Source organism: Pseudomonas sp. FP2300, from assembly GCF_030687595.1.
Lineage (GTDB): Bacteria > Pseudomonadota > Gammaproteobacteria > Pseudomonadales > Pseudomonadaceae > Aquipseudomonas > Aquipseudomonas bijieensis.
The window spans coordinates 4476393-4534063 of record NZ_CP117440.1 but is presented as its reverse complement, the minus strand read 5'-3'; the positions used below and the strand labels follow the sequence as shown (position 1 = coordinate 4534063).

General features: G+C 58.9%; 51 protein-coding genes and 2 pseudogenes (2 of these 53 cut by a window edge). 29 read left to right on the top strand and 24 right to left on the bottom strand.

Annotation, left to right across the window (positions count from 1 at the left end; all coding sequences use genetic code 11):
* Positions 1-1162, bottom strand: partial view of an NADH:flavin oxidoreductase gene (locus tag PSH86_RS19915; protein ID WP_109755606.1) — the 5' portion only. Its footprint begins 875 nt before the window's first position; the window shows 1162 of its 2037 coding nt (coding positions 1-1162); its start codon is at positions 1160-1162; the stop codon falls past the left edge of the window.
* Between the two features lie 214 nt (positions 1163-1376).
* Between PSH86_RS19915 and PSH86_RS19910 the strand changes: the two genes are divergently transcribed.
* The 7 genes from PSH86_RS19910 (at position 1377) to PSH86_RS19880 (ending at position 7495) form a co-directional block, all read left to right on the top strand.
* Positions 1377-2126: an electron transfer flavoprotein subunit beta/FixA family protein gene (locus PSH86_RS19910; protein ID WP_305484480.1), complete on the top strand. Its 750-nt coding sequence runs from the start codon at positions 1377-1379 to the stop codon at positions 2124-2126.
* The gene (locus tag PSH86_RS19905; protein ID WP_305484478.1) at positions 2126-3061 is read left to right on the top strand and encodes an electron transfer flavoprotein subunit alpha/FixB family protein; all 936 of its coding nucleotides are present in this window, start codon (positions 2126-2128) and stop codon (positions 3059-3061) included. The genes PSH86_RS19910 and PSH86_RS19905 overlap by 1 nt, the downstream gene beginning before the upstream one ends.
* A 219-nt stretch (positions 3062-3280) precedes the next feature.
* On the top strand, positions 3281-4180 hold the full coding sequence (locus tag PSH86_RS19900) for a glycine betaine ABC transporter substrate-binding protein (RefSeq protein ID WP_109755603.1): 900 nt from the start codon (positions 3281-3283) through the stop codon (positions 4178-4180).
* 88 nt (positions 4181-4268) lie between these two features.
* Positions 4269-5267: an Ldh family oxidoreductase gene (locus PSH86_RS19895; protein ID WP_305484476.1), complete on the top strand. Its 999-nt coding sequence runs from the start codon at positions 4269-4271 to the stop codon at positions 5265-5267.
* Between the two features lie 25 nt (positions 5268-5292).
* Entirely contained in the window at positions 5293-5928 is a 636-nt protein-coding gene (locus PSH86_RS19890; protein ID WP_116832880.1) for a dimethylsulfonioproprionate lyase family protein, read from the top strand.
* A gap of 51 nt (positions 5929-5979) precedes the next feature.
* Positions 5980-6228, top strand: a complete 249-nt coding sequence (locus tag PSH86_RS19885; RefSeq protein WP_109755601.1) for a ribbon-helix-helix protein, CopG family — start codon at positions 5980-5982, stop codon at positions 6226-6228.
* Between the two features lie 274 nt (positions 6229-6502).
* Positions 6503-7495, top strand: coding sequence for an isopenicillin N synthase family oxygenase (locus PSH86_RS19880; RefSeq protein WP_305484472.1), 993 nt, complete (start codon positions 6503-6505; stop codon positions 7493-7495).
* An 80-nt stretch (positions 7496-7575) separates the two neighbouring features.
* Here PSH86_RS19880 and PSH86_RS19875 read toward each other — a convergent pair.
* The 9 genes and pseudogenes from PSH86_RS19875 to PSH86_RS19835 all read right to left on the bottom strand — a co-directional run.
* Positions 7576-8586, bottom strand: a pseudogene (locus PSH86_RS19875) (GlxA family transcriptional regulator); the annotation flags it as partial.
* The gene (locus tag PSH86_RS19870) at positions 8583-9539 is read right to left on the bottom strand and encodes a GlxA family transcriptional regulator (protein WP_232199712.1); all 957 of its coding nucleotides are present in this window, start codon (positions 9537-9539) and stop codon (positions 8583-8585) included. The gene PSH86_RS19870 and the pseudogene PSH86_RS19875, both read right to left, overlap by 4 nt.
* Positions 9540-9549: 10 nt before the next feature.
* Entirely contained in the window at positions 9550-10896 is a 1347-nt protein-coding gene (gene dddP, locus PSH86_RS19865) for a dimethylsulfonioproprionate lyase DddP (protein ID WP_305484470.1), read from the bottom strand.
* 143 nt (positions 10897-11039) lie between these two features.
* On the bottom strand, positions 11040-12530 hold the full coding sequence (locus tag PSH86_RS19860) for an aldehyde dehydrogenase (RefSeq protein ID WP_305484468.1): 1491 nt from the start codon (positions 12528-12530) through the stop codon (positions 11040-11042).
* A gap of 1 nt (position 12531) precedes the next feature.
* On the bottom strand, positions 12532-13434 hold the full coding sequence (locus PSH86_RS19855) for a dihydrodipicolinate synthase family protein (protein ID WP_109755595.1): 903 nt from the start codon (positions 13432-13434) through the stop codon (positions 12532-12534).
* A gap of 142 nt (positions 13435-13576) precedes the next feature.
* Positions 13577-14896, bottom strand: a complete 1320-nt coding sequence (locus PSH86_RS19850; RefSeq protein ID WP_232199715.1) for an FAD-binding oxidoreductase — start codon at positions 14894-14896, stop codon at positions 13577-13579.
* A gap of 246 nt (positions 14897-15142) precedes the next feature.
* On the bottom strand, positions 15143-16171 hold the full coding sequence (gene proX, locus PSH86_RS19845) for a glycine betaine/L-proline ABC transporter substrate-binding protein ProX (protein ID WP_163857896.1): 1029 nt from the start codon (positions 16169-16171) through the stop codon (positions 15143-15145).
* A 57-nt stretch (positions 16172-16228) separates the two neighbouring features.
* A complete protein-coding gene (gene proW, locus PSH86_RS19840; RefSeq protein WP_109755592.1) occupies positions 16229-17182 on the bottom strand; it encodes a glycine betaine/L-proline ABC transporter permease ProW in 954 nt (317 codons plus the stop codon).
* 93 nt (positions 17183-17275) lie between these two features.
* Positions 17276-18436 (bottom strand): glycine betaine/L-proline ABC transporter ATP-binding protein, encoded by a 1161-nt coding sequence (locus PSH86_RS19835; protein WP_109755591.1) that lies wholly within the window; start codon positions 18434-18436, stop codon positions 17276-17278.
* A gap of 333 nt (positions 18437-18769) precedes the next feature.
* On the opposite strand from PSH86_RS19835, the gene PSH86_RS19830 reads away from it, so the two are divergent.
* The 4 genes from PSH86_RS19830 to PSH86_RS19815 all read left to right on the top strand — a co-directional run bounded on the left by PSH86_RS19830 (position 18770) and on the right by PSH86_RS19815 (position 23219).
* Complete coding sequence (locus PSH86_RS19830) at positions 18770-19738, top strand: LysR family transcriptional regulator (RefSeq protein WP_163857900.1); 969 nt, start codon at positions 18770-18772, stop codon at positions 19736-19738.
* Between the two features lie 275 nt (positions 19739-20013).
* Positions 20014-21219 carry an aromatic ring-hydroxylating dioxygenase subunit alpha gene (locus tag PSH86_RS19825; RefSeq protein ID WP_305484463.1) on the top strand — a complete coding sequence of 402 codons (1206 nt, stop codon included), beginning with the start codon at positions 20014-20016 and terminating at the stop codon, positions 21217-21219.
* 43 nt (positions 21220-21262) lie between these two features.
* Complete coding sequence (locus tag PSH86_RS19820) at positions 21263-22267, top strand: dihydrodipicolinate synthase family protein (RefSeq protein ID WP_232199717.1); 1005 nt, start codon at positions 21263-21265, stop codon at positions 22265-22267.
* 64 nt (positions 22268-22331) lie between these two features.
* Entirely contained in the window at positions 22332-23219 is an 888-nt protein-coding gene (locus PSH86_RS19815; RefSeq protein ID WP_109755588.1) for a DMT family transporter, read from the top strand.
* A gap of 96 nt (positions 23220-23315) precedes the next feature.
* Here PSH86_RS19815 and PSH86_RS19810 read toward each other — a convergent pair whose 3' ends face one another.
* Positions 23316-23573, bottom strand: a complete 258-nt coding sequence (locus PSH86_RS19810) for a hypothetical protein (protein WP_305484461.1) — start codon at positions 23571-23573, stop codon at positions 23316-23318.
* A 108-nt stretch (positions 23574-23681) separates the two neighbouring features.
* Here PSH86_RS19810 and PSH86_RS19805 point away from each other — a divergent pair, with 108 nt between their 5' ends.
* From PSH86_RS19805 to PSH86_RS19775, 7 genes are read left to right on the top strand one after another with little or no spacing between them, the layout of a single operon-like run.
* A complete protein-coding gene (locus PSH86_RS19805) occupies positions 23682-24626 on the top strand; it encodes a fatty acid desaturase (RefSeq protein WP_163857907.1) in 945 nt (314 codons plus the stop codon).
* A gap of 29 nt (positions 24627-24655) precedes the next feature.
* On the top strand, positions 24656-25633 hold the full coding sequence (locus PSH86_RS19800) for an ABC transporter ATP-binding protein (protein WP_305484458.1): 978 nt from the start codon (positions 24656-24658) through the stop codon (positions 25631-25633).
* A complete protein-coding gene (locus PSH86_RS19795; protein ID WP_109755585.1) occupies positions 25630-26259 on the top strand; it encodes an ABC transporter permease in 630 nt (209 codons plus the stop codon). The genes PSH86_RS19800 and PSH86_RS19795 overlap by 4 nt, the downstream gene beginning before the upstream one ends.
* Positions 26259-26942, top strand: coding sequence for an ABC transporter permease (locus tag PSH86_RS19790; protein WP_176689457.1), 684 nt, complete (start codon positions 26259-26261; stop codon positions 26940-26942). Before PSH86_RS19795 ends, PSH86_RS19790 begins: the two co-directional genes overlap by 1 nt.
* Before the next feature lie 48 nt (positions 26943-26990).
* The gene (locus tag PSH86_RS19785) at positions 26991-27896 is read left to right on the top strand and encodes an ABC transporter substrate-binding protein (protein ID WP_109755583.1); all 906 of its coding nucleotides are present in this window, start codon (positions 26991-26993) and stop codon (positions 27894-27896) included.
* A 36-nt stretch (positions 27897-27932) separates the two neighbouring features.
* Positions 27933-29261, top strand: coding sequence for an LLM class flavin-dependent oxidoreductase (locus tag PSH86_RS19780; RefSeq protein WP_305484455.1), 1329 nt, complete (start codon positions 27933-27935; stop codon positions 29259-29261).
* 42 nt (positions 29262-29303) lie between these two features.
* Complete coding sequence (locus PSH86_RS19775; protein ID WP_305484453.1) at positions 29304-30086, top strand: phosphate/phosphite/phosphonate ABC transporter substrate-binding protein; 783 nt, start codon at positions 29304-29306, stop codon at positions 30084-30086.
* 32 nt (positions 30087-30118) lie between these two features.
* Here the strand turns inward: PSH86_RS19775 and PSH86_RS30685 are convergent, their stop codons facing one another.
* Together PSH86_RS30685 and PSH86_RS30680 are read right to left on the bottom strand one after the other, a co-directional pair.
* Positions 30119-30823, bottom strand: a complete 705-nt coding sequence (locus tag PSH86_RS30685) for a methyl-accepting chemotaxis protein (protein ID WP_370873824.1) — start codon at positions 30821-30823, stop codon at positions 30119-30121.
* Positions 30824-31027: 204 nt separating this feature from the next.
* Positions 31028-31906, bottom strand: a pseudogene (locus PSH86_RS30680) (cache domain-containing protein); the annotation flags it as partial.
* Between the two features lie 449 nt (positions 31907-32355).
* On the opposite strand from PSH86_RS30680, the gene PSH86_RS19765 reads away from it, so the two are divergent.
* Positions 32356-33399, top strand: a complete 1044-nt coding sequence (locus PSH86_RS19765) for a GlxA family transcriptional regulator (protein ID WP_109755579.1) — start codon at positions 32356-32358, stop codon at positions 33397-33399.
* A 90-nt stretch (positions 33400-33489) separates the two neighbouring features.
* Here PSH86_RS19765 and PSH86_RS19760 read toward each other — a convergent pair whose 3' ends face one another.
* Positions 33490-33903, bottom strand: coding sequence for a hypothetical protein (locus PSH86_RS19760; protein ID WP_109755578.1), 414 nt, complete (start codon positions 33901-33903; stop codon positions 33490-33492).
* Positions 33904-34188: 285 nt separating this feature from the next.
* A complete protein-coding gene (locus PSH86_RS19755) occupies positions 34189-35385 on the bottom strand; it encodes a YbfB/YjiJ family MFS transporter (protein WP_305484449.1) in 1197 nt (398 codons plus the stop codon).
* A 111-nt stretch (positions 35386-35496) separates the two neighbouring features.
* On the opposite strand from PSH86_RS19755, the gene PSH86_RS19750 reads away from it, so the two are divergent.
* The gene (locus PSH86_RS19750; protein WP_109755576.1) at positions 35497-36372 is read left to right on the top strand and encodes a LysR family transcriptional regulator; all 876 of its coding nucleotides are present in this window, start codon (positions 35497-35499) and stop codon (positions 36370-36372) included.
* A gap of 133 nt (positions 36373-36505) precedes the next feature.
* Here PSH86_RS19750 and PSH86_RS19745 read toward each other — a convergent pair whose 3' ends face one another.
* Entirely contained in the window at positions 36506-37228 is a 723-nt protein-coding gene (locus tag PSH86_RS19745; RefSeq protein ID WP_305484446.1) for a pirin family protein, read from the bottom strand.
* A 326-nt stretch (positions 37229-37554) separates the two neighbouring features.
* Here PSH86_RS19745 and PSH86_RS19740 point away from each other — a divergent pair, with 326 nt between their 5' ends.
* Positions 37555-38505: a GlxA family transcriptional regulator gene (locus PSH86_RS19740; RefSeq protein WP_109755573.1), complete on the top strand. Its 951-nt coding sequence runs from the start codon at positions 37555-37557 to the stop codon at positions 38503-38505.
* Positions 38506-38688: 183 nt separating this feature from the next.
* Positions 38689-40179 carry a winged helix-turn-helix domain-containing protein gene (locus tag PSH86_RS19735; protein WP_109755572.1) on the top strand — a complete coding sequence of 497 codons (1491 nt, stop codon included), beginning with the start codon at positions 38689-38691 and terminating at the stop codon, positions 40177-40179.
* Here PSH86_RS19735 and PSH86_RS19730 read toward each other — a convergent pair.
* Entirely contained in the window at positions 40126-42930 is a 2805-nt protein-coding gene (locus tag PSH86_RS19730) for a winged helix-turn-helix domain-containing protein (protein WP_305484442.1), read from the bottom strand. The genes PSH86_RS19735 and PSH86_RS19730 overlap by 54 nt on opposite strands.
* A gap of 346 nt (positions 42931-43276) precedes the next feature.
* Between PSH86_RS19730 and PSH86_RS19725 the strand changes: the two genes are divergently transcribed.
* The 7 genes from PSH86_RS19725 (at position 43277) to PSH86_RS19695 (ending at position 50032) form a co-directional block, all read left to right on the top strand.
* Positions 43277-44098, top strand: coding sequence for an alpha/beta fold hydrolase (locus PSH86_RS19725; RefSeq protein WP_109755570.1), 822 nt, complete (start codon positions 43277-43279; stop codon positions 44096-44098).
* A 70-nt stretch (positions 44099-44168) separates the two neighbouring features.
* Complete coding sequence (locus tag PSH86_RS19720; protein ID WP_305484440.1) at positions 44169-45116, top strand: LysR family transcriptional regulator; 948 nt, start codon at positions 44169-44171, stop codon at positions 45114-45116.
* Positions 45113-45526, top strand: a complete 414-nt coding sequence (locus PSH86_RS19715) for a DoxX family protein (RefSeq protein WP_305484438.1) — start codon at positions 45113-45115, stop codon at positions 45524-45526. The genes PSH86_RS19720 and PSH86_RS19715 overlap by 4 nt, the downstream gene beginning before the upstream one ends.
* Positions 45519-46157 (top strand): antibiotic biosynthesis monooxygenase, encoded by a 639-nt coding sequence (locus PSH86_RS19710; RefSeq protein WP_212801154.1) that lies wholly within the window; start codon positions 45519-45521, stop codon positions 46155-46157. The genes PSH86_RS19715 and PSH86_RS19710 overlap by 8 nt, the downstream gene beginning before the upstream one ends.
* A 118-nt stretch (positions 46158-46275) precedes the next feature.
* Entirely contained in the window at positions 46276-48114 is a 1839-nt protein-coding gene (locus PSH86_RS19705; protein ID WP_024617381.1) for an amidohydrolase, read from the top strand.
* A gap of 142 nt (positions 48115-48256) precedes the next feature.
* Positions 48257-48886 carry an isochorismate family cysteine hydrolase YcaC gene (gene ycaC, locus PSH86_RS19700; protein WP_003203400.1) on the top strand — a complete coding sequence of 210 codons (630 nt, stop codon included), beginning with the start codon at positions 48257-48259 and terminating at the stop codon, positions 48884-48886.
* Between the two features lie 267 nt (positions 48887-49153).
* The gene (locus PSH86_RS19695; protein ID WP_212801153.1) at positions 49154-50032 is read left to right on the top strand and encodes a LysR family transcriptional regulator; all 879 of its coding nucleotides are present in this window, start codon (positions 49154-49156) and stop codon (positions 50030-50032) included.
* 57 nt (positions 50033-50089) lie between these two features.
* Here the strand turns inward: PSH86_RS19695 and PSH86_RS19690 are convergent, their stop codons facing one another.
* The 7 genes from PSH86_RS19690 to nuoJ form a co-directional block, all read right to left on the bottom strand.
* Positions 50090-50566: a hemerythrin domain-containing protein gene (locus PSH86_RS19690; RefSeq protein ID WP_109755564.1), complete on the bottom strand. Its 477-nt coding sequence runs from the start codon at positions 50564-50566 to the stop codon at positions 50090-50092.
* A gap of 193 nt (positions 50567-50759) precedes the next feature.
* Entirely contained in the window at positions 50760-51869 is a 1110-nt protein-coding gene (locus PSH86_RS19685; RefSeq protein WP_305484434.1) for an NAD(P)/FAD-dependent oxidoreductase, read from the bottom strand.
* Between the two features lie 188 nt (positions 51870-52057).
* Positions 52058-53521 carry an NADH-quinone oxidoreductase subunit NuoN gene (gene nuoN, locus PSH86_RS19680; protein ID WP_109755563.1) on the bottom strand — a complete coding sequence of 488 codons (1464 nt, stop codon included), beginning with the start codon at positions 53519-53521 and terminating at the stop codon, positions 52058-52060.
* 7 nt (positions 53522-53528) lie between these two features.
* Positions 53529-55061: an NADH-quinone oxidoreductase subunit M gene (gene nuoM, locus PSH86_RS19675; RefSeq protein WP_109755562.1), complete on the bottom strand. Its 1533-nt coding sequence runs from the start codon at positions 55059-55061 to the stop codon at positions 53529-53531.
* A 39-nt stretch (positions 55062-55100) separates the two neighbouring features.
* The gene (gene nuoL / locus PSH86_RS19670; RefSeq protein ID WP_109755561.1) at positions 55101-56954 is read right to left on the bottom strand and encodes an NADH-quinone oxidoreductase subunit L; all 1854 of its coding nucleotides are present in this window, start codon (positions 56952-56954) and stop codon (positions 55101-55103) included.
* Entirely contained in the window at positions 56951-57259 is a 309-nt protein-coding gene (gene nuoK / locus PSH86_RS19665; protein WP_003180046.1) for an NADH-quinone oxidoreductase subunit NuoK, read from the bottom strand. The genes nuoL and nuoK overlap by 4 nt, the downstream gene beginning before the upstream one ends.
* Before the next feature lie 4 nt (positions 57260-57263).
* On the bottom strand, positions 57264-57671 hold the 3' portion of the coding sequence (gene nuoJ / locus PSH86_RS19660) for an NADH-quinone oxidoreductase subunit J (RefSeq protein WP_003180049.1). Its footprint extends 93 nt past the window's final position; only the last 408 of its 501 coding nucleotides appear in the window; its start codon lies beyond the right edge, outside the window; its stop codon occupies positions 57264-57266.

The following is a 57671-nucleotide window of genomic DNA, read 5'->3' as shown; positions in this document are numbered from 1 at the left end:
CCTTGCGCTTGACCGACGCCTTGGGAATCTCATGGGGCATGGTGGTTTCGCGGCCGGTGGCGGCGTTATGGATGCAATACGCCGCGCCGCCCTGGTAGATGCGGTCCAGGCAATAGTTGGCGCCGACGCAGGGGCGGATTTCTTCTTCACGCTTTTCGATGATCTTGCGCACGATATGCGGGTCGGTCATGTGCGCCCGGGTCATGCCGATCATGTCCACCTTGCCCGAGGCGATGGCGTGGCGTGCCGTGGCCACGTCCGGGATCTTGGCTGCATGGAACGTCGGGAAACCGGTGGCCGAGCGAATCTCGCCGGCAAAATCCAGGTGCGGAGAGTTGCGCATGCCCTGGATTGGAATCACGTCGGTGAGGCCAGCATCGGTATCGATGTGTCCGCGAACGACGTTGAGGAAGTCCACCAGCCCACTGTCCTTGAGCATGTGGGAGATCTGGATGCCGTCCTTGGCGCCGAAGCCGCCGGGCAGGTCCTCGTCGCCGGTGTAGCGAACCCCCAGCAGGAAGTCTTCGCCACAACGCTGGCGGATGCCCCGCAACACATCGAAAGTGAAGCGCAGGCGGTTTTCCAGCGAGCCGCCGTACGGGCCGTCGAGGTCGTTGGTCAACGGCGACCAGAACTGATCCATGAGGTGCCCGTAAGCCTGTAACTCCAAGCCATCAAGGCCGGCGGCCTTCATGCGTTCGGCGGCATCCACGTAATCCTTGATGATCCGGTCGATGTCCCAGTCTTCCATCTTTTTCGGGAAGGCCCGGTGGGACGCTTCACGGCGATGGGACGGCGATACGACCGGGAGCCAGTCAGCCTTGTCCCAGCGCGTGCGCCGCCCCAGGTGGGTCAGTTGGATCATCACCGCCGCGCCGTGTTCGTGGCATTCGTCAGTCAGGTCCTTCATCCATTTGACCACTTCATCCTTGTACGCCAGCACGTTGTTGAACACCGGCGGGCTGTCACGGGAAACGGCAGCGGAACCTGCGGTCATGGTCAACGCCACGCCGGCCTTGGCCCGTTCAACGTGATAGGCGCGGTACAGGTCCTTCGGCATGCCGTCGACAGGATACGCGGGCTCATGGGAGGTGGTCATGATCCGGTTTTTGAGGGTCAGGTGTTTGATCTTATAGGGCTGCAGCAGAGGATCGCTGGACATGGTGTTGCGCTCCGGGAACAGAACATCAGGCTTGGTTTTGACATAACGGTATGTTGAATGTTCATGTGTGTCAACGATGGAGACACAGGTGTACATTTTTCTTGCGCGGTGGAAAAACCAGGATTAACATCCAGCCGAAACAAGGGGGTGGGCCGGCTCGTGCGGCTGGCCATCCCGCATCGATCCAGAGTGCAAGGGGGCTATGCGAGGAACTATGAAAGTGCTCGTTGCGGTAAAGCGCGCCATCGATCCGAATGTGAAGGTTCGGGTGAAAGCCGACGGTTCAGACGTTGAGCTCAATGGCGTGAAGATGGCCTTGAATCCGTTCTGCGAAATCGCGGTGGAGGAGGCGATTCGCCTCAAGGAGAAGGGGTTGGCATCCGAGGTGGTGGTGGTCTCGGTGGGCACTTCGGCCGCTCAGGAACAACTGCGCACGGCATTGGCGTTGGGTGCGGATCGCGCACTGCTGGTGGAAACCGGCGCGGTACTCGAGCCGCTCAACGTCGCCAAGTACCTGAGCAAAGTGATCGATCAGGAAAAGCCGCAACTGATCCTGTTCGGCAAACAGGCGATCGACCAGGAAAACAACCAGGTTGGGCAGATGGTTGCGCAGTTGATCGGCAGCGGCCAGGCCACTTATGCCTCGGCAGTCGATCATGTCGACGGGCAATGGGTCGTCGAGCGCGAGGTCGACGGTGGTAGCCAGGTGGTCGCTCTCGCCATGCCCGCCGTGGTGACCTGTGACTTGCGCCTGAACCAACCGCGCTACGCCTCGTTGCCGAACATCATGAAAGCCAAGAAAAAACCGCTTGAAATCATTGCCGCTGAGACCTTGGGCGCGAGCGTGAAGGAGCACGCTCGATTATTAGGAGTTGTCCCGCCGACGGTGCGTAAAGCGGGGATCAACGTCGGTTCGGTGGCCGAACTGGTGGATAAACTGAAAAACGTCGCGGGGGTGATTTGATGCGCACATTGGTAATCGCCGAGCACTGTGCAGGGCAGCTTACGGCGGGTACGTGGAGTGCCGTGACCGCCGCCCTGGCCCTGGGTGCTGAAACGGATTTACTGGTGCTGGGCGGGACGCACGCCTGCGCAGTGGCGCAACAGGCCGCGCTGACCCAGGGCCTGGATCGGGTGCTGCTCGCCCAGGGCGAGATGTTCGAAAATGCCCTGGCCGAGAATGTCCAACCGCTGGTCACTTCACTGGTGGCCGATGGGTATACGCATGTCGTTGCCGACGCCAGCAGCATGGGCCGCAATGTGCTGCCACGGGTCGCGGCCAGCCTGGATGTCGGCATGCTGTCCGACGTCACCCGGATTGTCTCGGCAGACACTTTCCAGCGACCCATTTATGCCGGCAATGCCATCGCCACGGTTCAATCCCTCGATCCGATCAAGTTGCTCACCGTCCGCGCCTCGGCGTTCGCCCGGGCCTTGGCCCATGATCGTCGTTGCGAAGTGGTGACGGTCCAGGGCGGGCAAAGCGCAAGCAACGTGCGTTTCGTCAGTGAGCAACTGACGGCCAGTGAAAGGCCGGATTTGTCGAGCGCTCGGGTCGTCGTTTCCGGCGGCCGCGGCATGCAGGCCAAGGAACATTTCGCCTTGATCGAGCGCGTGGCCGACAAGCTCGGCGGTGCCGTAGGGGCATCGCGTGCAGCGGTGGATTCGGGTTTTGCCCCTAACGACTTGCAGGTTGGACAGACGGGGAAAATCGTCGCGCCAGAGCTATACATCGCTGCGGGTATCAGTGGCGCCATTCAACATTTGGCGGGCATGAGTGGTTCAAAAGTCATCGTCGCGATCAACCAGGACGCTGAGGCGCCGATTGCCCAAGTGGCGGATTACATGTGGGTGGCGGATTTGTTCGAGGCATTACCGGCGCTCGAAAAAGCGTTGTGAGTGAGCGGATGACTCCATCAAGGATAGATATATAAGCTCCGCCAAAATGGCGGAGGAGGGCCGAACCACCTGAGTATCTAACGGCTTTCGCATAACTAAAACTTATCCACGCATAACATAAAATCCCTTGAGGGTGTAATGGCACTCTGCTTTTATGAGGGAAGTTCTTTCTTCTGCTGCCCTGCCAATAACTATTAATACAGTACGCGGAGATGCACCATGATTACGTTATCCAGTAAAACTTGTATCGGCTGGCTTGCAGGCGCGGCGATGGCCGTCGCTAGCCTGATGGCTCACGCCGAGGAACCCACGCCTATCCGTATTGGATGGGTGAACTGGTCGGATACGGAAATCGCTGTAAAGCTGGCAGATACGGCATTGCGCGACCATTTGAAGCAACCGGTCAAATTGGTGCTCGCCGATATTGGTATTCAGTTCCAGGCCCTGGCCAACGGCAATATCGACCTGATTCCGATGGTCTGGCTGCCGAGCACTCACAAGTCGTTCTATGACAAATACAAAGACAAGCTCGAAGACCTCGGTGTGCTGTATGAAGGTCGGATCGGAATGGCCGTGCCAACGTCCATTCCCACTAGCGAGATCGCCAGTGTCGAAGACCTTAACAAGCCTGAAGTGCGGGAAAAGCTTGGTGGCAAGATCCTGACGTCGGAAGTGGGCAATGGCCAATACAAACTGACGGAAAAGGCCATTCAAGAATACAAGCTCGATGGCTACAAGATGGTCGCCTCTTCGGAGTCCGGGATGTTGAGCGAGCTGGATCGCAACCTCAAGCGTGACAAATGGTCGTTGATCAACGCCTGGAGCCCGCACTGGATGTTCGCCAAGTGGCCGCTGCGCTACCTGGATGATCCGAAGCAGATTTTCGGTGGTGCCGAACAAATTCACGCCGTAGCCCGTAAAGGCTTCAGCGCCGAGCATCCCGATGTCGCGCGGTTCTTCGCCAACTTCAAGATTCCCAAGGCTGACCTGGAGAAGTTGATGGCCAGCGCCCGTGACAGCTCGGCAGACAAGGTCGTTGCAGAGTACTACGCCGCGAACAAGCCCCGCTTCGAGGCCATGTTTGGCAGCCAGACCGCCTCCGCGACGCCGTCCCAGTAATGACCATTGCTACTGAGTAGCTGTGTCGCCGTCCGGTGCCCTTGCTGAAGGGCACCGGGCTCATCGAACGAACATTCAGGCGATACCCTTGAAGACCACAGCCTATCGTCGCTTTACCCTTGATGATGCGGTCGACTGGGTGAAGCATCTCTGCCAATCGAAGGGTTGCTCTCCAGCGGTTGCCAACTCACTGGCCCACGCCACCGTTGCTGCGCAAGCGCGGGGTAACCAGGCCGTGGGGTTTCGCCATCTCGTCGATTACTTGCCGGGTTTTTCATCGGGGCGAATCAATCCACGTGCCGAGCCGCGAATCTCCTGCGCCGGTGCGATTATTCTCAAGTCTGATGCCCGTGGCGGAATTGCCCAGCTTGGCGTGGATCGCTGCTTCGATTCGTTATGCCATGCCGCGCACGCCAATGGCGTGGCCGCGCTGAGCCAGTGCAACAGTTTCACCAGCGGTGAACTGGGTGACTACACGTTGCGGTTTGCCCAGGCCGGGCTGATTGCATTGGCGGTCGCAAACGGGCCGGCGCTGGTTGCGGTTCCTGGCGCCAAGGGCAAGACCTACTCGACCAATCCGCTCTCGTTTGCAGCGCCTTCAGCCGATGGCATTCCCTTGTTGTTCGACCAGGCGAGCAGTGCCGCCGCATTCGTGAACATCGCCCACGCCGCCTCGACGGGTAGCGATATTCCTGAGGGGTGGGCGGTGGATCGCGATGGCAACGGAACACGTGATGCACTGGCGGCGTTGAGCGGTGCGCTGCTGCCTTTTGGTGGTCATCGCGGGGCCAATCTGATGCTGATGGTCGAGGTCCTGGCTGCGGGGCTCACGGGGGCCAATTGGTCGTTGGATTCGCCGGCGTTCAACCAGGGGACCCAGACGCCTGGCTGTGGCCTGTTGATCCTGCTCCTGGCGCCGGCGTTCTTCTCAACGGGATTTGAGCAGCGTCTTTCAAGTCAACTGACCCGCCTGACGCAGATGGACGTCCACAGGCCGGGGTGGGAACGGCAACACGCAACGGTCAATGCGCAGAATGATGGGATCAGTGTTCCCGTTGACCTGCTGGAACAGCTGAGTCACCTGTAAGCCAGTTCGACACATTGCTCGATAAATGGGATCGAAAACGATGATAAACAGCACTGAAGATCCAGCGTGGGCTCAGGACATCATCCGCAACGGGGACCTGCTCAGGCGCTCGCTTCAGAACGTCCTGTCGGGCAGCGCTTGCGATGAGGCGCCAGCACATACCGCGTCTCTGAATACCGCCCAATGGACTATCAGCAAGACTGCGCAAACTTCAAATGCGCTACCCGTTTTTTTGCAGGGCCATTTATCCGCGGCACTGGACGCTGCGCCGCGGACCGATGACGGCCTGGTAGCGATACTGGTTGCGCTCGGCACGCTCTTGCCCCATGTCACCTGGATAAACCGTCAAGCCCGGGCTGACCAGGACAGCGCTTTCGTGGAGCGGCATCGTCACGGAATGATCGCCGGTCCCGGAGGGCTATTCGAATGTTCCACCTTGACCCTGGGGTTGGCGCTCCTGATGCCCGAGACCTGCTACCCCTATCACCAACACCCGCCTGCCGAGTTCTACCTGGTTCTTTCGCCGGGCGACTGGTACCGGGAGGACGTGGGTTGGTGGAGCCCTGGACCAGGCGGTCTAGTCTTCAACTCCCCGTCATGCGTCCATGCAATGAAATCGATGGATGTTCCACTTCTGGCACTGTGGGGCCTGATGCATTAGTGCCTCGTTATAAGAGTAGATGAACTCGGGTAGTGATTGAGAGGATGAGACATGGCGGTTACCACGCAAGGTATCAAGTTGGACGAAGACACGCAGGCCAGGCTGAAGTCCGCGGCGGCCAGGTTGGACCGTACCTCCCATTGGTTCATGAAAAAGGCAATTCTGAACTTTATTGAAAAAATTGAAGCCGGAGCCGGCATTGAAGAACTTGTAGCGACCGAACTTCTGGAGAAAGATGCTAGGCGCCACAGCATCGCACGACGGCTTTGCAAGGACTGCAGTATTGATGACTTGAATTGACTTGATGATGGATCAGATCGGAAGATAATTGACAAAGCCTGACTTGAACAAACTATTAAATGCCCTGCCTATAACGTCGAAATATATAGGCAGGGGCTTGTTCATATGATTGATATTTTCTCATGAGTATTGAATGAAAAATGGTTTGTTCGTGTCCGTTCAGTCCTGAACAATGACTTCAGCAAACGGGATCAGGATGAACACGCTTGATTCCAAAAGCTACAGCGTGCTTCAGGATAATTAAAAGAACGGCGTTTTCGTTGAGGATCGACCGATGATTCAGATGACCGATACCCGGCTGGCTAGCAAACAGACCGCATTCGAAGAAATACCTTTTATCGATATCGCACCCTTACTCGATGGGAGCGACCCGCTGACAGTTGCTCGCCAGATTGGCGAGACGTGCGAGAAAGTTGGTTTTTTCTATATTAGGAATCATGGAGTATCTCGCGCCTTGATCGACGCGATGTATGCGCAAACGAAAAACTTCTTCGCCATGCCGTTTAATCAAAAGAATAAACTGAACGTGGTCAATTCAGGTCCCACGCTGCGCGGTTACATACCCATGTACGCGGAAAACGTCGATCCGGAAAATACCCGTGATTTCAAGGAGTGCTTCGACTACGGCGCGCACGATGAGCAAGTGTCTCCTTTTTTCGGGGCAAACCTGATGCCGACCGAGCTTCCGAAATTTTCGGGTGTCTGTGACGCCTACCATAAAGCGATGCTTGAGCTGGCCCGTAAGCTCATCAGCGCCATTGCGCTGAGCCTGGATCTGCCAGCGAACTACTTTGAAAAACTGCAACGCAAACCGATCACCATCCAGCGCTTGTTGCACTACCCCTCGCAGAGTGGCGAGATTTCACAAAAGGAAATCGGGATCGGAGCGCACACGGACTATGGTTTCCTGACGATCCTTTTCCAGGACAAGGTTGGTGGCTTGCAAGTCCGCAATCGCGCGGGTGAATGGGTCAGCGCGCCACCGGTGGAAGATACGTTCATCGTCAACATCGGTGACCTGGTGCAAACCCTGACGAATGATCGCTATACCTCGACTATGCACCGCGTCATCAATACCAGCGGTGTTGAACGGTATTCCATTCCATTCTTCATTGACTTGGACTTCGACGCGACGATCGAGACCGTGGCGACGTGCATCAGCGTCAGCAACCCGGCCAAATATGCGCCCCACACCTGCGGCCAACACAAATACAGTCGCTTTGTCGCCAGCTACACCCACCTGCAGGAGGCGTTCGAAGCCGTCTGACGGATGAAGGCGCGGTGCAGAACCCGGTCACCGTCTACAGGGAGATGGTGACTGTCCGGGAGGCGTTGGGGTTACCCATAGGTATTTGACGAAGCGCGTTCATCACGCGGTGTCACACCGAAATAGCCACGATAGCTTCTGGTGAAGTGCGCACTTGAACCAAAGCCGCAGAGCGCGCCTATTTTCAGGACGGGTGATGAGGTCTGCTTCAACAACTGTTGTGCCCGGACTAACCGCAGCTTGAGGTAATAGCGCGACGGCGAGATGTCCAGATACTTATGAAACAGCCTCTCCAGTTGTCGACGTGAAATACCGACCTTGAATGCCAACGCGTTGAGCTCCAGGGGGACATCCAGATTGGCCTCCATCAACACGATAGCCGCTTGTAGCCTGGGTTGATTTGCGCCGAGTGTATGCTTGAGCGGTATCCGTTGGTGATCCTGATCATCGCGCATGCGTTCGTACATGAACATATCGCAGATCGCCGCTGCCAACTCACGACCGTGCTCGCGCCTGATCAAGTGCAACATCATGTCCATCGGTGCCGTGCCGCCGGCAGAGGTCAGGTGATTCGTACCGACGGAGAACAGGTGTGAAGTGATGTCCGCTCCAGGAAACGCTTCGCGCATTTGCGCCAGGCATTGCCAATGGACGCTGCACTTATGCCTGTCCAGCAGGCCGGCCTTGCCCAGGGCCCAGCTTCCTGTGCAGATAGCACCCAGTTGCAGGCCCAGGTCGGCTTGGTGCTGCAACCAACGCATATGTTCATGGCTCACGCAGTCCTGCACATTCATCCCGCCACACACGATCACGGTATTCAACGCCGAGGCCTGTTCCATTTTGGCGTCGGGCGTTATGTACAAGCCGGCACTGGCACGCACCGGTTTTGCGTTCTTGCCCAGGGTGAACCATCGATATAGCTCTCTGCCGGATAGCTGATTTGCCATGCGCAAGGGTTCTATTGCCGATGCCAGGGAGATGAAGGTGAAGTCATCCAGTAGAAGGAATCCGACGGATCGTGGGGCAGGGGGCTGCGAAGTGGACACTGTGTTGCGCTCCTTTTGGATGTTGCGTACCCGTGCAGCTCTCATAGTTCGTGGCGACGTTCCCTCGACGGTGGATAACCAAAAAAAGAGCTGTAGCATTTACTGAAGTGAGGTGTTGAAACAAAGCCGCAGGCGATTGAGACATCAATGATCGTCAGGCTTGAGTTCTGTATCAGGCGCTGGGCGCCTTTAAGTCGTAATTCCAAGTAGTAGCGCTGTGGAGGGACCCCCAATTGCTCCTGGAAAAGACGTTGCACCTGACGTCTTGATAATTGAACGCACTCGGCGAGTTGATCCGGGCTTAACGGCTCCTCCAAGTTACACTCCATCAACGTGATCAGTTCTCGTAGCGGGGCGCTGACCTTGCCATCTTGAACCTGAACTGAAGTACGGAACCTGGACTGGTCGTGATCCAACAGGTCAAAAACTGCGTTCGCGACGTTCTGATCAAGCGCTTTATAAAGCCACTTCATCATCATTTGAAAAGCCCCCGCGGGGCTCGCCGCCGTGAGCCGGTCTCGATCAAATACCACGGCGTCCAACGTGACGTTCGTGTTAGGCGAAAACTCGGATAAAGCGATCCGTTGTTCTGCGTGAATGGCACAGCGGTAGCCATCCAGCAATCCGGCTTTGCCCAGATACCAGGCGCCATTCCATAGCCCGCCGAGCGCGATGGGCATGCTGGCGAGTTTGTTCAATAGCTTCACCAACGCCTCAGGCACGACTCTAGGCGTGCGTAACCCTCCGCAGACAATCATCAGATCCAGGGCGGCGATTCTGATGTCGGTCAGGGGGGTATCCGGTCTGATGGGGATGGCCAGGTCGCTCATGACTTCGGAGTCGTTGCGACTGAATGTATGCACTTTTATCGACCCAGGCTGGATGAGGTTTGCGGTCACCAGCACGTCCAGGCATTGCGTGAAACACGTCAGGGAGAAGTTCTCAAGCAAGAGAAAACCTATGCTTGATGTTTTATGACCCTCGATTAACTGGTTCATCAATCAAGCTTCATATCTGTAGAAAGCTGTTATCGAAGGGGTAATGCGTCAGCAACTCATAGCCGGTTTCAGTGACCAATAATTGGTTCTCCAGCTTGATGCCATCGCGGCCACCCACTTCACCCACGTACGCTTCGACACACAGGGCCATGCCTGCTTGCAGCTCTCCCTCGTATCCGTAGGATTCCAGGTCCTCCGGGTAGCGGATACTGGGGTACTCGTCGCACAGGCCCACACCATGAAACAGCACGCCGTACCGCTGGGCGCGGTAGGACTCTGGCAGTCGATGCGCCTTGGCGGTGAGTTCCGTGAAGCGCACGCCTGGCTTGACCAGCTCGCTGTTATGGGTGATATGGTCATGGGCAATTCGATACAGGCGCTTCTGTTCGGCCGTAGGTTCCAGCCCCCCGCAAATCCAGCTGCGGGACATGTCCACGCACATGCCGTAGGTGCCGATCAGATCCGTGTCGAACGACAACAGGTCGCCGTCGCTCAACACCCGTGGTCCAGACTCCTGGAACCAGGGGTTGGTGCGAGGACCGGAACTGAGGATTCGCGTCTCGATCCATTCGCCGCCGCGGCGGATGTTGCCGGCATGCAGTGCAGCCCAGACATCATTTTCGGTCACGCCGGCGCGCATTGCCTGGTGCATTTCAGTCACTGAGGCTTCGCACGAGGCCACCGCACAGCGCATTGCCTTGATCTCGTCAGGGCCCTTGATCATGCGGGCGAATTCGGTCACTTCCTGGCCGCTGTGCATTTCGATAGCCAAGGCATCCAATGCGCGCACACCAGCGACTTCGATTCGATCCACCGCCAGCCGGCGGTTGGCGCCGGCGTGTAGGCGCAGCAACTCGTCGATTTGCGCGGCGAAATGCCTGGCGTGTCGATCCGTATGCTCGCCGGTCTCGAAAAAGAAAAAAGACGCGCCGCTGCGTAATTCCGTCACCAGCGGCAAGTGAGCAGAAAGGTGATCGCAGCCATGGAAGTCCCACAGAACAACATGCCCACTGGCGGCGACGAAGCATGCCCGTGCGGGGTTATGGGTCGTCCATAATTGCATGTTGGTGGTATCGGTCGCGTAGCGGATATTCAGTGGATCGAATAACAGAATGCCGCCCAGGTCACGGGCGACCAACTGATCCACGAGTCGTTGCAATCGGTACGTACGCAGGGTGGGCAAATGGGGCGGCTCCAGGCCCAAACGCTCCCACTCCGCAAAAGCCAGGAGAGTGGGGCCTATTTCGACACGGTCGTTGTCATTGACCGAGCCATCTTTTTTTAATGCAGTTGCACGCTGCCTGGTCGGGTCGATGCGCCGAGCATTGGCTGGAATCGAAAAAGGTGAGGTTGTCATGGTGGCGTCCAGTTTCAATCTGCTGAAAGGCTCTGCGCGACCAAGCGACTATCGAGCCGGGGGACTTGATAACCCGATCACCGCTTGCGTGGAGCGGTGATCGGTGTACTGAACGCTGTCAATACAGCACGTGTTCGATCAGGTTACGAAGCATCGATCCAGATGGTTTTCAGCTCGGTGTACTGATCGTGTGCCCAGACGGATTTGTCGCGACCACCAAAGCCAGACTCTTTGTAGCCGCCGAACGGCGTGGAGGCGTCGCCTTCACCGAAACAGTTGACCGTGACCACGCCCGCACGAATCTCCCGCGACAGGCGCAAGGCATTGCGCAGGCTGCCGGTATAGGCGGATGCCGCCAGGCCGTAGACCGTGTCGTTGGCCAGTTCAATGGCCTCGTCGAGGGTACTGAAGCTGGTGACGCTCAGTACCGGCCCGAAGATCTCCTCGATAAACAGGCGACTATCACGTTCGACTCCGTCGATGATCGTCGGCTGTACGAACACGCCGGACTCGGTCTCTCCACCTTGCATCACATTGAGTTTCTGCTCGGCGGCATAGTCCAGATAAGAACGCACCTTTTCGAAATGCGTTTTGCTGATCATCGCACCGAGGCGATTTTCAGGATCCAGTGGGTCACCCATTTTCCAATCGCGCAGATGCTTGCTGATCAGTTGCAGCAGCTCATCCTTGACGTCTTTATGGACGATCAGCCGTGAGGACGCCGAGCAGTTCTCGCCCATGTTCCAGAAAGCGCCGGCCGTCACATACTGGGCAACCTGATCAAGGTCTTCGCAGTCATTCATCACCACGGCGGGGTTTTTACCGCCCAGTTCCAGCACCACGCGCTTGAGGTTCGACTCGGACGCGTACTTGAGAAACAACCGGCCCGTGTCGGTAGAACCGGTGAAGCTGACCATCGCCACATCCATGTGCCGGCCGATTGCCTCACCCGCTTCCCGGCCACCGCCAGGGGTAATATTGAATACGCCTGCCGGAATACCGGCCTGATGTGCCAGTTCGGCAACGCGCAGCGCGGTCAGGGTGGTTTCCTTGGCCGGTTTGACCACGATGGAACAGCCAGCGGCCAAGGAGGGACCAATCTTCCAGGCCAGCATCAACAATGGGAAGTTCCAAGGCAGAACCAGTCCGACGACGCCGATCGCTTCGCGTACCACCATGGTTACCGCACCGTGGCCGGTCGGCGCGGTGCTGTCGTACATCTTGTCGATCAACTCCGCATGCCAGCGCAGGGTATGGATCGTGTCGGGCACATCGACGTTCTGGCATTCGCTGACAGGCTTGCCACTGTCCAGGCTTTCCAGCACGGCGAGTTCGTGGGCGTTGTCTTCCAGCAATTGGGCGAAACGCAGGAGTACCTGTTTGCGTGCGCCGGGTGACAGCTTATGCCAGCGACCATCCTCGAACGCTTGCTTGGCGGCAGCCACGGCAACGTCGACGTCACGGGTATCGCACGCCGCTATCTCGGCAAGCGTTTCACCCGTGGCAGGGTTCGTCGTGATGAAGGTTTTTCCAGAGAGGGCATCGCGGAACTCGCCGTTGATGAACGCCTGGGTAGGAAACTTCAACTGGGCGGCGATGGCCGCGTACTGTTCTTTGGTCAGTAGATCAGCCATTTCAGGCACCTCCAGTGATCTGCGCAATGTTGCGCTTGAGCTCGGTGATGACGCCTTGCAGCGCCTGCTTTTCATCAGGGTCCAGGCCGTGCAGAGGGGCGCGCAGGCCACCGGTGCGCAAGCCGTTCAGTTCACACCCGTACTTGATGGACTGGACAAACTTTCCGCCTTCCAGAAAGTCCATCAGCGGCATCATCGCCGTCATGATGCGGCGGCCTTTGTCGAAGTTTTTTTCGACAACACAGGCCTCGTACAGCGCGACGTGCTCGCGGGGGATGAAGTTGGAACCGGCACACACCCAACTGCGGGCGCCCCATGCGAAAAATTCCAGGGCTTGATCGTCCCAGCCGCAAGACAGGGCGATGTGCGGGTATTTGCAGGCCAAACGGTGCATCTGAGCCATGTCGCCGGAGCTTTCCTTGATGGCAACGATGTTTTTCACATCGCGGACTTCGTCAAAGAATTCCTCGCCCATGCTCACGCTCATCCGACCTGGATAGTTGTAAAGCATGATGGGGAGAGCGGCGGCGCGGTCCACCGCCTTGACATGCAGTGCGATCTCTTTTTGCGTCGGCAGTGCGTAGGGCGGCGAGCCAACCAACAGCGCGTCGGCCTTGATGGCTTTCGCCGCTTCGGCGTAGGCGACCGAGTCTTCAGTGCGGATGGCGCCGGTACCCACGATCAGCGGTAGACGACCGCGCAGCACGTCCTTGGCCTGGGCGGCCAGGTCGAAACGCTCCTGAGCGGTGTGGGCATAATATTCGCCGGTTGAGCCACCGATAATGATGCCGTGCACCTTGGAGTCGACCAGATACTCCAGGACTTCGGCGAAGGCTGTCTTATCGATACTGCCGTCAGAGGTCAGTGGAGTAACGGCCGGTGTGTAAATGCCTTCAAATTTCATTAATCTCGCTCCAGTTAATGTCACTGCCTATCAAGCGGCGCTGGCTCGATAGAGTCAGCGCAGCCAGTTTTTCAACCAAGGGAGACCACGTGCTGAAGATCGAGCAAGTGGTCTTCAACTTCTTCAAGTTTGTCGGGGCGGGTCAACTTTCTTTACCGGCTCGGTACTGCCCCCAGCGCAAACTTATATTGACGCCTGCTGAAACCAGTGGGGCGGGTGGGTTAGGAGATGGGCCTGGTGATTTCAAGACGAAATCGATGAGTTCAGAGTGTTCCCCAGCCAGCCAATCCGCCAAGAGTTTGCCGGTGGCGGTGCCGCGGGTAACACCTAGCCCATTGCAGCACAGTGCCCCATAGACATTGGGCGACAGCTCGCCGAAATAACCCATATGGTTACGTGAAAGAGCCAGTGCGCCTCCCCAGGTATATTCGAACGTCATCTCAGGCAACATGGGAAAGCGTTGCTCGAAAGATGCCTGATGCCTGGCGACAAAGCGTTTCAGATATTTTGAATCGCTGCGGCCGTCGGGGTTAAAGCTGAAACTGTTACGGATCAAAAGACGGTTGTCCGGTGTACGACGTACCGTGGTACCGAATGGATCCGCAGGAATGACACCCCAATAAGGCCGGCCGCCGAGGCGAGCCTGCTCTTGTTCGGTCATGGGGCGGGTCAGGCTGGCATAGGTGAACACCGGTAGCATTCGCCCTTTCAGGAAGCCGAAACTCATGCCAAAGGCATTATTGGTCAGGATCAGTTTGTCGGCGGTGATTGAACCCGCGGCGTGCTTGAGCACCGCCTTCGTGCCGTACTCCACATGAGTGATCGCGGTGTTTTCATACAGCGTCACATTATTGGGGAGGCTGTCGGCCAAACCTTTGACCAGCGCCGAAGGCTGAAGCAAGGAAGTCCCTGGTGTAAATAACGCCTTGCGGTAGAAATGCGTGCCGATATGTTCGGGCAGTTCACCAGCCTCGATCATCTGGTAGGGCTGATCCAGTTTATCGAGTCCGCGACGGTAGGCCTCCAGGACGGCGATGCCTCTTGGTTCAACGGCTGCCTGATATTTGCCGCAATGCTTCATTTGGCAATCGATGTTGTGGCGTTCAACCAACTCTTTTAAATAACCCAGGCCACTCAGATTAAGTTTCAGTGTGGTTTTCGCCGTGGCGATATCGCCTATGTAATCCTCCGCGGCGATGTCATGCGGCAAATCGATAGCGAATCCGGCATTGCGACCGGAAGTGCCAAAGCCCACTTCCTGAGCGTCGATCAACAGGATGGAATCGTCGGGGAAATGAGCCGCTAGCTGACGGGCGGCGGCAAGCCCTGTAAAGCCAGCACCGACAATCACCCAGCGTGCGCTGCTATGGCCTTGATGGGCGGGCTTGATCTGGCGCCCCTTGCTCAAGTGGTACCACCCGCAAGATGGATCATCGGCAGGTAACGAAGATACTTTTAACATTTCAAGATCCTGTTCATTCAACCGATCCGACGTCAGTCATGCAAAAAAGGGTGCTTGGTCATTTCACGTGTGCTGAGAATCCAACGGACGTAAATGTTAAGTCTTTGCAGTTTCAATTAACGATGTGATCAGGCGGTATCGAAGTGCGTTTGCATTGCTTGGGGTATCGAATCTATCGGCTTACATCGAACGGAAAACCATTAAAGGACGGGGCAGTCATCGACTTGCCCCACCTTGGTACGGCTATTAATTATTAGCTTGTGTCGCCGCAGCGCGAGCTGTTTGCAACCATGCATCAAATTGCTGCCGATGGGCTGCTACCCACTCCTTGGCGTGACGGCGGATATCTGCGGGTTTTTTCTCGCCCTGTTGCATTTTCAAGTTCTGGGCACTTTCGTCAGCCGTGGTGATTTGCATCACCGAAAGGAACTTCAAGGCCGCCGGATTCTTCTCGGCGAAGTCTTTATTCAACACGGCCTCGACCTTATCTACCGCAAAGCCGAGATTCTTGCCCTTGTACATCGTGTCGACATCATTCTTGCCGTCAGGCAGGTCGGTTTTCGGTACTTCCAGCCATACCACATCCTTGTCTTCTACCAGAACAGTGGCGATCCATTGTGGGACCCAGGTGAAGTAGAGAATCGGTTGCCCTTCCTTGTAACGGGTAATGGTGTCAGCCATCAGTGCGAAATAGGAGCCCTGGTTGACGGTGACTGTTTTATCCAGGTCATAGGCCTTCATGTGGTGGGCGATGATCAGCTCGCAGCCCCATCCAGGATTGCAGCCCGTCAGGTCTGCTTTGCCGTCGCCGTTGGTGTCGAACAGTTTGGCGATTTCCGGTTTCTTCAAGTCAGTGAGGTACTTGATGCCATGGGCTTCAGCGGTCTTCTTGTCGATCAAATAACCTTGGAGCACGCCGGGCATGATGTCGCCCGCCTTGACCATGGTTTTATCGCCCCCGGCCTGCTGGAAGAATTTATCGTGCAGCTTGTCCCACAAGTGCACGGTAAAGTCCGCATCACCGCTACCCAAGGCCATCATCATGACGCCGTACTCGGTCTCCTTGGGCTCCTGCACCTTGTAGCCCAGCTCTCGGAGGCCTTCCATGGCTACTTCGCCACGGAATCGCTCTTCAGCGATAGAGGGGAAGATGGGGGTGACCTTTACACCGTCCCCCGGTTGGTTCGCCGAGGCGTTTGCGCACAGGGACGTAGCCGCAATGGCGAAAGCTGTAGCGCAATTGAGAATGCGACGGGAAAGCTTGAATTCAGACATCTTCGCGTACCTTTTTTGGGTTTTTATCTTCAAGTGCGGCAGATCGAATAAGAGGGTTCAAGCGGTCTTGCTTCGCCCCGCAGGCTGTTTTGCGCCGAACAGGCGTAGCAGAAGGCCTACGGGACCGGTGTGATACCAGCGCAGGCTCGGGTCGGCTCCGGTGCGCGCGCCCATGGCTTGGGTCAAGCGGTCAAGGAAGATGGCAAGCAGCACCAAGCCAGTCCCACCGACCGTGGCCAAGCCCATGTCCAGGCGGCCGATGCCGCGCAGGACCATCTGGCCAAGACCGCCCACCGAGATCATCGAAGCGATCACCACCATCGACAGCGACAGCATCAGGGTCTGATTGAGTCCAGCCATAATGGTTGAGGTCGCCAGTGGCAACTGAACCCGGGTCAGCATCTGCCGCGGTGTGCAGCCAAAAGCGCGGGCGGCTTCTATTTTGTCCTCCGGTACCTGGCGAATGCCCAGATTCGTCAGGCGCACCAGAGGGGGAAGGGCGAAGACAATGGTCACAAGGATGCCCGGCACGTTGCCGATGCCGAACAGCATGACGACAGGCACTAGATAAACGAACGCCGGCAGTGTCTGCATGGCATCGAGTACGGGCCGTAGGACCTTTTCCAGATTGTCACTGCGGGCGCAGAGAATCCCCAGTGGGATACCTAGCAGGGCGCAAAAGAATACCGAAGTCAGTACGAGCGCCAGGGTGGTCATCGACTCGGACCAGACACCGATAAGGCCCAGCAGTGTGAGCGTCACAAAGCACAGCAAGGCCATGCGTTTACCGGCTAGTTGCCATCCCAGCAATGAAGACAGGATGATCCCGATGCTGGGTGGAATGCTCTGCAGAATGTATTCGACGCCGTTAAGTACTTGGTCGATCGGCCAGCGGATGGCGCGAAACACATCGCGAAAGTTGTGCACCAGAAAATTGAGGGTGCTTTCCACCCAGTCACCCAATGGAAGGGTGAGGACTTGAAACGGGTCGAGAAAACTGAACTCGGACATTAGGGCTTACCTCTTCATCTTCACCGCTGCGACGTCATGGAGGCCGCAGGTACTTCAGGTCAGGGACGCGCCAGCGTAGATGGGCGCGGCTGTTTAATGGCGGCTCAGCGTTTGCAGTAACTCGCTCTTTGACAGGGTCCCGGTGAGAGCGCCCGAACGGTCGAGTACAGGGACCGGGTAGGGCAGGTTGGCGGCGATCTCCAGTACTTCGTGCAGGGGGGTATCGGTAAAGACAGGCTGCTGTTTGTGCTGGGTGTAATGCGTGTTGCCACCCGCGCCGCTGGTATCGATATCGACCACCCCGAGTAGTTGTCCAAGTTCATCGATCAAGTAACCAAATGGCAGGCCGGCCTTGAAATGTGGCGCTTGGCCATTCGCTTTACGAACCGATTCCGGATTGAGCCTGGCCACGTCGCCTGCCTTGAGAATCCGGGAACTATCGAATCCTTTGAAGAACGTGCGTACATAGTCATTGGCCGGCTGACTGATCAACTCTTGAGGTGTGCCGATCTGTACCACCTGGCCCCCCTCCATGATCGCGATGCGGTGACCGATGCGAACAGCTTCCTCAATGTCGTGGGAAATGAAGATGATGGTTCGCTTTTGCTCGGCTTGCAGGCGAATGAGTTCTCCCTGCATCTCGCTGCGGATAAGCGGGTCCAGAGCGGAAAAGGCTTCGTCCATCAGCAGGATGGTCGGGTCGTTGGCAAGCGCGCGGGCCAGGCCTACGCGTTGCTGCATGCCGCCGGAAAGTTGATGCGGATAACTGTGCTCCTGTCCAGCAAGACCGACTTGGGCGAGGGCTTCCCTGGCGCGGCTATGCCGTTCCTTTTCACCAATGCCGGAAATTTCCAGCCCAAAGGCGGTGTTTTCCAGAACGCTCATGTGCGGCATCAAGGCAAAGGACTGGAACACCATGCCCATCTCTTTACGGCGGACATCAAGAAGGGCTTTATCAGCCAGGCCCGTAATTTCTCGACCATTCAGATAAATACTGCCTGAAGTGGGCTCGATAAGGCGGTTGAACAATCGCACCATCGTGGACTTCCCAGAACCTGAGAGTCCCATGATCACAAATATTTCACCGCGCTTAACAGCAAAGCTGGCGTCAAAAACACCAATAACTTGACCTGTTTTCTCAAAGACTTCTTTTTTGCTTGCCCCGGCGGCGAGCATTTTCATCGCCGTGTCAGGTTGCGCGCCAAATATCTTAAAAACGTTCTTAACAGAAATGATTTCGTCTGGGCTAGTCATCGCGTCCCTCCTTTGCGTGTAACGCTACAAGCGCGCGAAATCGAATTGAGCTCGAGCGTTGGTAATTTAGGCGGGCAGTAATAAAAGATAGATCTGCGCATGACATGTACCTGTTTTTTATTGTTTGCCCTTGGGGTCGGGCTTTTTTTCAATCTATAAGTATCCCGATTTTAAATCCAACAACATTTACAGGGCTTTATGGATAACCTAACGTTATCGAGACGCGCTAAAACGACCGCCTTTGCGCAACCACGACGCTTTTGTATGGCCTGGGCTAGGCTATTGAGTTACGCTCCGCCGCTTTCGCGGATGATAGGAGTGTGAGGGCTTACCATGCTCAGCAGACACGTTGACCCCGATACATTACTGCTTAGAATGCCTTCCCTTCGGGCTGTCAGGGCATTCGTCGCCGCCGCTAAATATGAAAGCTTCACTCGGGCAGCGGAGGCCCTGTGCGTATCGCAAGCCGCGATCAGTCGGCAGATTCGAGAGCTTGAAGACTCGTTGGGCGCTCAACTGTTCATGCGTGCCGGGCGCACGGTAGAACTAACCGCCGAGGGAAAGATATTTTTTGAGGCGGCGCAACTGTCGTTCGTTAATATCGCACAAGCGGCTGAAAGGATTCGTACCGCTCCGACGCAGAAGCATATCCTGACTGTTTGTTGCTCACCCGCATTCTCTGCATTATGGCTGTCCGAGCATCTTCCAGAGTTTCGGGCGACTAACCCGGATATTGAATTCAATCTGATTACCACTCAGAACTTTGTGAATATGGAACCTGGCATAGAGCCGGACATCATCATCTCAAAGATTCGCAAGGTGGGGGATGGGTATAAGAGTTATCAGTTGTGCCACGATATTATTTATCCTGTTTGCTCTCCAGCGTTTTTGGACGCACATCCCGAACTGAACTCGCTTGAAGGGGTGCGCGATTCTTCGCTACTTAATCTAAGCCCCTATGGACGGTCGGGTGTGGCTGAACATGTGGACTGGGGGGTGTGGCTGGCTTTTCTGAACGTTGATATTGATGAGCGTCCTGCCGACTGTCCGCCTATTTTTCATGCGAATGATTACAACCTGATCATGAACATGGTCTTGACCCATCAAGGCGTTGCGCTGGGCTGGAACCAGCTTGTCGGGGCAATGGTCGAGAGAGGGCAGCTCGTTCGCCCTGTCGAGCATCAGGTGACGCTTCGAAACAGTCTTCATTATGTAGCCTGCAATGAAAGGACTGAATACGAAGATGCCTGTCGGCGAGTCCGGGACTGGATTCTTTCTAAGTTTTCCAGATGGAGCATATGAGTTTTTTTCATTTAAATCTTCTCGGTCGCTACAGCGATTGTAAGTAAAGTCTTTGCCTGGAATCGGTGGGTCATAACGCTAAGTTATCAGTTGAACGACGAAAATGTAGTTTTGCCGACAGGATAGGCTGTCGTACCCTTTGTGTTAAATATGGCTAAAACATGCGTATTCAGCGGTTGCGTTGGGCAATGCTCCGCGTAGGACCCGTTGGGCCATGACACCGTTTTCTGGGCGTACTTACCATTAACCGTCAGGTTGATGCGTAGAGGATAATAATGAATATCAAAGCATCCGTGATCGACCTGATTCAAAAGCGTAAGGCGCGCCACGCGCTTCCCCGTGAGCTGTATATTGAACCTGAGGTTTTTCGTCAGGATCTTGAGCAGATTTGGCACAAGGATTGGATTTTTGCCGGGCATACCTTTGAGCTTGAAAAGCCCGGGCAATACTTGACGTTGCAGATTGGTGACTATCCAGTTTTAATCATCAGGGATAAAAGTGGTCAGGTCCGTGCTTTTCACAATGCTTGTCGTCATCGTGGCTCTAAAGTTTGTGAGCACGCCCAAGGCAAAGTTGCGAAGCTGGTTTGTCCTTATCATAAATGGACTTTCGAGCTGGACGGCAGTCTTTTGTTTGCCGGTAATATGGGGGGCGATTTCGACAGGTCTCAATACAACCTGAAACCCGTTCATTGTGAAATTGTCCATACGTACATTTATGTATGCGTCGCTGACGAGGCGCCTGAGTTCGAAAGTTTCAGGCATTCTGTAAGTCCTTTCATCGCCCCCCATTTCCTGGATAACTGCAAGGTTGCTTTCGAGTCCAACCTCGTGGAAAAGGGTAACTGGAAACTCGTATTTGAAAACAATCGCGAATGCTTCCATTGTGACGGTACGCATCCCGAATTGATGAATTCTTTTGTCGAGAATCTTTCGGTGGCCGGGGTGGGGGGCGAAGATGATCCTGAATTGACCGCGCACTGGAATCGCTGCGAAATCGCGGGCATGCCCAGCAAGCTTGTCATGGACCCGAATGGCCGTTTTCGTATGACACGCATTCCACTTTCCGCGGGCGCCGTGAGTTACACAATGGATGGTAAACCTGCTGTTACGGGGCGCCTGGATAAAAGCGGCGAGCCGGATATTGGCGCCTTGCTCTACTTTAATTACCCGTCTACCTGGAACCACTTTCTCGGCGATCACGCATTGAGCTTCCGGGTACTCCCGATCGGGCCTGGCGAAACGCTTGTGACGACCAAATGGCTTGTGCCCAGTACCGCCGTTGAAGGTGTTGACTACGAGATTGACCGGCTGACCAAGGTTTGGCTTGCCACCAACGATCAAGACCGTCGTTTGGTGGAAGGTACGCAGGCAGGTGTGACCTCACCGACTTACGAGCCGGGACCCTTCTCGGACATCGCGGAAAATGGCGTATGCCAGTTTGACGATTGGTACTGCGAAACCATGCTGACGCGCCTCTAGGCCCAGATTCCACTTAAATCGGTGGATTGATTTCCTTGCAACGATGGCCGGCGCTTTCGGCGTTGGTCATCGCTACTACGGCGTGCAAACAGCCCGGGAAGGGCGGTTGGTGCGTCCGCTGGAGAAGAACAAGAAAGGGCTCGATTCAATGTCCGCATTCGCTTTTTCCGGTCTCAACCTGGCCGTGACCACGCCGTTCGATGCCCAAGGCAGGATCGACTATCCACGCTTCGAGACGTTGCTCGAGCGCTATCTGACTGCTGGCGTAGAGGGTTTTGTCCTGAGCTCAGGGACAGGCATGCATGTCTACCTGAGCCAGGAAGAGTCCAGGCAACTGGTGGCCTTTGGCACTCAGGTCATCAAGGGGCGCGCTCGCGTCATCGTGCAAACGTCTGCCTTATTGGCGGATGAAGTGGTGCAGCGCACCCGCCATGCCGCCGAATGTGGCGCCGATGGCGTCATGGTATTGCCACCGTTTTTCGAAGGTCCAACCGACGACCAGAGCATCATCGATTTCTACGCCACGGTGTCCGAAGCCGGGTTGCCAATCATCGGCTACAACGTGCCTCAGGCGGTGGGGGTAGAAGTGACTCCTTCGCTGCTTCGCCAGTTGAGCGAGATTCCGAACTTCGTATCGGTCAAAGACAGCAGCGGCGATCTGGCCGCGCAGGCGTCGCTGATCCGCACGGGCCTGCCGACAATGAACGGCGCCGACCCACTGGTGCCGTACGCGCTCTTTGCCGGTGCGGCGGGCCTGATCTGGGGCGGGGCGAACATGGCGCCGCGTTCTTGTGTGGCGGTAGTGAAGGCCGCCATTGAGCAGGATTGGGCACGTGCCCGGGAAATCTGGCGGGCGATCGAGCCGGTGATGTCATTGATCTGGCAGGGTGATTACGTGCAATCGGTTTACGCCGGTGCCGATATCACCGGCTATGGCGCGGGTAACCCTCGCCGACCGTTGGCGCGTCTGCCTGCTGAGAAGATCGCCGTGCTAAAGGCCGCCCTTGAGCCTTTGATCGCTCTCGAAAGCCGACTTACGTTTGCGTGAGTGGCGTGCCGGGCGTGAATGATGTCGTCGTGAAGGGCAGAATCACACTCGAAATGGGGGATATATGAGCAATCAGCTGGAAAGCGCCATGCGTCACTACGAGGTTCCCAGGCCTCAACTTGGAATCATCTTGTGCCTGTTGTCGATGCTGATCTTTGCGAGCCAGGACGGGATCACCAAGGTGCTGGTCAAGGATCTGCCCATCGCGCAACTCGTCATGGTGCGCTATTGGGTATTCCTGGTCTTTGCTGTCGGTTACAGCGTTTACCAAGGTAGCTTGCGAACCGCATGTCGAAGCCAGCATCCCTTTCTGCAGGTCATCCGTGCGCTGATCGGCGTCGGTGAAATCGCTCTGTTTGGAATAGGGCTGCGCTACCTGGGCCTGGCTGAGATGCATGCCCTGTACGCCGTGTTTCCCCTGATGACCCTGGCTTTGGCTGGTGCATTTTTGGGTGAGTACGTTGGAGTTCGCCGATGGATTGCCGCCGCTGTCGGTTTCCTGGGCACGGTGGTCATCCTTCGACCGGGTACCGGTGTTTTTGAACTGGCGGCGCTTATCCCATTGTTGTCGGCCCTGGGGTTCGCTGTTTTCAGCGTGCTGACCCGACGCATCAGCCAAGGTGATTCGTTTGCCACGAACATGCTCTACATGGGGTTCTTTGGCGCGATAGCCATCACCTTGCTAGGTCTTGCGGGCTGGGTGTCTCCAAGCCCGAAGCAATGGGCCCTGATCGGGGTCCTTTCAATCACAGGCGTAGTGGCCCAGCTTTTACTTATCCAAGCGCTCAGGTACGCAACAGCGGCTACGCTCCAGCCTTTCAACTACACGCTTCTGGTGTTTGCCACGTTGATAGGCTTGTTCGTGTTTGGCGAGCTTCCCGACGCATGGACAGTGGTGGGAGCATGCATGGTGATTGCCGGTGGGCTGTATGCGATCAAGGTGAAAGGTTAGGCCTCTTATTCGCTATAGGCATAAGCATAATAGAATATATTCCTTGGTCGTATTAGCCATCGTGCTAGATTGTTCCTACCGGACAACCGGATATGTTCAATCCCATTTTATGGTACGACTATGTCCGGCGCCCGAATCTTCCAAATCAGCCTTGAGGCTCTGTCCTGTGACCGAACCCAAGGAGCGATTTCTTACTCCGGCAATATCCGCCTTAGTTCTGCCTCCATTACCGTTCCATTCGTGACCGGTAAACCGCTCCCGTGTCAGGCCAACAGCGAAGCCTGCAGTGCAATCAGCGAAGGCTTGGCGTTTCTTCTCTACGCCATGTGAATCGTCGCTGTTGGGCACTTCCATACCATTAGTCTAGCCAGCCATCTTCAGGTAATGCCGCTCCAAGGGCCGCAACTTGATGCGTGAGCGAATGGACGCCTGTTCAAAGCAATATCTACGCGATTTACAACAATGCCAAATTATTTGGATGAAGCTCATCGAGCTGAAATCGTCAAGCTGAGCACGACATTAACCAGTCAAACGGAATGGCCAACCTGGCTTTTGTTGGTCGGATTCTACCTGGCCTGGGCTTTCGTTGTTTTTCATGGGGACGCACTGGGTGAAGTATTCACCATCGTCTTGTTGATTCCGCTGGTCGTGCTCTGGATGTCGATTCAGCATGAGCTTATCCACGGTCATCCAACACGCTCGCCAGCCATAAATAAAGCCCTGGGATATCTGCCGTTCGCCGTATGGTATCCCTACGATATTTACAGGGACACGCACTTGGCGCATCACAACGACGAGGTGCTGACGGTGCCTGGTCAAGATCCAGAAAGTCGTTATGTCACAAGTGCCTTTTGGTTGCGCTCACCTGGTTATACGAGGGTGTTGCTATGGGTAAATAAGACCTTGGGCGGGCGCTTGATCATTGGCGCTCCGTTGGCAGTCATTTCACTTGTGGGCGCCGAGATAAAGGGGCTGTTTCATACCGGACGAAGCCATTGGCGGATGTGGGCTACGCATCTATCAAGTGTTGCCGTGTTGCTGGGACTGGTTGAGCAATACAGCGCCATCAGCGCGATCCAGTACATCTTCTTTGTTTCGCTTCCAGCGTTATCCATTGCAATGATCAGGTCGTTTTACGAGCATCGGCCGTCAGCGCTTCCAGAACACCGCACGGTTATCAATGAATCGTCAGGGCTTTTGAGTTGGCTTTTTCTGAACCTCAACCTTCATCTGGTTCATCACGATCTTCCCGGTCTGCCCTGGTTTTACTTGCCACAGGTGTATAGGGCCAGGCGTGAACAATGGATTGCTCGAAACAATGGCTACGTCATTCATGGCTATTTCCAGTTATTGCATAGACATCTGCTCAGTCCAGTGGATTGTCCGCGCCATCCTGCCGAGCAATAAAAAATGAAAGCTAATCTGGGCGTTGGAAAATGATACGTTTTGAAGCCGTCAAGAAAACTCATAAGGGCAGCCCGCGAATGGCCGTGAGCGATTTGACGCTTCATGTCCGGGAGGGTGAGATCTGCGTGTTTGTCGGGCCAAGCGGTTGTGGCAAAACCACCATTTTGCGAATGATCAATAGGCTCGATACCCAGGACAGTGACCGTATCTGTGTAAATGGGGTTGCGACCGACGAGCTTGACGTCGTTACGTTACGCCGTGGCATTGGTTTCATGATGCAAAGCTCGGCTTTATTTCCTCACCAGACCGTCGCAGAAAATATCGGCGCTGTACCGCGGCTCTTGGGCTGGGGTAAGTCTAAAATCCGCCAGCGCGTGAGCGAGCTCATTTCCCTGGTCGGACTTCAGCCGGAGTTTCTTGACCGCTACCCGAATCAGCTGTCGGGTGGGCAGCAAAGCCGTGTCGCCCTGGCGAGGGCTTTGGCCTCGGACCCACCGGTTGTATTGATGGACGAACCCTTTGCCGCGCTTGATCCGGTGATACGCGAGCGATTGCAGGATGAACTGGTTGCGCTCCAGCGGCGTTTGCACAAGACCATCATTCTGGTAACGCATGACATGGAGGAGGCGATCAAGGTCGGCGACCGGATTGCAATATTTGAGGGGGAAGGGAGGCTTGTTCAGTTCGACACTCCTCACAATATCCTGGCCCATCCTGCCAGCGATTTCGTGAAGGGGTTTATTGGGAAAGACCCTTTATTGAAAAGACTTACGCTGATGAAAGTCGCCGATCTTCCGGCGGAAATTGACGGTGAATCCACTGTACCCGCTCCAGAACTGGCAACCGTTACGATAAATGACTCATTGCATCACGCATTGGTGAAAATCCTCAGTGCCCCAACCGGTGTTGTAGTGCGGGTGGATGAGGCAGGAGGTTACGAAGGTTGCATCTCGATCGAGTCCCTTTATAACGCCTTGAGCGGATCCCGACCTGGAAGCCTGCAATGATGGATGGGGCGTGGATTGTCGATAATTGGCAAGCGATTGTTCAGTTGTTATTGGATCATATTCAGTTGGTCACACTGGGCCTGTGTATAGGCATGCTGGTGGCGGGCGCAATGGTGTTCTTGACACTGTGGAAGCCTGTCTTGGCTCGGCCCATGATTTATGTCAGCGGAATACTGTTCACCATTCCTTCCCTGGCACTGTTTATTTTGATAATGCCTTTTACTGGTTTGTCCAAGACCACATCGGTTATTGGCCTGAGTCTGTATTCCTTGCTGATTATTCTACAAAACACCTTGGCGGGACTTGCCAGCAACCCCCCGGACGTTCTGGAAGAAGCCCGCGCGCTAGGGTATACGCGCATGCAGAGGTTTCTGGGTGTTGAACTTCCACTGGCCTTGCCTTCGTTATTGGCAGGGCTACGAACGACATCAGTTACCTTGGTCGGGTTGGTGACTGTTACTGCGTTAATTGGTCAAGGTGGGTTGGGCCAGCTGTTCATTACCGGGTTGGCGCAAAGTTTCACTACACCTGTAGTGGTCAGCTTGGTCCTGACGGTGATGTTGGCGCTGTGTTTTGATTTTCTGTTTTATTCAATCAATAAATGGCTGGTCCCTTGGGTGCGCTAATGAACATGATCGCAAGTGTCTACCATTGGTTTTCTCTTCCTGAAAATTGGTTGGGAGAAAACGGCATACTGACGCGGCTGGCGGAGCATATTTATTACGTATCTTTAAGTATCACTATTGCTTGTGCGATAGCGTTGCCGCTCGGCGTATTCATGGCTAATTACCGCAAGGGCGCAAACCTGGCGATAGGGGTGTTCAATCTTGGCCGCGCATTGCCTTCTCTCGGCATTGTGATACTGGCAATCATGGTCATTGGCTATGAAACCAGCACGGTCATTATCGCGCTGGTTGTCATGAGCATACCGCCGATATTAACCAACACCTATGTCGGTATCGATCAGGTTGATTCGTCGTTGAAAAGTGCGGCCACCTCCATGGGCATGCGTAGATGGCAAACGTTTATTCAACTTGAACTGCCTTTGGCCTTCCCGCTGATTTTTTCCGGTTTCAGATCGGCCCTGGTGCAACTTATTGCAACGGCAACTATCGCCGCCTATGCGGGATTCGGTGGGTTGGGCAGGTTTCTCATCGACGGACTGGGTCGCAACGATACACCGCAAATTATTGGCGGCGCATTGGTGGTGTCGGCCCTTGCGATTGTCAGCGAGTGGCTCTGCTCGACGATAGAAACACTCATGGTTCGAAAATGGCGAACAGGGAATGTTGAACTGAGCGCTACATGATCAGGGCATTTGAAAGTGCCTATTAATTTTGCAGAGGTACAAGTCCAAATGAAAAACAAACAACGTTCGAAGGCTCGCTCAGTGCAATCGGTTTCATTGTTGCTGGGGTTAGGCTTGCTGGTGGGCAGCACGTTTGCCAGTGCTCAGTCCATCACCATAGGCGGGGCCAATTTTTCCGAGCAGACGATTCTCGCAAACATTTATGCGTCAGCCTTGAAAAATGAAGGGATAGAGGTCAAGACCCGGCTCAATCTGGGCAATCGCCAGATCATCGCCAAGGCCTTGGAAAATGGGGATGTCGACGTTGTACCCGAATACATAGGATCACTGCTGAGTTTTTATGATGACAAGACAGCCCTGACCAGCCAAAAGGAGATCGTCAGCGCCTTGCAGCAGAAGTTACCGGCGAACCTGCAGTTGCTTGAGCCTTCCGCGGCGGGCTCTATTACCGCTTGGGCCGTCACTAAAAAGACCGCAGAAAAGTACAACTTGCACACCTTGTCCGACCTGGCGCCTGTCTCAGCTGATTTAACGTTGGGCGGACCACCGGAAGTCGCCACTTCTGCCTTGGGCCTGCCTGGGCTGAAAGCGGTCTACGGCATCAATTTCAAGAGCGTCAAATCCCTGGACATGGGCGGGCCCTTGTCGCGGCTGGCGTTGAATTCAGGCGCTATCGACGTCGCCACCGTCGTCTCCACGCAAGGCATCCTGGCGAAAGAACCCTGGGTTGTGCTCGAGGACGACAAGCATCAACAACCCCTGCAAAACATCACACCACTGGGGCGCAAGGCACTGCTAACCCCGGAAGTCACCAAGGTGCTCAACGAAGTTTCCGCAAAGCTGACCGATGACGATCTCAAGCAACTCAATCGCCTTGTTGATATCGATCACAAGGATCCGGCAAAAGTCGCGGCGCAGTGGGTCGCCGAAAATACCGTCAAGACGGCCAACTGAACATGAATGCGATGTTGGTGAGGTCGCGGAGGCGTTATGTCCAATAAAAGTATGATCCTGAATCTGTTCTTCTTTAATCCCCAAGGGGACCATCGTTTTTCCTGGCGCCACCCGTTGTCACCGACCCAGGAAATATTGACGCTGGGCTACTACGTAAAACTGGTGCAGGCGGCCGAGGCGGCGAAGTTCGATGCGGTTTTCGTCGCCGATCACGTGGCGGTCTGGGACTCCGTGGCCAGCGGCTTGAGGCACTATGCCAATGCCCGCCTTGAGCCCATTACGCTCTTGTCCGCACTGGCCGCTGTGACCGAACATATCGGTCTGATGGGCACGGCTTCAACGTCCTATAACGAGCCCTTCAACATCTCGCGGTATTTTGCATCGCTGGATTATCTCAGTTCAGGGCGAACCAGTTGGAATATCGTGACTTCCTGGCTGGAAGAAGAGGCTTCGAATTTCGGATTGTCAGGCGTGGCGAAACACGGCGATCGTTATCTGCGGGCCGATGAATTCATTCGTGTTGTCAAACAGCTTTGGGACTCATGGGAGGACGGGGCGCTTGAATTCGACAAGGGCACCGGCGATTTTGCCGATCCATCGAAAATCCATCCGATCCATCACAAAGGGACGCATTTCAGCGTGCGAGGGCCGCTTAACGTGCCGCGTCCACCTCAAGGGCATCCGGTCTTGGCCCAGGCGGGGTCTTCTGAAGCGGGCAAGGACCTGGCCGCGGCCCACGCGGACGTGCATTTCTGTTTCATCAATACGGTTGAAGAAGGACTGGCGTACAGGGCCGATTTGAATCGCCGGCTCGAGTTGAAGGGCAGGCATTCCAGTGATCTGAAAATCATTACCGGTGTGCTTCCGGTGGTTCTGGAGGATGAGACTGAGGAGGAGCGACGTCGGCAACTGGAGGACAGTCTCATTATCGATGCCGTGGCGATTGACCTGGTCTCCAGCTACACCCGTCTCGACTTGACGGGGCTCTCGCCGGACGGCCCCCTGCCAGCGTTGCCAGATGAGTCTGAGTTTGATGGCATTCGAACTGAGCTGGCCCTGCTCAAGAAGTACGATCCTTCCTTGTCTATCCGCGAAATAGGGCGCCGCTTGGTCAAGAGCTCCAGTACCTGGCTACTGATCGGAACGGCGGAGCATATAGCCGATAAGCTTTCAGCGTTATACGAGTCGAATGCCGTCGATGGCTACAACCTCATGTTCCCGTTTTTGCCGACGGACTTCGAAGCATTCACGCGTGGCGTGGTGCCTTTGCTGCAAGCCAAAGGGGTTTTCCGCAAGGAATATGAACCCGGGACGCTAAGGGACCGCTTGGGCTTGAAAAAACCGGCTAACAGCTTCTTGCTGTGATCAGCGCCAAGCGCCGATAACAGTCCTTTAATTGGATTTCATATGACCAGCGATCTCTCCATGTACCTCGCTCCCGCAAGGGTTTTACAGGCACAGGAAGCCTGGCTTCGACGTGTCCTGGCGATTTTGGGCGAGCACCGCGGGCAAGAGCAAATTGTTGAGCCAGCGGCCCATTGGCTTTCCCCGGACCTCTTGTTGTCCCAGACCTGCGGCTATCCGTTAGTCACATCGCTGCGGGGAAGGGTGAGGCTGATCGGGCGCCCAAGCTATGAGCTTGCCCATAGCTCGGGCGGTGACCATTGCAGTTTGCTGCTCTGTAGAGCTGATTCGGCCGTGACTGATCTGGCGGGTTTCCAGGGCAGCCATGGACTGATCAACGCTCAGGATTCCAATTCAGGAATGAATCTATTGCGTCATACACTTGCCGGGATCAGCGACCGTGGTTTTTTCTCAAGACTAACCTTCACCGGATCGCACAGAGAGAGCATGCGAAGGCTGAAAGATGGCGACGGTGATTTGGCTTCTGTCGACAGCGTCACCTACGACTATCTTGCGAGGGATAACAGTGATGAGATCGAAGGCCTGAGAGTCCTGGCGCGAAGTGTGCGCAGTCCCTGCCTGCCCTATGTAACCTCGATTCGGCGAACGCCTGCGGACGCAGACTCAATCAGGAAGGCAATGAATGAAGCCTTGAGCCAACTGCCGGAGGTTTCTCGAACGCTGGCTATCAGGGAAGTGCTGCCAGCCAGTGAGGCGGACTATGAATGTCTGCTGGAATATGAACGCCGTGCGCTCGATTGCGGCTTTTCGTTTGTATCGTCCTGAGTGAGCCATCCCTGGCTCGCCCCTCAAGCAATCTAGAACTTGAACCGTCCCACCAAACCCTTGAGCTGCCCGGAAATATCCGTCAAATGCCCCGAACCGGTTTGCGCCGAGTGGGCGTATTCCTCCACCAGCTGTGCATCGGTATGGATCTGCGCGATGTGCCGGTTGATGTCTTCGGCCACTTGGTGCTGTTCCTCTGCCGCCGTGGCGATCTGAGTGTTCTGGTCGCGAATCGAATCCACCGAGTTGCGGATCTTGTCGAAACTGTCGCGGGCCTGTTGGATGCGTTCCACGCTGGTTTGCGACACCTGCAGGCTGCTTTGCATCTGCTGGGTGACTTCCTGGGTGCGCCGCGCGAGGTTGCCCAGCAGGCTGTCGATCTCGCCCGTGGAGTCGGCGGTACGCCGTGCCAGGGCGCGGACTTCATCGGCTACCACGGCGAACCCGCGACCTTGATCGCCGGCCCGCGCGGCCTCGATGGCGGCGTTGAGGGCCAGCAGGTTGGTCTGCTCGGCGATGGAACGAATGGTGTCGAGGATGGTGTTGATGTTCTTGCTGTCCTGTTCCAGCGCCTGCATGGTCTGGGTCGACTGCTGCAGGTCCTCGCTCAGTTTCAGCACGCTGCCGGTGGCTTCGCCGATGTGATGCTGGCCGTCATGCACGTCGCGATAACCTTCGTCCGCGCTGGAGGCCGCCTGGCTGCACGAGCGGGCAACTTCGTTGGCAGTGGCGACCATTTCATTGAACGCGGTGCTGACCAGCTCCACGGCCTGGCGCTGGCGCCCGGCGGCGTCGTTCATGTTCTGGGCCACGTGGCTGGTATCGGCTGCGGCGGTTTGCAGGTCGGAAGAGGCGCTGCCGATGCGCTGCATCAGTTGCGCGATCATGCCCAGGAACTGGTTGAACCAGCCTGCCAGGGTGGCGGTTTCGTCCTTGCCTTGTACCGAGAGTTTGCGGGTGAGGTCGCCTTCACCTTCAGCGATTTCCTGCAGACCGTTGGCAACCCCGCGGATCGGCCGCACGATTACGCTGGCGAAACTGGCGCCCACCACGGCGAAGACCACGGCCAGCGCGGCGGCGATGGCGGCGATCAGCCAAGTCAGGCTCGAGGCTTCAGCCATTACTTCGTCGCGCTTGATCAGGCCGATGAAGCGCCAGCCCAACCCTTTGGAGCTGACCACGTTGGCCATGTAGGGCACGCCTTCGATCTCGATCTGGGTCACGCCATCGCTGCTTTTGGCCAGCTCGGCATAGTTGGGGCCCAGGTCGGCCAGCGGCTTGAAGTTGTGCTTGGCATCGGCAGGGTCCACCAGGACGTTGCCGTTGGCTTCCACCAGCATCAGGTAGCCGCTCTCGCCCAACTTGATGTTCTTGACCAGTTCGGTCAGTTGCTTGAGCGACACGTCCAGGCCCACCACGCCCACGACGTTGCCGCTGGCGTCGGCGACGGTGTGTACGGTGCCGATCAGCGACACATCGTCCGGCGCCCAGTAATAGGCATCTGTACGCGCCACGGTGCCTGGTTTGGCCAGGGCGGCCTTGTACCAGGGGCGCACGCGTGGGTCGTAGTTGGTCATCTTGGGGTCGTCAGGCCAACTGGCGTAGCCACCGTCGCTCATCCCCACGGAAAGGTAGGCGGTGGTCGGATGGCTTTTGGCGAATCGGTCGAATACTTCCAGAAGCTGTTGATTGATTTCGGGGAGCGGTGTTTGTGCAGCATCGGCCAGGGAGTAATTTTTCAAACCCTTGGCCGCGATGATCCGTGGATCCTTGGCGATGTATTCGACGTTCTGGCTGATGCCATCGAAGAACTGCTTCATGCCGTTGTCGATCTGACGGATTTCACGACCGCTACTGTCCAGGAAGTTGGCTTTCGCGGCGTCGCGCAGGTTCAGCACGACAAGCACCGCCACCAGGATAACCGGGAGGCAGGCGATGGCCGCGAACGCCCATGTCAGCTTCTGTTTGATATTCATGACTTCTCCCGCGGAATTTTTTAAGTGTTGGAACGGCGGAAACAGCAGTGGTTGGCGTTGCGAGTCTCTGGAAGGGAAAAGCGCCCATGCCTACAGCCAATGTATCGACCAAAGTCGTAGGCACTTGAGGCCGTCCGTTTTGGCGCGGGTCGATCAGTAGAGGGCGTCGGTGCGATTGCACCCGGTTTGACTAGCCTGGAAGATAGCGTGGTTTGCTCTGTCTCTTTGCCTTGTGGTTAACGGCACCCACCGGCAGCAAACCCTCATCGTCTTTAAGGTATTAACGAGGCCCTATGCCAAGCGCATTCGAGAGCGTACTCAAAAACAAGAACATGGCTTATCGACCACTCGGAGCGGCACCCGCCAGCCAGTCGCCGATCCGCGTCGCGTTTGTATTGATGGACAACTTCTCGATGATGTCCTTCACCGGTGCGGTGGACGCGCTGGTGACCGCCAACCTGATGAGCGACATGCCCCTCTATGAAGTGCTGACGGTGGGGGTTTCAGGAGGACAGGTGACGAGCGACCTGGGCATTGTCATCTCGACCGACATCGAGCTGGCACAGATGCCGGAAAACCAGGACGTGCTGATCGTTGCCGGCGGCTTTCGGGTGAAGTTGCAAGGCCACCCCTTGCTGCGGCGCAAGCTGCGCGCCAATGCGGCGTCCGGGGCGATACTGGGAGGGCTGTGGAATGGTGTCTTCTTTGTGGCTGATGCCAATCTGCTGGACGGTTTCGAATGCGCTGTCCACCCGGAAAGCCGCGCCATGATGGCGGAGGTGTTTCCCCATGTGAAGGTGTCCAGCCGGGCCTATGTCGTTGATCGGGAGCGGGTCAGTTGCGCAGGTGCCAACAGTTCGCTGCGCATGATGCTCCAGTTGATTCGCCAGACGGGTGGGGCGGCACTGGTGGGCGCCATCGAGGAAATTCTTCGCTGTGATGAGTCGGGCGATGATGCGACGGACTTGCCTCCGGTCTTCGTCGAGACCGACCCGACGCTGCCGGAAAGCCTCAAGCTGGCTTTGGAACTGATGTGGCAAAACGTAGAAGAGCCTCTGACCATCGATGAGCTGGCAGCGTGCGTCAAGATTTCCAAGCGGCAGTTGGAACGACGGTTCTGCAGTTTTCTCGGTGCCACCCCAACACGCTATTACCTGGAGCTGCGCTTGACACGTGCCCGCCAGCTTATCCAGCAAACCAATCGGTCCGTGACTGAAATCGCCGTGGCGACGGGTTTCGTCAGTTCCCCGCACTTCCAGCGTCGTTTCCGGGATTTCTTTGGTGTGCCGCCTGGCAGTTACCGTTCGAAATCGGAGCGCAGACAAACCTTGCGATGAAGCCGTCGCAAAATCAGAGATGAACTTTGTGATGGGCAAAGGGGGCCGTGCAACTTTGCGGGAGCAGGCTGCGGTGTTACGGACAAAAAATCAGCTGTTATCGTCTGTCTGAGTTTCGGTGGGCAGGTCTTCGGTTTGCGGGGTGGCTTGCGATGCGGTCAAGGTCGTCTCCTTGCACAACACCTTGCCGACTTCGTCGGCGATCGAGCCGTCGATGATTCGCCCTTGCATCTGGTCGAACTCGGCTTTCTCCAACCCTGCGAGACTGTTGTACATCCCCATATGCCGCACATTGCGGCTGGCGCAGTCGAGTTCCAGTTTCGTGTAGTTGGTGAAGTAGGTGCCCGTTCTCTGCACGGTGGCCTGGATGGCTGAACCACTATCGACAGACGAGACGATGGAGTACACGGCATCCGAATCATCGTAAATGTATTTGATGTTCTGGACATCCGCAGCCGCACTGCACGCAATCGAGATTAAAGCGAGGGATATAAGGGTTTTCATGCTTTCTTCCGTGAATAAGCAAGTCAGGAGTTGATGGCAAAATGAAATTATTGCCTGGGCTCGTGCATCGGGTCAATTTGCTTTGGGTAGGATCATGACCGCCGGTCAGAAACAAAATCCTTTTGGGAACTTTATAGGCCCCCATGCCTCGTGGCAACAGGCGAGCACATTTCAGGCTGAGAGTGAAGCCAGTCCAAGATGCTTCGCCGCTCCATAGATCAAAGCTTGAATTCGCCAAGTCACCCGACTTTTTTTAGAAGTTTTTCGTCTGAATGGCTTCAATGCTTACGAGTTCAGCACTTTCGAATTGCCCCATGGCGTGAAGTCGAGCGTCAGTGCAACAAGAATGGCCCCTGCGGAAATCAGGAAAAGCAAAGCGTGATGTCCGCCACTGGCATTGAACAGTGCTGAATAGGCAAACCCGGCGACCGCCTGGAAGGTCGCGAATGAAACCGTGGCACGACTCCAGGCGAGTTGTTGGCGATGATGGTTGGGTATCAGTTCATGCACCCGGGCCAGGGCCAAGGGCACAATGCCCGGTGGGAAAGAACCAATGACTACCGCCAGTAGCGCCAACGCCATGAAGGTTTGTGAAATCGCCAGCAAGCCGAGGGCAATTGCCTGCACGAGTAGCACCAGTTGAATGCTCCTGCGCGCACCCAGGTGATCGGCGAGAAAGCCATAGCTCACTGGCCCGATAATCGCCCCGAGGCCATACATGACCCAGACCAGTGCCCCGACATGTGCACCGGCCCCGAGGCCGCGGGCCACGTAGTCCACCAAAAAAACCATCGCAGGCACGAGCCCGGCGGCCATGAAGGCGTACTGGGCGAACAATCGGAAGACAGCCGCAGGCATGGGGGCGTCGGGCGCAGCGCTGGCTGCCACATGCGCCGTGTCCTGGGGCCAGCCAAACCAGCTCAGCCCGGTCAGTACCAGTGACAGGGCGCCGAGCCCCAGCCAGGTGGCTTGCAAGCCGAGGCTCAAGAGCGGTGGCACAATCGTTCCCGAACCGGCGATGCCAAGGCCGATGCCAAGGAAAATCGCACCACTGGCCAACCCTTTGCGCGCCGCCGGCACATGGGGCAATACGGTCGCCGCCACCAGTACCATGATGGCGCCGCCGGCGATTCCCGACAGTAGCCGCCAGGCGAAGTACCAGGTGACCGAAAGCGGGAAAGCACAGGCGAAAAACGCGCCGGTCACGGCCAGCATCATCAGCCGCAAGGCGTTCCTGTTGGTCAGTCGGTGGGCCATGGGACGGCCGAGCAGGGCGCCGACCAGGTATCCGACCAGATTCGCCGCCCCCAGGTAGACCACGTCATTGGCCGAAAACCAATGGGCCTCGATCAACGAAGGGATCAGCGGCGTGTAGGCGAAACGCGCCAGGCCGATGCTGACGAGGCTGGCACAGAGGCCGGCGAAGATGGGTAACCAGATGCCCGTGGGCGCGGAGTCGAGCGCAGCGGATGGAGTGGTCATGACAGCGATCCTGTGAAGGGTTTATGGCGCCCAGCATATCGGCTATCGTTGCTGCGTTTATGCAGCGATTTCGCGGCAATGTGATGCAGATTTGCATCACTGGAGAGGCAGATGAATTGGGATGATGCGCGGGTGTTTCTTGCTGTTTGCCGGGCGTCGACCTTGCGTGGTGCCGCGCGGGCATTGGGGGTGGATCAGGCGACTGTGGGGCGGCGCATCACGGCGTTGGAGAAATCCCTGAGTGCCGCGTTGTTCCTGCGCACCCCTGACGGTTACGCATTGACAGCCGTCGGCGAGGCGGCACTCGAGGCGGTGGAGAAGATGGAGCATTCGGCGCTGGAATTGGAGCGCCGGATCCAGGGCCTGGATGATCGTCTGATTGGCAATGTCCGGGTTGCCACTACCGACTCATTGGCCATCGATTTCCTGATTCCCGCCATTGCCCGCTTGCATGGACGGCACCCTGATGTGCGCGTGCAGCTGGATGCTTCCACGCAGATACTCAGCCTGGTCAAGCGGGAGGCGGACATTGCCGTACGCAACACCCGGCCCGACAACCCTGACCTGATCGCCCGGCGGATCGCGCGTTGGCCGGTGGGGCTGTTCGCGTCCCGGGCCTATGTCGATGCCCATGGCCTGCCGTCGCCCGGCAGTGAATTCGAAGGCCATGACCTGGTGGTCTACCAGCCCTACTTGCAGGGCAGCAAGGACTTTACCCTGGTCTGCGAGCCGATCAACCGCGGGCGGATCGTGGCAAGCCTGAGTTCGAGCCTGTTGGTGCGCCGTTCGATTGCCGCGGGCATCGGCGTGGGGGAAATCCCGGTGTATATGGGGGAGCGTGACGGGCTGCTGAGGATCTGGCCGGAACGCACGCGCCCGCTGCCTTACGAGGTATGGCTGGTCACCCACGCGGACCTGCGCCATACCGCACGGGTGCGGGCGGTAATCGATGAGATTGTCGAGGTGTTTGCGCTGGAGAATGAGTGAAGCGGTCATGAGGTCCAATGTGGGAGCGAGCCTGCTCGCGATGGCGTAGGGTCATTCAGCGTTGATATTGAATGACAGGCCGCTATCGCGAGCAGGCTCGCTCCCACAGTGGGGGCAGGCATAGACACGGCTGTCATGGCATCTGTGGCAGTTCCTGCGGCCGCAGATCGAACACCAGCACCTCGGCATCCTGGCCGTTACTCAAGGTCAGGACCTGCTCCTCGCGCACGCGCACGCCATCACCTTCCTGTAACGGCACGCCGTTGAGCTCGACAGTGCCTCGGGCGACATGCACGTAGGCATAGCGATCCGGGGCCAGGGGCAGGGTGGCGCTTTGCTCGCCATCGAACAACCCGGCGTAGACCCGTGCATCCTGGCGCACCTGGAGCGAGCCGTCGGCGCCATCCGGGGAGATGATCAATTGCAGGCGACCCTGTTTCTGCTCACGGCTGAAATGCTCCTGTTGATAGCGTGGCGTGGCGCCGCTGACGTTGGGCACGATCCAGATCTGCAGGAAGTGCACCGGCTCGTCCGCACTGTGGTTGAACTCGCTGTGGGCCACGCCGCTGCCGGCGCTCATCAATTGCACGTCACCGGGGCGAATGACCGAGCCCGTGCCCAGGGTGTCCTTGTGTTCCAGCGCCCCTTCGAGCACATAGGAAAAGATCTCCATGTCCCGGTGGGGATGCTGGCCGAAGCCCTTGGCCGCGGCGACCCGGTCATCGTTGATGACCAGCAGGTCGGAGAAGCCCTGTTGGTTGAGGTCGCGGTAGCTGGCAAAAGAGAAAGTGTGGAACGAGGTCAGCCAGCCGTGACGGGCGATGCCGCGGTCCGAAGCTTTGCGAAGGGTCAGCATGATGATTTCTCCTGATGTTTATGGGCGACGGCTGGGGCCGTTCGCCGAGTTCAGAAGAAGGTTAATGTTTATCAGGATATTCAATAAGTAGGTGAAAAACGAAAGACTGTCCTGTTTGAGTAGACAATAGAGAATGCCTACCGGCAGATGCTTCGCTTCGACATAATGCTGAGGTTTTTGAGCCACACAAAACCTGTGGGAGCGAGCCTGCTCACGATGGCGTTGGATCAGCCAAGCACCAGTGCGACTGACCTACCGCTATCGCGAGCAAGCTCGCTCCCACAGGGGGTATTTACAGTTTCTGGATTTTTTTGGCGTCTTTCTCGATGAAAACCGTTGCAATGGTGCTGTTCCCGGATTTTCTGCTGCTCGACATGTCCGGGCCTCTCGAGGTGTTTTCCATCGCCAATCGCTACCTGGCAGCGGAACAGCGTTATCAACTGCTGACCCTGGGGACCGAGCGCGGGCCGTTGCGGGCGTCCAACGGCGTGACGGTGCTGGCCGATATCCATATCGACCAGGCATGGGCGGCCTATGACGTGTTGCTGGTGCCGGGCGGGCCGGGGGCCTATAACGACCAGCATCCGGGATTGCACACCTGGCTGCGGGCCGCGGCGCAGCGGGCTACGCGCTACGGCTCCATCTGCACCGGGGCCTTCGTACTCGGTGAAGCGGGCTTGCTCGACGGTTATCGCGTCACCACCCACTGGCATTACACCGAACGCCTGATCCAACGATTCCCCAAGGCCGTGGTCGAGACCGACAAGATATTCCTGCAGGACCGGCGCCTGATCACCTCTGGCGGCGTTACCGCCGGGATCGACCTGGCCCTGTCCATCGTCGCCCAGGACCATGGCCGCAAAGTGGCGTTGGACGTGGCCAAGGTGTTGCTGGTGGTGATGAAACGCCAGGGCGGACAGGCGCAGTTCAGCCCCTCGGTGGCGGCGGTGTCGACGCAGGAGTCGGCCATTACCCGGGTGCAGAATCATGTGATGGAACATCTGGAAGAACCCTTCACCATCGAGCGCATGGCCGCGTTGGCCGCCATGAGCGCGCGGCATTTCGCCCGGGTCTTCGCCCGTGAAGTGAAGATGACGCCCATGGAGTTCCTGCAGGGCGCGCGCATCGACCGGGCGCGTCAGTTGCTGGAGACCACCGACCTGCCCCTCAAGACCGTGGCGTTTCGCAGTGGGTTTGGCAGTGTCCGGCACATGCGCTTTTTGTTCAGTGAAAAGCTCGGCCTGACCCCGGTGCAATATCGTCAGCAGTTCAGTTGAGCCATCGGTGTCCGTCCAGGGCACCGTGATGTCCGTGGTGCTCCCTGTGCCAGCATTGTCCTGAAGCCTGTGCCTGCCAAGATAACGGCGAACCCTTTGGAAAGGATGCGCGGGAGCCGGGGCAGACGTGTTCGTTGATCCGCACACTGATGCCCGGACCGGTTATCCGGCGCTGGATCGCCCATGAACAGTTTCGTCAAACCCGACAGCGAGCCGGCGCTGAGCTTCGGTCCGTTCGTCTTCCACCGGCAGCAGCGGCTGGTCACCCGTGACGGCCAGCCCATCGCGCTGGGCGGCCGCGCCCTGGATGTTTTGCAGGTGCTGGTGGAGCATGCCGGCCGCTATGTCAGTAAGCAGACACTCATTGCACAGGTGTGGCCTGACAGCGTCGTGGAGGACATCAACCTGCGGGTGCACATCGCGGCGCTGCGGCGGGCTTTCGGTGACGGCCGGGACGGCGCTCGCTATATCCTCAATCATCCTCGGCAAGGCTATTGCCTTGCGTTGCCCCTGGCGGCGCAAGGGGGCGTCGAGTCGCCTTTCAGCTGCCGGGTCGAACGGCACAACCTGCCCGCCCGCCTGAGCCCGGTGGTCGGTCGTGACAAAGTCCTGGGGCGGCTACTGGCGCAAGTACCCCATCAACCCCTGACCACCGTGGTCGGCCCGGGCGGGGTTGGCAAGACGACCGTGGTGTTGCGGGTGGCGGAGCTGCTGCTCGAGCATTTTGACGACGGTGCCTGGTTCGTTGACCTGGTGGCTGCCGGCGATCCCGCGCAAGTGATGGCGCAGGTGGCCGGCGTGCTGGGCCTGGGGCACGGTTCTTTGGTCCGCTGCCTCGAACCCTGTCGGATGTTGCTGGTGCTCGACGGTTGCGAGCAGGTGCTCGATGGCTGTCGGGAACTGGTCCAGGCACTGGCTGCAGCGGCGCCTGGGGTGTCGGTGTTGCTCAGCAGTCGCGAAGCCTTGGACTTGCCGGATGAAAGGCTGGTGTCCCTGCCGGGGCTGGCCGTGGCGTCGCCCCAGGAACCTGAGCACCAGATCGAGGCGTGCCCGGCGGTGCAGTTACTGATCGAGCGGGTGGGCGCCCGGCAGCAGGGGTTCAAGCCGGGTAGTCGCGACTGGCCGATCCTTGCACAGATTTGCCAGCGCCTGGACGGGTTGCCACTGGCGTTGGAACTGGCGGCGGCCCAGGTCGATGCCTTGGGAGTGGCGGGGGTCCTGGAGCAATTGGATTACGGTTTGTCACTCTTGAGTCACGGGCGGCGTACGGCGGTGGCTCGACACCGAAGCCTGGAAGCGGTGCTGGACTCGAGTTTCGAACGTTTGAGCGCTGACGAACGAACCGTATTCCAGCGCCTGGCGGTGTTCGAGGGGCCGTTCACGCTCAAGGCTGCGCTGGCCGTGATCAGTTGCGCTGAACTGAGTGTCGGACCATTGCCCGGCCTGCTGTCGAGGCTGGCGAGCGTATCACTGCTGATGGTCGAGCCGCGCGCCGAAGGGGTTCGCTTCTATCTGCTCCACACTATTCGCACCTATGCCATGGACAAATTGCGGCGCAGTGGTCAGTGGCCTGTGTTTCATCGGCGTTATGTGTTGCAAGGTGCTTGGGGCGCCCGGCCTTCAAGGCCCCAACCGGCGGGTCAGCTCCTGGAGCAGCGCGCTGGCTTCCAATAAGTCGGGGGTGTCGAAACCTTCGGTGAAGCGTCGATAGACGGGCCCAAGCAGCGCCTGCGCGGCGTGGGCTTGCCCCTGGCGTTGCCACAAGCGCGCCAGGGACGTGGCGCTGCGCAGTTCCCAGGCCAAGGCATTGTGGCGACGGGCCACGGCCAGGGCAGCCAGCAGTTGTGCTTCGGCTGGCTTCACGAGGGACGGCTCGTTCTGCGCCAGCAGGGTTTCAGCGTCGGCCCGCAGGATCTCCGCCGAACACCAACCCGCGGCGCCACTGCGCGCCCGTTCGATTTGCGCCGGGACGACAAAGTCGCTGCGCAGGGTGACGGCGATGTCCTGGATCAGTCCGCTCGTCGAGCTCGTTGCCAGGGCTTGGCCATCGAATGCGCAGGCGTAATGGCAAGCCCAGTCATGGAACAGCATCACCGAATGTTTCTTGGCCTGCTGCTTCAACAGCTCGAGCCTTTCCCGGGCGGTCGAATGATCGCCGTTGTAGTGGGCGATCACGCAACCGGTCAGCGCCAGGGTGTAGCAGATCGAAATGCCGTGGTTGATCTGCAAGGCGATCTGTAACGCCAGGTTGGCGGTGCGTCGGGCTTTTTCGGCAAAACCTTGCAGCCAGAGGATGCGTGCCAGAATCGTCAGCGCGGCCACGCTCTGGTCGTATTGCACGCCGAAACCGTGGCTGAAACGGCTGAGGTGGCCGCTCTGGGCCAGGCGCTGGATCACCTGTTCGGCATCGCGCCGCGCCGCGCCCTGGTCGCCGATGAAATGCAACGCCAGCACCCGCAGGCGTTGAGTGCTCAAGGACAGGATCGGGTCGCCCTGCAAGCCCAATCGGTCGAAATCCAGGCTGTGTGCCAGGGCCTGTTGGTAGTTGCCGCAGCTGAGGTCGACGGTCATTTGCCCGGACACGGCCCGCAGCTCACCGGCCAGGTCCTGGCATTGCCGGGCCAACTGCCGGGCGGTGGCAAAGGCTCGGACCGTTGCCGGCGTGCCTCCCTCGGTGTGGTAGTTGAAACTGGCGTGGGCCAGTTCCAGGGCCAGGGTCAAGCGTGGGCAGGGAGCGGGGCTGGCCCGCAATAATTGCAACGCCTTGTTGACGTAGAGGCCATGTTCCTTGAGCAGCGACAGCTCCTGCCAGAGGGGCAGGGTGCGGGCGGTCAAGCGGATCGCCACGGCGTGTGAACCCTGCGGACCCAGGCCTCGGTCGAGTGCCGCACGGATGTCGTCGCGATAGTCGGCGTAGCGGGCGATCCACAATCGGGTGGGCGTGTTGTCCCAATCGTTTTCCGCCTGCCCCATGAGCGCCAGGCAGCGCTCGGCGTGGCGTTCCTGGCTCGCTGCCAGCTCGCCGGCTTCGGTCAGTCGCTCCAAGGCATAGCTGCGGGTGGTGTCCAGCAGGCGATAGCGCACCTCTTCATCGCCGATCTCTACATTGAGCAACGATTTGGCGACCAACTGGCTGATCGACACCAGCACCTGGTCGGGCGCGACATGCTGGCCAATGATCACCGCGGCGGCGGAGGCCAGGTTGAAACTGCCCATGAACACCGCCAGCCGGCGCAGGCAGGTTTGCTCGCACGTCGTGAGCAGCGCGAAGCTCCAGTCCAGCGTGGCGCGCAAGGTTTGCTGGCGCGGTGCGGCGTCGGTGTCGTTGTGAAGCAGGGCGACGCTGTCTTGCAATTGCCGGTGCAGTTCCTCCAGGGTGAAACGGTCGAGTTGTCCGGCGGCCAGTTCAATGGCCAAGGGAATGCCGTCCAGTCGCTGGCAGATGTCGATCACCAACGGCACCTCGCGGTCGGTCAGTTCGAAGTCGTCACGGCTGGCCATCGCACGTTCGGCAAACAGTTGCAGCGCCGGGTACTCCAGGGCGGGATAACCCTCGATGGGCATTTCCCGGGGCGGGAACGCCAGGGCGTCCAGGCGCTGTACGTGTTCGCCTTCGGCACGCAGGCCTTCGCGGCTGGTGGCCAGGATGTGCAGGTGGGGAGCGCCACGCAGCAAGGTTTCGCTGAGCTGGGCGATGGCGTCGATCAGGTGCTCGCAGTTGTCGATCACCAGCAGCAGATGCCGCTCCTTGAGCTGGCGGGCGATGGCGTCCAGCGGATCACCGTCCTGCAGTGGCAGGTCCAGCAATGCACGCAGGTTTGGGGCAATCATGGCCGCATCGTTGAGCGACGCCAGGTCCAGCAGATGAGTGCCGTCACGATAGTGGCCGATCAGCCGTTCAGCGACCCGCAGGGCGACGGTGGTCTTGCCGATGCCGCCGGTGCCGACCAGGGTAATGAAACGCTTTCGTGGCAACTGGGCCACCAGGTTTTCCACCAGGGCCTGGCGTCCGATCATGCGCGTGCGCTGCAACGGCAGGTTGCGCGCCAACGACGGATGGGGGATATGCGCCAACTGGTCGAGGGGTTCGAATGACAGCGGCGCGACAAAGCTATAACCGCGCTGCGCCACGGTGACGATGTAGCGCTGCCCGGCCTGGCCATCCCCGAGAGCCTTGCGCAGTGCCGCGACGTGCACGCGCAGGTTAGTGTCTTCCACCACGCTCCTGGGCCAGACCCGGGCGATCAATTGCTGCTTGCTCACCACCTCGCCAGCGTGTTCGAGCAACACCAGCAGAATCTCCACGGCCCGCCGTCCCAGGCGCAACGGTTGCCCACCCTCCAATACCAGGCGCTGGCGCGGATGGACCCGATAAGGGCCGAAATGCACCGTCTGTTCGACGGGCAAGCTGAGGTATTGGCTCATGGTGCTCTCAATGTTCTGGTCCCGATGCCTGGGCTTTACCCGAGCATATTCCTCAGGTTTGGCTTCAAGCGCAACGGCGCAGGCTCTACTCCCAGCCTTCCAGTCGACGAGCCTCGTGGCGAGGGAGCTTGCTCCCGCTGGGTCGCGAAGCGGCCCCAAAAGGCCGCATCTCCCATCAATCTGGCACACCGAGGTGACAGTCCTGGGGCTGCTGCGCAGCCCAGCGGGAGCAAGCTCCCTCGCCACAAAAGCTCCCAGTTCCAAAAAAATTAACAACGTTTAACTCACGCAGATGCCTCTCCTGATCGGACCATAAAGCGATCCACCCACCTCAAGGAGTCATGTCATGAGCACCTTCATCACCCGCGACGGCACCGAGATTTACTACAAGGATTGGGGCAGTGGTCAACCGGTGGTCTTCAGCCACGGCTGGCCGTTGAACTCGGACAGTTGGGAGGCGCAGATGATGTTCCTGGCGTCCAACGGCTACCGGGTGATCGCCCATGACCGCCGCGGGCACGGGCGCTCCAGCCAGCCCTGGGACGGCAATGACATGGACACCTACGCCGATGACCTGGCCGAGCTGATCGAACGCCTGGAGCTGAAGAATGCGGTGCTGCTGGGTTTCTCCACCGGCGGTGGTGAAGTGGCGCGCTACATCGGTCGTCATGGCTCCGCCCGTGTCGCCAAACTCGGCCTGATCTCGGCGGTAACGCCGCTGATGCTCAAGACCCCGGCCAACCCTGGCGGCCTGCCCATCGAAGTGTTCGACGGCTTCCGCCAGGCCTCCTTGGCCGACCGTTCTCAGCTATACAAAGATGTGGCCAGCGCGTTTTTCGGTGCTAACCGTCCAGGCGCCAAAGTCTCCCAAGGCATGATCGACTGGTTCTGGATGCAAGGCATGCTCGCCGGCCACAAGAACACCTACGACTGCATCAAGGCGTTCTCGGAGACCGATCTTTCCGAAGACCTGCGCAACATCGACGTGCCGACCCTGGTGGTCCATGGCGATGACGACCAGATGGTCCCCATCGAAACCGCCGGCATTGCCGCCGCCAAGTTGCTCAAGAACTCGCAGCTGTTGGTCTACCCCGGCGCGCCCCACGGCCTGACCGACACCCACAAGGACCGATTGAACGCGGACCTGCTGGCGTTCATCCAGGGTTGACCAAGCCGCAGACCTGTGGGAGCGAGCAGCCTCGCTCCCACAGGATCGGTATTCAACAGGAATAACACCCATGAACCGCAACGATTTACGCCGTCTCGACATGAACCTGCTGGTGATCTTCGAGGCACTGATGTTCGAGAAAAACCTGACCCGCGTCGCCGAAAAGCTGTTCATGGGCCAGCCGGCGGTGAGCGCGGCGCTGGGACGCTTGCGGGATCTGTTCGATGATCCGTTGCTGATCCGCCACGGCCGCGGCATGGAACCGACTCCGCGCGCGTTGGCGATCCTGCAAGAGCTGCAACCGGCCATGGACACGATTTCCGGCGCGGTCAGCCGGGCCAAGGCGTTCGATCCGTCCACCAGTTGCGACGTGTTTCGCATTGGTTTGTCCGACGATGCCGAGTTCGGCCTGTTTCCTCCATTGCTGAGCCAACTGCGTGAAGAAGCGCCGGGCATCATCGTCGTGGTGCGCCGGGCCAATTTCCTGCTGATGTCGTCGCTGCTGGCCAGCGGTGAAATCAGCGTCGGGGTCAGCTACACCACCGACCTGCCGGCCAACGCCAAGCGCAAGAAACTGCGGGACATTCCTTGCAAGGTCTTGCGCGGCGACAAGCGCCCGGGGCCACTGACCCTGGACGAATACTGTGCGCGGCCCCACGCCATGGTCTCGTTCTCGGGCGACTTGAGCGGCAACATCGACCTGGACCTGGCCCGCATCGGCCGGGCCCGCAAAGTCGTGCTGGCGGTGCCGCAGTTCAGCGGGTTGCGGGCTTTGCTGGCCGGTACCGAACTGATCGCCACCGTGCCCGACTACGCCGCCTGCGCGTTGGTGGAAGGCTGCGCGTTGCGGGCCGAGGACCCGCCGTTCGAGATCAATGCCGCTGAGTTGTCGATGGTCTGGAGCGGCGTGCATGACAACGACCCGGCCGAGCGCTGGTTGCGCTCGCGTATTGCCAGTCACATGTCCCAACCGTTGCCGGCGGCCGCCTTGGCGGACCCGGTCGGAGCTCACCGATGAATACCTCTGACGAACGTTCCCTGCAGGATCTGGGCTTGTTGTTCCTGCGCCTGAGTGGTGCGCTGTTTTTGCTCTGGGTCCATGGGCTGCCGAAGCTGTTGCATTACAGCGTCGAGCTGACCCGCATCGAAGACCCGTTTCACCTTGGCGCGGCGCCGACCCTGGTCCTGGCGATTTTCGCCGAGGTGCTGTGTCCGCTGCTGATCATGGCCGGTGTGCTGGTGCGCCTGGCGTGCCTGCCGATCCTGTTTCTGCTGGCCGTGGCACTGCTGGTGGTGCACCCGCAGTGGAGCCTGGAAGAAGGGCAGTTCGGCTGGTTGCTGCTGATCATATTTACCAGCGTATTCATCGCCGGGCCTGGACGCCTGGCGATGAACACGCGTTTTGTTGGAGTGCTTCGCCATGTCTGAATCTCAAACCGTTGAATCCACCGCGAGCCCGGCCAGACCTGGCTTTGATGAAGTCGTGACCCTGGTGGTCAAGCACCGGATCAAGGCCGGCCAGGACGCGGCCTACGAGGCCTGGTTGCGTCGCACGGTGCGTGTCGCCGCCCAGTGGCCGGGGCACTTGGGAGTGGATGTGGTGCGCGGCAAGCAGGGCGGGCTGGCGCTGTTCACTTGCGTGCTGCGTTTCTGCTCCACCGAGGCCATGCAACGCTGGCTGGATTCCCCGGAGCGCCGCGAGCTGGTGGAGGAGGCCACGCCGTTGCTGGCTGACGGTGATCAGACCGAAGTCGGGGCGCACAAGGAATTCTGGTTCACCCCGCTGGCCGATGCGGCCACACCGCCGCCGCGCTGGAAGCAGGCCGTGGTGACATTGCTGGTGATTCTGCCGCACACCTTGCTGGTGCCGCTGATCTGGGGGCCGTTGCTGCAACTCAACGCCTTTCTTTCCAACTACGTGGTGGCGACGTTCCTGATCACCCTGACCATCGTGCTCTCGGTGGTGTACGTGTGCATGCCGCTGGCGACCCGTTTGTTCGCACCTTGGCTTGAGGCCTCCAAAGCCCACGAACATTTGGAGCCCGGCCATGGCCAATAAGGACGACCCAACTGATCCGTTGCGCCGCCAATTGCTCGCCGCCGGGTCCTTGCTCAGTGCTGCGGCGGCTTTCTGGCCGCGGCTGTCCCTTGCCTCTACTCATCCAGAAGGAAATCCGATGAACGCCGATCTGATTCTGTTCAATGGCCAGTTCCATACCGTCGACCGTGAAAAGCCCCGCGCCAGTGCGGTCGCCATCAGCCAGGGGCGTTTCGTCGCGGTAGGGACCGACGCCGAGGCCATGGCCCTGCGCGGCAGCGGCACCCAAGTCATCGATCTCAAGGGCCGCACCGTCATCCCCGGGCTCAACGACTCGCACCTGCACCTGATCCGCGGTGGCCTGAACTACAACCTCGAACTGCGCTGGGAAGGCGTGCCGTCCCTGGCCGATGCCTTGCGCATGCTCAAGGACCAGGCCGACCGCACACCGACGCCGCAATGGGTGCGCGTGGTGGGCGGCTGGAACGAATTCCAGTTCGCCGAAAAACGTATGCCGACCCTGGAAGAACTCAACCAGGCGGCTCCCGACACCCCGGTGTTCGTCTTGCATCTGTATGACCGCGCCTTGCTCAACCGTGCCGCGCTGCGGGTGGCCGGCTACACCCGTGACACGCCGAACCCGCCAGGCGGTGAGATCGTGCGTGACAGCAAGGGTGAGCCCACCGGCATGCTGGTGGCACGGCCTAACGCGATGATCCTTTATTCGACGCTGGCCAAAGGGCCGAAGCTGCCGCTGGAATATCAGGTCAACTCCACGCGCCAGTTCATGCGTGAACTCAATCGCCTGGGCCTGACCAGTGCCATCGATGCCGGCGGCGGTTTCCAGAACTACCCGGACGACTACGCGGTGATCGAACAATTGGCCCGCGAGCAGCAGTTGACGGTGCGCATCGCCTACAACCTGTTCACTCAGAAGCCCAAGGAAGAACTCAGCGACTTCAAGAACTGGACCGGCAGCGTCAAGTTGCACCAGGGCGACGATTTCCTGCGGCACAACGGCGCCGGGGAAATGCTGGTGTTCTCGGCGGCGGATTTCGAGGACTTCCTCGAGCCGCGTCCGGACCTGCCGCCGGGCATGGAGCAGGACCTGGAGCCGGTGGTCCGGCATCTGGTGGAGCAGCGCTGGCCATTCCGTTTGCACGCCACTTATGACGAATCCATCAGCCGCATGCTCGACGTGTTCGAGAAGGTCAACCGCGACATTCCGTTCAATGGCCTGCCGTGGTTCTTCGACCACGCCGAGACCATCACGCCGAAGAACATCGAGCGCGTGCGGGCGCTGGGCGGTGGTATCGCGATCCAGGATCGCATGGCCTTCCAGGGTGAATACTTCGTCGACCGCTACGGCGCCAAGGCCGCCGAAGCCACGCCACCGATCAAGCGCATGCTCGCCGAAGGCGTGCCGGTGGGCGCCGGCACCGACGCTACCCGGGTGTCGAGCTATAACCCTTGGACCTCACTGTACTGGATGGTCAGCGGCCGCACCGTCGGCGGCCTCTCGTTGCACGAAGAAGGCCTGCCGCGCCTGACCGCGCTGGAGCTGTTCACCCATGGCAGCGCCTGGTTCTCCTCGGAGCAGGGCAAGAAAGGCCAGATCAAGGTTGGCCAACTGGCGGACCTGGCGGCCCTGAGCGCGGACTTCTTCAGCGTCGAGGAAGAAGCCATCAAGTGGATCGAGTCGGTGCTGACCGTGGTGGACGGCAAGGTGGTGTACGCCGCCGGCGACTTCGAAAAACTCGGCCCGGCCAGCGTCCCGGTGCTGCCGGACTGGTCGCCGGTGGTCAAGGTCCCGGGCCATTGGCGCCCGACTTCCCCGTTGCAGGCGCAGGTTCACCAGTGCAGCGGTCCGTGCACGGTGCACGCCCACAGCCATGAACGGGCGCGGCTGTCGAACGTGCCGGTCAGCGATTTCCAAGGTTTCTGGGGCGCGTTTGGCTGCTCCTGTTTTGCCTTCTGACTGACACAACACATCCCTTGTGGGAGCGAGCCTGCTCGCGATGGCGGTGGAACATTCAACATCGCCGTCGCCTGACACTCCGCTATCGCGAGCAGGCTCGCTCCCACAGTTTTTGAAACATCCATCCCAAAGGAGTCATCCCATGAGCAACGTTCCCGCCTACAACCGTCTGAACAAAGACGACGCGGTCGTCCTGCTGGTCGATCACCAGACCGGCCTGATTTCCCTGGTCCAGGACTTCTCGCCGAACGAGTTCAAGAACAACGTATTGGCTTTGGCCGACCTGGCGAAGTTCTTCGAACTGCCGACCATCCTGACCACCAGCTTCGAAAAAGGTCCCAACGGCCCGATCGTGCCGGAACTCAAGGAAATGTTTCCGGACGCGCCGTACATCCCGCGTCCAGGCCAGATCAATGCCTGGGACAACGAAGATTTCGTCAAGGCGATCAAGGCCACCGGCCGCAAGCAACTGATCATCGCCGGCGTGGTGACCGATGTCTGCGTGGCGTTCCCGACCCTATCGGCACTGGCCGAAGGTTTCGATGTATTCGTCGTCACCGACGCCTCGGGCACATTCAACGAAACCGTGCAACAGGCCGCCTGGGTGCGCATGACCGCTGCCGGCGCGCAGATGATGAACTGGTTCTCGGTGGCCTGTGAGCTGCACCGCGACTGGCGCAACGACATCGAAGGCCTGGGCAACCTGTTGTCCCAGCGCATTCCGAACTACCGTAACCTGATGAACAGCTACTCGGCGCTGACGGCCAAGTAAGCATGGCGGTTACTGCTGGACGACGCCCGCCTTGTGCGGGCGTTTTTGTGCCAGCCATCAATGTTTCGGCAAACTGATCTGCCGTCATCGCGAGCAGGCTCGCTCCCACAATGTCATCGAGTGTTCTCGGGCTCCATGTTCACCACGAACCCCTTGTGGGAGCGAGCCTGCTCGCGATGACAGCAGCACATGCGACACCTTCCCAACCTGTCTCATCCCAACCACAATGCCCAACAGTTCACCTTGACTGTCCACCCTGGAATGACAATGAACCCCTTCGAAGAAATGCGCATCTTTGCCCAGGTCATGGAGTCGGGCAGTTTCACCGCTGCGGCGGACAAACTGGGGCTGTCGAAGCAGTTCGTCAGTCGCAAGCTCATGGAGCTGGAGCAGCGCCTGGGCGTGCGCCTGCTCAATCGCTCGACCCGCCGGCTCGACGTGACGCCCCTGGGCCAGCGCTACTACGAAGCGGCACTGCGCCTGCTCAATGAAGTCGAACAAGTGGAGCAGGGCATCAGCGGCCAGACCAGCGAGCCCCGCGGCACCATCCGCCTCAGCGCGCCGCTGTCCTTCGCCATGGCGCACCTGGGCAGCTTGTTGCCTTTGTTTCTGCAACGCTATCCGGGCGTCAGCGTCGAGGTGGACCTGAGCGACCGCTCGGTGGACCTGCTGGGGGAGGGCTACGACCTGGCGCTGCGCATCGGTGTGCTTGAGGATTCGACGCTGATTGCCCGGCGCATCGCCACCATCGAACGGGTGTATTGCGCCAGCCCGACCTACCTGGCACAACGAGGCACACCCGCGCGGCCCGAAGACCTGCGCAACCACGACTGTTTGCCCTATGGTCACAGCCGCCAGGTGCAGTGGCGTTTCGTGGGCGCTGGCAAACTACTGACCTTGGAGGTCACAGGACGCATGCGCGCCAATAATGGTGATTTGCTCAGGGACGCGGCCATTGCCGGCATGGGCATCACCTATCTGCCGACGTTCATCCTGGGCGATGCCTTGAAGGATGGGCGACTCGTCCAGGTCTTGAAAGGCTTCGAGACCGAACCGTTGGCGCTGTCGGCGGTATATCCCCAGCATCGGCAAAGTGCACGCCCGGTGCAGGCGTTGGTGGAATTCTTGCGTGAACAAATGCAGTAAAGCGCCGTGACGCATTCAGCCGTCCCATGACGGCTGAAGCATCCACGGCGCTTTAGATCAGGCGGCGAGGTTGGCGCTGCTCAGTTCTTTTTTGTACTGCGCTTTCATGGTTTCCATGTCTGCACCCAGGGCATCGAGTTTTGCCTTGCCCAGCAGTTTTTTCGCGAGGGGGAACATTTCTTTTTCTTCTTCCTCAATGTGGTGCTCAAGCAGTTCCTTGACCACTTTCACTCGACCGGCGAATTCCGGTTGGGTTGGATCGGTGGTTTTCAGGTCCGGTAGTACCAGTGAGTCGACGGTGCGGTGTTCTTCCTTGGCCTCGTAATACATTTCGGCCTCGTCCTTGCCCCCTGCCTGCTTGAAAGCCGGGTAAAGAATTTCTTCTTCCAGGCGGGTGTGGATGGAAATTTCCATTTCCAGTTTCGCCAACAAGTCAGTGCGTTTTTTCACGGCGCGGTCGGTCGACTCGCTCAGTTGAGTCAGGATGGCTTTGACGCGTTCATGGTCGGCTTTCAACAGGTCGATGGCGTTCATAGTAGCTCCAGGCAATTCACGGTTACGGGTTGGCTTCAAGCGCCAACGCCGTGTAAGAGGTAAATTGCATCAGCCGTGCCAGTTGGGCCTTAATAAAAAGTTGTTTAAAAACAATTGGTTGAATTTGTCGCTGGTTTTATGTTCGTGCAAGCTGCAAGAGGCTGGGGAAAACGCCTTGCACTTTGCGCTATGGCTAAACGCTTGCAATCAGTTGCCGGACCCGTGTGGCAATCGCCAGGCAGGAGGTCAGCCCTGGCGATTCAATCCCGAACAGGTTGATCAATCCCGGAACCTGATGTTCGGCTGGGCTGCTGATGAGAAAGTCACGGGCAGGCTCGCCCGGGCCGGAGATTTTCGGACGCAGGCCGCTATAGCTCGGTTGCAGGCTCTGGTCCGGCAGGTCTGGCCAGTAATTGCGGATCGCCGGGTAGAAGGCTTCGGCCCGGGCCGGGTCGACTCGGTAGTCTTCGCGCTCGACCCATTCGACATCGGGGCCGAAACGCGCCTGGCCCGCCAGGTCCAGGGTCATATGGATGCCCAGGCCGGCGGCTTCCGGCGCGGGGTAGACCAGGTGTCGGAACGGCGCCCGTCCGGCCAGGCTGAAGTAGTTGCCCTTGCAGAGGTGGTCGTCGGGCACCGTTTGCGGCGCCAGGCCGTCGATGCGGCGGGCGAGGGCGGGTGCCTGTAGGCCGGCGGCGTTGATCAGTCGGCGGCAGGACAGGCTCATCTGCGCCGTGCCGCCCAACTCCAGCAGAAAGCCGTCGGCACTGATCCGTGCGCTCGACAGAGGCGTATGAAACGCGAGAGTTGCCCCGGCCGCTTCGGCGTCACCCTGCAAGGCCAACATCAAGGCGTGGGAATCGACGATACCGGTGGAGGGCGAATACAGCGCGGCGACGCACGCCAGGGCGGGCTCCAGTTCCAGCGCCTGATGCCGATCGAGTAAGCGCAGATCATCCACGCCATTGGCCAGGCCTCGTTCGAACAGGGCGTTGAGCCCGGCCTTCTGCGTCTCGTCCTTGGCAACGATCAACTTGCCGAGGCGGCGGGTCTCGACACCGTGGTGCTCACAATAGTCATACAACCTGTGCCGACCTTCGACGCACAACTGCGCCTTGAGGCTACCCGTTGGGTAATAGATGCCGGCATGAATGACTTCGGAGTTGCGCGAACTGATGCCCATGCCGATGGCTTCACCCGCCTCGATCAGCAGCACCTCGTGACCAGCCCGGGCCATCTCCCGAGCCACGGCAAGCCCGACAACCCCAGCACCCACGACCACGCATTCAAAATCGACTTTCAACCGCATCTCTCCTTCAACACGTGCCTGTTGGCTGGTCTCAAGGATAGCCCTGCTGGAGCATTTGGACGTCATGTCGCCTGGATGGATTCCACGTTGCTCGGTGCGCAGGGCTTTGGTTTTCATCAGCCAAAAAAAAAGCCCGTATCTCGCGATACGGGCTTTTTCGATTGGCTACAGTGTCCAGGCGATCAGCCCGTCAGGCCTGCCTGCTGGACCAGGGTCAGCAACGGCTGCGGGTACACACCGAGGAAGAACGCCAACACGGCGATGGCCAGCAGCATCACGCCGCCTGCCTTTTGCTCCCAGTGCAACTCGGCATCGTGGCGACGCAGGTTCGGTTCCATCAGGTACAGGGTGACCATGACGCGCAGGTAGTAGAACACGCCGATGGCACTGCCCAGCACCAGGGAGCCGACCAGCCACCATTGGTGAGCCTCGACGCCGGTGGCGATGATGTAGAACTTGCCGATGAAGCCGGCGGTCAGCGGGATACCGGCCAGGGACAGCATCATCACGGTCAGCACGGCGGTCAGGTACGGACGGCGCCAGAACAGGCCGCGATATTCGTACAGGGCATCAGCGTCGCGGCCGTTGTACGGCGAGGACATCAGGGTGATCACGCCGAAGGCGCCGAGGCTGGTGATCACGTAGGTGACCAGGTACACGCCGATGGCTTCCACGGCCAGGCCCTTGCTGGCGATCAGAGCGATCAGCAGGTAACCGAAGTGAGCGATGGACGAGTAACCCAGCAGACGCTTGAGGTTGCTTTGAGTCAGTGCCAGCAGGTTACCGAACAGGATCGACGCGATGGCGATGATGGTCAGTACGTTGCTCAGCACACCGCTGCTGGCCACTGGCGAGATCTGGAACAGCCGCACCATCACCGCGAACACTGCCACTTTCGACGCGGTGGCCAGGAACGCCGCCACCGGCGCCGGGGCGCCTTCGTAGACGTCCGGGGTCCAGAGGTGGAACGGTACCAGCGACAGCTTGAACGCCAGGCCGATCAGCATCATGCCCAGGCCCAGTTGTGCGATCGGGCTAGGCAGGCCGGTGGCCGCCAGGGCCTGGCCGATGCCGACGAAGTTCAGGGTGCCGGCTTCGGCGTAGAGCAGGGCCATGCCGAACAACAGGAACGCGGAACCGGCCGCCGACAGCACCATGTACTTGATGCCGGCTTCCAGGGAGCGCTTGTTGAAGAAGGCGTAGGCCACCAGGCCGTAGACCGGTACCGACAGCAGTTCCAGGCCGATGAACAGGCTGGCCAGGTGCTGCGCGCTGACCAGCACCAGGCCACCGGCGGCGGCCATCAGGATCAGCAGGTACAGTTCTTCGCGGTTGCCCGGGTAACCCGAGCCGCCATCGCCGAGGTAGGCGTGGGCGAGGGTGACACAGGCCAGGGTGGCGACCAGGATCAACGCCATGTAGAGGCAGGCGAAGCTGTCGATCTGCATCAACGGCGTGACCGCCAGGGGCGCGACTTTCAGGGCCGGCAGAATCGACAGCAGGGCCAGGTTCAGCCCCGCCACCGACAGCAGGAAGGTCTGTGAGTGATTGCGGCGCCAGGCGATTGCCAGCATCACCACGATGATCGTGGCGCTGGTGATCAACAGCGGCGCAAGCGCGATAAAGTGTTGAATCGTGAATTCCATAGCGCTCTTACCGGGCCGAAGCGAGTTGAGAGAAGGCGGTGCCGAGCCACTGCTGCACGCCATGCATGGTGGCGGCAGAGGTGTCGAGGAACGGCTGCGGGGAAACGCCGAGGTAAACCAGCAGCACCGCAAGGCCGAGCACCATGATCAGTTCGCGACCGTCCATGCCGCGCAGCACTTCGTCCGACTTGGACGGGCCGAAGTAGGCGCGGTGGATCATGATCAGCGAGTAGACCGAACCGAACACCAGGCCGGACGTCGCGATGGCGGTGATCCATGGCGCACTGGCGAAGGTGCCGATCAGGATCAGGAACTCGCCGACGAAGTTGCCGGTGCCCGGCAGCCCCAGGGACGCGGCCGCGAAGAACAGGCTGATGGCCGGCAGGTAGGCGATACGCGACCAGATGCCGCCCATCTCACGCATGTCCCGAGTGTGCAGACGCTCGTACAACTGACCGCTGAGGATAAACAGTGCGGCGGCCGACAGGCCGTGAGCCAACATCTGGATCACCGCGCCTTGCAGGGCCAACTGGCTGCCGGAGTAGATCCCGATCAGCACGAAGCCCATGTGCGAAACGCTGGAGAAGGCGATCAGGCGCTTGATGTCGGTCTGGGCGAAGGCCAGGAATGCACCGTAGAAAATCCCGATCAGGCCCAGGGTCATGGCAATCGGTGCGAACTCCGCCGAGGCGTTGGGGAACAACGGCAGGGCAAAGCGCAGCAGGCCATAGGCCGCGGTCTTGAGCAAGATACCCGCCAGGTCCACGGAACCTGCGGTCGGTGCCTGGGCGTGGGCGTCCGGCAGCCAGGAGTGGAACGGCACCACCGGCAGCTTCACCGCGAAGGCGATGAAGAAGCCCAGCATCAGCACGTACTCGGTGGTCTTGGACATCTGCACTTTCAACAGGTCGGCGTAGTTGAAGGTAATCACGCCGGTGTTGTTGAAGTTGACCAGCACCAGGCCAAGGATCGCCACCAACATGATCAGGCCGGACGCCTGGGTGAAGATGAAGAACTTGGTCGCCGCGTAGATCCGGGTTTTCTTGCCGTCCGAAGAACTGTGACCCCAGAGCGCGATGAGGAAGTACATCGGCACCAGCATCATTTCCCAGAAGAAGAAAAACATGAACAGGTCCAGCGCCAGGAACACGCCGACGACACCGCCCAGGATCCACATCAGGTTCAGGTGGAAGAAACCGACGTGGCGCTGGATCTCTTTCCAGGAGCAGAGGACCGAGAGGATACCCAGCAGGCCGGTCAGCAGGATCATCAGCAGCGACAGGCCGTCGAGGGCCAGGTGCACGCTGATGCCGAAGCGCGCGATCCAGGCGTGCTTGAATTCAAGCGCCCAGGTCGGATCGGCGCCAGGGGCCGGAGCGAATGAATAGTCGCCGGTCGCCCACAGCCAGAGGCCGAGCGCGAGTTCCAGGGACATGGTCAGCAGCGCAATCCAGCGCGGGAGCGTGGAGCTGGAGCGCTCCGCGATCCAGCACAGCAGGCCGCCGATGAAGGGGATCAGGATTAGCCAGGGCAGAATCATGACGGGCTCGTTTCCTTTCGCAAGTTCGCAAGGTTCATATCAGACCGCTACCAGCACGATGGCGCCGATAACCAGCACGGCGCCAGCCGCCATGGAAGCCGCATACCAACGCAGTTGACCGGTCTCGGTACGGCTCAGGGCAGTGTGGCCGCCCTTGGCCATGCGCGGGATCAGGCCAATGGTCTGGTCGAGCGGGTCTTTGCGCAGAATGTGGCTGATCGCAAGGTATGGCTTGACGAACAGTTTGTCGTAGATCCAGTCGAAGCCCCAGGCGGCGAACCACCAGGCCGAAAGGAAACGCCCGATGCCGCTGTTGGCGATGGCCGTGACGAAACGACGCTTGCCCAGGAACAGCAGGGCGGCCAGCAGGATACCCGCCAGGGCGATGGCGCCCGAGGCGATTTCCAGGCTGTGCTTGGCTTCGCCGCCGGCATGGCCGACGCTTTGCGGCAGCACATCGGCCAGCGGTGGGGTGATCATGGCGCCGACGAAGGTCGACAGCACGATCAGCACCGACAGTGGCAGCCAGTGGGCAATGCCGTGGCCGGCGTGGGCTTCGGTCTTGGCCTCACCGTGGAACGCGATGAAGATCAGGCGGAAGGTGTACAGCGAGGTCATGAACGCACCCACCAGGCCGGCATAGAGCAGGCCTTGGTTACCGCTGGCGAACGCTTCCCAGAGGATCTCGTCCTTGGAATAGAAACCGGCGGTGACCAGTGGCAGGGCCGCCAGGGCCGCGCCGCCGACGATGAAGCTGGCGTAGGCCAGCGGCAGTTTCTTCCACAGGCCGCCCATCTTGAAGATGTTCTGCTCGTGGTGGCAGGCAACGATCACCGCACCGGAGGCAAGGAACAGCAGGGCCTTGAAGAAGGCGTGGGTCATCAGGTGGAAGATCGCGCCTTCCCAGGCACCGACGCCCAGGGCCAGGAACATGTAGCCGATCTGGCTCATGGTCGAGTAGGCGAGGATGCGCTTGATGTCGGTCTGTACCAGCGCGGCAAAACCGGCCAATACCAGGGTCACGCCGCCGACGATGCCGACCAGGTGCAGGATGTCCGGCGCCAGGGCGAACAGGCCGTGGGTACGGGCAATCAGGTAGACACCGGCGGTGACCATGGTCGCGGCGTGGATCAGTGCCGAAACCGGGGTAGGGCCGGCCATCGCGTCCGCCAACCAGGTTTGCAGCGGCAGTTGCGCGGATTTACCGACGGCGCCACCCAGCAGCATCAGGGTCGCCAGGACGATCCAGAAGTCACCGACCTTGAAGTGTTCCGGCGCCTTGACCAGCAGTTCCTGGATGTTCAGCGTGCCCAGTTGCTGGAACAGGATGAACAGGCCGATGGCCATGAACACGTCGCCGATCCGGGTCACGATGAACGCCTTGAGTGCGGCATTCCCGTTGTTGCGGTTGCTGTAGTAGAAACCGATCAACAGGTACGAGCACAGGCCCACGCCTTCCCAGCCGAAGTACAGGAACAGCAGGTTATCGCCGAGCACCAGGAACAGCATGCTGGCGATGAACAGGTTGGTGTAGGCGAAGAAGCGCGAATAACCGGCTTCACCGCGCATGTACCAGGAGGCGAACAGGTGGATCAGGAAACCCACGCCGACCACCACGCCGAGCATGGTGAGGGACAGGCCGTCCAGATAGAGGGCGAAGTTCGGCGTGAAGCCTTCCACCGCCATCCAGCGCCACAGCACCTGCACGAACACACCGCCTTCGGGCGGGGCGACGTTGAATTGCCAGATCACGTAGGCCGTGACGATGGCAGACAGGCCGATGGAACCCACGCCAACCAGCGCCGAAAGGTTTTCCGACCAGCGTCCACGAGAGAACGACAGCAGCAGGAAACCGATGAGGGGGAATACGAAAGTCAAAAAGAGTAGGTTCATCCGCGCATCTCGCTGGCAGCGTCGATATCGAGAGTGTGGAAGCGGCGATACAGCTGCAACAGGATCGCCAGGCCGATACTGGCCTCGGCGGCTGCCAGGCTGATCACCAGGATGAACATGATCTGTCCATCCGGCTGCGCCCAGCGAGCGCCCGCGACGATGAAGGCCAGGGCGGAGGCATTCATCATGACCTCCAGGCTCATCAGCACGAACAGAATGTTGCGGCGGACCATCAGGCCGACCAGACCGAGGCAGAACAGGATGCCGGCAACCGCCAGACCATGCTCGAGAGGGATAGCAGGCATGTGATTACTCCTTCGCCTCGTTACGGCCCAAATGGAACGCCGTGACGGCTGCGGCAAGCAGCAGCATCGAGGCGAGTTCGACCACCAGCAGGTACGGACCGAACAGGCTGATGCCCACGGCCTTGGCGCCTACGGTGGTGTGGCCGATGGCCTGGCCGCTCTGGTGAGCGAACAGCACATACAGCAGTTCACCCAGCAGCAGGGCGGACAGGATCACCGGTCCCGCCCAGATGCCGGGCTTGAGCCAGGAGCGTTCCTGCTGGACCGCGGCCGGGCCGAGGTTGAGCATCATCACCACGAACACGAACAGCACCATGATGGCGCCGGCGTAGGCGATCACTTCCAGGGCACCGGCGAACGGCGCGCCGAGGGCGAAGAAGGTCATGGCCACGGCGATCAGCGAAATGATCAG

Bases quoted from the DNA above. Each gene is read 5' to 3' on its own strand.
- PSH86_RS19910 (WP_305484480.1), top strand. From the start codon at position 1,377: ATGAAAGTGCTCGTTGCGGTAAAGCGCGCCATCGATCCGAATGTGAAG.
- PSH86_RS19905 (WP_305484478.1), top strand. From the start codon at position 2,126: ATGCGCACATTGGTAATCGCCGAGCACTGTGCAGGGCAGCTTACGGCG.
- PSH86_RS19900 (WP_109755603.1), top strand. From the start codon at position 3,281: ATGATTACGTTATCCAGTAAAACTTGTATCGGCTGGCTTGCAGGCGCG.
- PSH86_RS19890 (WP_116832880.1), top strand. From the start codon at position 5,293: ATGGGATCGAAAACGATGATAAACAGCACTGAAGATCCAGCGTGGGCT.
- PSH86_RS19885 (WP_109755601.1), top strand. From the start codon at position 5,980: ATGGCGGTTACCACGCAAGGTATCAAGTTGGACGAAGACACGCAGGCC.
- PSH86_RS19880 (WP_305484472.1), top strand. From the start codon at position 6,503: ATGATTCAGATGACCGATACCCGGCTGGCTAGCAAACAGACCGCATTC.
- PSH86_RS19870 (WP_232199712.1), bottom strand. From the start codon at position 9,539: ATGAACCAGTTAATCGAGGGTCATAAAACATCAAGCATAGGTTTTCTC.
- dddP (WP_305484470.1), bottom strand. From the start codon at position 10,896: ATGACAACCTCACCTTTTTCGATTCCAGCCAATGCTCGGCGCATCGAC.
- PSH86_RS19860 (WP_305484468.1), bottom strand. From the start codon at position 12,530: ATGGCTGATCTACTGACCAAAGAACAGTACGCGGCCATCGCCGCCCAG.
- PSH86_RS19855 (WP_109755595.1), bottom strand. From the start codon at position 13,434: ATGAAATTTGAAGGCATTTACACACCGGCCGTTACTCCACTGACCTCT.
- PSH86_RS19850 (WP_232199715.1), bottom strand. From the start codon at position 14,896: ATGTTAAAAGTATCTTCGTTACCTGCCGATGATCCATCTTGCGGGTGG.
- proX (WP_163857896.1), bottom strand. From the start codon at position 16,171: ATGTCTGAATTCAAGCTTTCCCGTCGCATTCTCAATTGCGCTACAGCT.
- proW (WP_109755592.1), bottom strand. From the start codon at position 17,182: ATGTCCGAGTTCAGTTTTCTCGACCCGTTTCAAGTCCTCACCCTTCCA.
- PSH86_RS19835 (WP_109755591.1), bottom strand. From the start codon at position 18,436: ATGACTAGCCCAGACGAAATCATTTCTGTTAAGAACGTTTTTAAGATA.
- PSH86_RS19830 (WP_163857900.1), top strand. From the start codon at position 18,770: ATGCTCAGCAGACACGTTGACCCCGATACATTACTGCTTAGAATGCCT.
- PSH86_RS19825 (WP_305484463.1), top strand. From the start codon at position 20,014: ATGAATATCAAAGCATCCGTGATCGACCTGATTCAAAAGCGTAAGGCG.
- PSH86_RS19820 (WP_232199717.1), top strand. From the start codon at position 21,263: ATGGCCGGCGCTTTCGGCGTTGGTCATCGCTACTACGGCGTGCAAACA.
- PSH86_RS19815 (WP_109755588.1), top strand. From the start codon at position 22,332: ATGAGCAATCAGCTGGAAAGCGCCATGCGTCACTACGAGGTTCCCAGG.
- PSH86_RS19810 (WP_305484461.1), bottom strand. From the start codon at position 23,573: ATGGAAGTGCCCAACAGCGACGATTCACATGGCGTAGAGAAGAAACGC.
- PSH86_RS19805 (WP_163857907.1), top strand. From the start codon at position 23,682: ATGCCAAATTATTTGGATGAAGCTCATCGAGCTGAAATCGTCAAGCTG.
- PSH86_RS19800 (WP_305484458.1), top strand. From the start codon at position 24,656: ATGATACGTTTTGAAGCCGTCAAGAAAACTCATAAGGGCAGCCCGCGA.
- PSH86_RS19795 (WP_109755585.1), top strand. From the start codon at position 25,630: ATGATGGATGGGGCGTGGATTGTCGATAATTGGCAAGCGATTGTTCAG.
- PSH86_RS19790 (WP_176689457.1), top strand. From the start codon at position 26,259: ATGAACATGATCGCAAGTGTCTACCATTGGTTTTCTCTTCCTGAAAAT.
- PSH86_RS19785 (WP_109755583.1), top strand. From the start codon at position 26,991: ATGAAAAACAAACAACGTTCGAAGGCTCGCTCAGTGCAATCGGTTTCA.
- PSH86_RS19780 (WP_305484455.1), top strand. From the start codon at position 27,933: ATGTCCAATAAAAGTATGATCCTGAATCTGTTCTTCTTTAATCCCCAA.
- PSH86_RS19775 (WP_305484453.1), top strand. From the start codon at position 29,304: ATGACCAGCGATCTCTCCATGTACCTCGCTCCCGCAAGGGTTTTACAG.
- PSH86_RS30685 (WP_370873824.1), bottom strand. From the start codon at position 30,823: ATGGTCGCCACTGCCAACGAAGTTGCCCGCTCGTGCAGCCAGGCGGCC.
- PSH86_RS19765 (WP_109755579.1), top strand. From the start codon at position 32,356: ATGCCAAGCGCATTCGAGAGCGTACTCAAAAACAAGAACATGGCTTAT.
- PSH86_RS19760 (WP_109755578.1), bottom strand. From the start codon at position 33,903: ATGAAAACCCTTATATCCCTCGCTTTAATCTCGATTGCGTGCAGTGCG.
- PSH86_RS19755 (WP_305484449.1), bottom strand. From the start codon at position 35,385: ATGACCACTCCATCCGCTGCGCTCGACTCCGCGCCCACGGGCATCTGG.
- PSH86_RS19750 (WP_109755576.1), top strand. From the start codon at position 35,497: ATGAATTGGGATGATGCGCGGGTGTTTCTTGCTGTTTGCCGGGCGTCG.
- PSH86_RS19745 (WP_305484446.1), bottom strand. From the start codon at position 37,228: ATGCTGACCCTTCGCAAAGCTTCGGACCGCGGCATCGCCCGTCACGGC.
- PSH86_RS19740 (WP_109755573.1), top strand. From the start codon at position 37,555: ATGAAAACCGTTGCAATGGTGCTGTTCCCGGATTTTCTGCTGCTCGAC.
- PSH86_RS19735 (WP_109755572.1), top strand. From the start codon at position 38,689: ATGAACAGTTTCGTCAAACCCGACAGCGAGCCGGCGCTGAGCTTCGGT.
- PSH86_RS19730 (WP_305484442.1), bottom strand. From the start codon at position 42,930: ATGAGCCAATACCTCAGCTTGCCCGTCGAACAGACGGTGCATTTCGGC.
- PSH86_RS19725 (WP_109755570.1), top strand. From the start codon at position 43,277: ATGAGCACCTTCATCACCCGCGACGGCACCGAGATTTACTACAAGGAT.
- PSH86_RS19720 (WP_305484440.1), top strand. From the start codon at position 44,169: ATGAACCGCAACGATTTACGCCGTCTCGACATGAACCTGCTGGTGATC.
- PSH86_RS19715 (WP_305484438.1), top strand. From the start codon at position 45,113: ATGAATACCTCTGACGAACGTTCCCTGCAGGATCTGGGCTTGTTGTTC.
- PSH86_RS19710 (WP_212801154.1), top strand. From the start codon at position 45,519: ATGTCTGAATCTCAAACCGTTGAATCCACCGCGAGCCCGGCCAGACCT.
- PSH86_RS19705 (WP_024617381.1), top strand. From the start codon at position 46,276: ATGAACGCCGATCTGATTCTGTTCAATGGCCAGTTCCATACCGTCGAC.
- ycaC (WP_003203400.1), top strand. From the start codon at position 48,257: ATGAGCAACGTTCCCGCCTACAACCGTCTGAACAAAGACGACGCGGTC.
- PSH86_RS19695 (WP_212801153.1), top strand. From the start codon at position 49,154: ATGAACCCCTTCGAAGAAATGCGCATCTTTGCCCAGGTCATGGAGTCG.
- PSH86_RS19690 (WP_109755564.1), bottom strand. From the start codon at position 50,566: ATGAACGCCATCGACCTGTTGAAAGCCGACCATGAACGCGTCAAAGCC.
- nuoN (WP_109755563.1), bottom strand. From the start codon at position 53,521: ATGGAATTCACGATTCAACACTTTATCGCGCTTGCGCCGCTGTTGATC.
- nuoM (WP_109755562.1), bottom strand. From the start codon at position 55,061: ATGATTCTGCCCTGGCTAATCCTGATCCCCTTCATCGGCGGCCTGCTG.
- nuoL (WP_109755561.1), bottom strand. From the start codon at position 56,954: ATGAACCTACTCTTTTTGACTTTCGTATTCCCCCTCATCGGTTTCCTG.
- nuoK (WP_003180046.1), bottom strand. From the start codon at position 57,259: ATGCCTGCTATCCCTCTCGAGCATGGTCTGGCGGTTGCCGGCATCCTG.